At 42.1% G+C, this 57671-nt stretch carries 48 protein-coding genes (2 of these 48 running past the window's edge); 18 read left to right on the top strand and 30 right to left on the bottom strand.

What is annotated here, in order from left to right; all coding sequences use genetic code 11:
* The 7 genes from ACP8HI_RS24635 to ACP8HI_RS24605 all read right to left on the bottom strand — a co-directional run.
* On the bottom strand, window positions 1–824 hold the 5' portion of the coding sequence (locus ACP8HI_RS24635; protein WP_438348741.1) for an adenine deaminase C-terminal domain-containing protein. It extends 889 nt beyond the left edge of the window; 824 of the gene's 1713 nt are visible here — the first part of the coding sequence; its start codon is at window positions 822–824; the stop codon falls past the left edge of the window.
* Between the two features lie 22 nt (window positions 825–846).
* Window positions 847–1905, bottom strand: a complete 1059-nt coding sequence (locus ACP8HI_RS24630; protein WP_438348740.1) for an ABC transporter ATP-binding protein — start codon at window positions 1903–1905, stop codon at window positions 847–849.
* A 33-nt stretch (window positions 1906–1938) separates the two neighbouring features.
* Window positions 1939–2724, bottom strand: coding sequence for an ABC transporter permease (locus tag ACP8HI_RS24625; protein ID WP_438348739.1), 786 nt, complete (start codon window positions 2722–2724; stop codon window positions 1939–1941).
* 6 nt (window positions 2725–2730) lie between these two features.
* Entirely contained in the window at window positions 2731–3552 is an 822-nt protein-coding gene (locus ACP8HI_RS24620; RefSeq protein WP_438348738.1) for an ABC transporter permease, read from the bottom strand.
* Between the two features lie 27 nt (window positions 3553–3579).
* Window positions 3580–4509, bottom strand: coding sequence for a nucleoside hydrolase (locus ACP8HI_RS24615; RefSeq protein ID WP_438348737.1), 930 nt, complete (start codon window positions 4507–4509; stop codon window positions 3580–3582).
* 24 nt (window positions 4510–4533) lie between these two features.
* The gene (locus tag ACP8HI_RS24610; protein ID WP_438348736.1) at window positions 4534–5607 is read right to left on the bottom strand and encodes an ABC transporter substrate-binding protein; all 1074 of its coding nucleotides are present in this window, start codon (window positions 5605–5607) and stop codon (window positions 4534–4536) included.
* 197 nt (window positions 5608–5804) lie between these two features.
* Complete coding sequence (locus ACP8HI_RS24605; protein WP_438348735.1) at window positions 5805–6146, bottom strand: DUF2294 domain-containing protein; 342 nt, start codon at window positions 6144–6146, stop codon at window positions 5805–5807.
* A gap of 230 nt (window positions 6147–6376) precedes the next feature.
* Here ACP8HI_RS24605 and ACP8HI_RS24600 point away from each other — a divergent pair, with 230 nt between their 5' ends.
* Entirely contained in the window at window positions 6377–6583 is a 207-nt protein-coding gene (locus ACP8HI_RS24600) for a hypothetical protein (protein WP_438348734.1), read from the top strand.
* Window positions 6584–6701: 118 nt separating this feature from the next.
* Here the strand turns inward: ACP8HI_RS24600 and ACP8HI_RS24595 are convergent, their stop codons facing one another.
* Window positions 6702–8921: an MMPL family transporter gene (locus ACP8HI_RS24595; RefSeq protein WP_438348733.1), complete on the bottom strand. Its 2220-nt coding sequence runs from the start codon at window positions 8919–8921 to the stop codon at window positions 6702–6704.
* 39 nt (window positions 8922–8960) lie between these two features.
* Here ACP8HI_RS24595 and ACP8HI_RS24590 point away from each other — a divergent pair, with 39 nt between their 5' ends.
* Window positions 8961–9668 (top strand): TetR/AcrR family transcriptional regulator, encoded by a 708-nt coding sequence (locus ACP8HI_RS24590; protein WP_438348732.1) that lies wholly within the window; start codon window positions 8961–8963, stop codon window positions 9666–9668.
* An 84-nt stretch (window positions 9669–9752) separates the two neighbouring features.
* Window positions 9753–10217, top strand: coding sequence for a ferritin-like domain-containing protein (locus ACP8HI_RS24585; RefSeq protein WP_438348731.1), 465 nt, complete (start codon window positions 9753–9755; stop codon window positions 10215–10217).
* A gap of 111 nt (window positions 10218–10328) precedes the next feature.
* On the opposite strand, the gene ACP8HI_RS24580 is transcribed toward ACP8HI_RS24585, so the two are convergent.
* Genes ACP8HI_RS24580 through ACP8HI_RS24570 form a run of 3 tightly spaced genes read right to left on the bottom strand, consistent with a single transcriptional unit; the run spans window position 10329 to window position 14403 of the window.
* Entirely contained in the window at window positions 10329–12212 is a 1884-nt protein-coding gene (locus ACP8HI_RS24580) for an ABC transporter ATP-binding protein (RefSeq protein WP_438348730.1), read from the bottom strand.
* Entirely contained in the window at window positions 12209–13936 is a 1728-nt protein-coding gene (locus ACP8HI_RS24575; RefSeq protein WP_438348729.1) for an ABC transporter ATP-binding protein, read from the bottom strand. Before ACP8HI_RS24575 ends, ACP8HI_RS24580 begins: the two co-directional genes overlap by 4 nt.
* Window positions 13930–14403 carry a MarR family winged helix-turn-helix transcriptional regulator gene (locus tag ACP8HI_RS24570; RefSeq protein ID WP_438348728.1) on the bottom strand — a complete coding sequence of 158 codons (474 nt, stop codon included), beginning with the start codon at window positions 14401–14403 and terminating at the stop codon, window positions 13930–13932. Before ACP8HI_RS24570 ends, ACP8HI_RS24575 begins: the two co-directional genes overlap by 7 nt.
* Window positions 14404–14555: 152 nt before the next feature.
* On the opposite strand from ACP8HI_RS24570, the gene ACP8HI_RS24565 reads away from it, so the two are divergent.
* Entirely contained in the window at window positions 14556–14747 is a 192-nt protein-coding gene (locus ACP8HI_RS24565; protein WP_438351978.1) for an LrgB family protein, read from the top strand.
* On the opposite strand, the gene ACP8HI_RS24560 is transcribed toward ACP8HI_RS24565, so the two are convergent.
* Both ACP8HI_RS24560 and ACP8HI_RS24555 read right to left on the bottom strand, forming a co-directional pair.
* Complete coding sequence (locus ACP8HI_RS24560) at window positions 14728–15705, bottom strand: Gfo/Idh/MocA family protein (RefSeq protein ID WP_438348727.1); 978 nt, start codon at window positions 15703–15705, stop codon at window positions 14728–14730. The genes ACP8HI_RS24565 and ACP8HI_RS24560 overlap by 20 nt on opposite strands.
* A 119-nt stretch (window positions 15706–15824) precedes the next feature.
* Window positions 15825–18122: an ATP-dependent DNA helicase gene (locus ACP8HI_RS24555; protein WP_438348726.1), complete on the bottom strand. Its 2298-nt coding sequence runs from the start codon at window positions 18120–18122 to the stop codon at window positions 15825–15827.
* Window positions 18123–18334: 212 nt separating this feature from the next.
* Here ACP8HI_RS24555 and gdhA point away from each other — a divergent pair, with 212 nt between their 5' ends.
* From gdhA to ACP8HI_RS24530, 5 genes are all read left to right on the top strand, one after another.
* Window positions 18335–19714 (top strand): NADP-specific glutamate dehydrogenase, encoded by a 1380-nt coding sequence (gene gdhA / locus ACP8HI_RS24550; RefSeq protein ID WP_438348725.1) that lies wholly within the window; start codon window positions 18335–18337, stop codon window positions 19712–19714.
* Between the two features lie 213 nt (window positions 19715–19927).
* A complete protein-coding gene (locus tag ACP8HI_RS24545; RefSeq protein ID WP_438348724.1) occupies window positions 19928–21790 on the top strand; it encodes an LTA synthase family protein in 1863 nt (620 codons plus the stop codon).
* Between the two features lie 381 nt (window positions 21791–22171).
* Window positions 22172–24634, top strand: a complete 2463-nt coding sequence (locus ACP8HI_RS24540; RefSeq protein WP_438348723.1) for a beta-mannosidase — start codon at window positions 22172–22174, stop codon at window positions 24632–24634.
* A 204-nt stretch (window positions 24635–24838) separates the two neighbouring features.
* Entirely contained in the window at window positions 24839–26038 is a 1200-nt protein-coding gene (locus ACP8HI_RS24535) for an AGE family epimerase/isomerase (RefSeq protein WP_438348722.1), read from the top strand.
* Between the two features lie 94 nt (window positions 26039–26132).
* Window positions 26133–27305, top strand: coding sequence for a glycoside hydrolase family 130 protein (locus ACP8HI_RS24530; RefSeq protein WP_438348721.1), 1173 nt, complete (start codon window positions 26133–26135; stop codon window positions 27303–27305).
* A 434-nt stretch (window positions 27306–27739) separates the two neighbouring features.
* Here ACP8HI_RS24530 and ACP8HI_RS24525 read toward each other — a convergent pair whose 3' ends face one another.
* Window positions 27740–28705, bottom strand: a complete 966-nt coding sequence (locus ACP8HI_RS24525) for an Atu1372/SO_1960 family protein (protein ID WP_438348720.1) — start codon at window positions 28703–28705, stop codon at window positions 27740–27742.
* 118 nt (window positions 28706–28823) lie between these two features.
* Here ACP8HI_RS24525 and ACP8HI_RS24520 point away from each other — a divergent pair, with 118 nt between their 5' ends.
* Window positions 28824–30254 carry a PLP-dependent aminotransferase family protein gene (locus ACP8HI_RS24520; RefSeq protein ID WP_438348719.1) on the top strand — a complete coding sequence of 477 codons (1431 nt, stop codon included), beginning with the start codon at window positions 28824–28826 and terminating at the stop codon, window positions 30252–30254.
* A gap of 110 nt (window positions 30255–30364) precedes the next feature.
* Here the strand turns inward: ACP8HI_RS24520 and ACP8HI_RS24515 are convergent, their stop codons facing one another.
* Entirely contained in the window at window positions 30365–31402 is a 1038-nt protein-coding gene (locus ACP8HI_RS24515) for a S66 family peptidase (protein WP_438348718.1), read from the bottom strand.
* 61 nt (window positions 31403–31463) lie between these two features.
* Window positions 31464–32522: a LacI family DNA-binding transcriptional regulator gene (locus ACP8HI_RS24510; RefSeq protein WP_438348717.1), complete on the bottom strand. Its 1059-nt coding sequence runs from the start codon at window positions 32520–32522 to the stop codon at window positions 31464–31466.
* 217 nt (window positions 32523–32739) lie between these two features.
* On the opposite strand from ACP8HI_RS24510, the gene ACP8HI_RS24505 reads away from it, so the two are divergent.
* Genes ACP8HI_RS24505 through ACP8HI_RS24495 form a run of 3 tightly spaced genes read left to right on the top strand, consistent with a single transcriptional unit; the run spans window position 32740 to window position 36837 of the window.
* Complete coding sequence (locus tag ACP8HI_RS24505) at window positions 32740–33246, top strand: hypothetical protein (protein WP_438348716.1); 507 nt, start codon at window positions 32740–32742, stop codon at window positions 33244–33246.
* Between the two features lie 11 nt (window positions 33247–33257).
* On the top strand, window positions 33258–35003 hold the full coding sequence (locus tag ACP8HI_RS24500; protein ID WP_438348715.1) for an ABC transporter ATP-binding protein: 1746 nt from the start codon (window positions 33258–33260) through the stop codon (window positions 35001–35003).
* Between the two features lie 40 nt (window positions 35004–35043).
* Window positions 35044–36837, top strand: a complete 1794-nt coding sequence (locus ACP8HI_RS24495) for an ABC transporter ATP-binding protein (RefSeq protein ID WP_438351977.1) — start codon at window positions 35044–35046, stop codon at window positions 36835–36837.
* A 328-nt stretch (window positions 36838–37165) separates the two neighbouring features.
* On the opposite strand, the gene ACP8HI_RS24490 is transcribed toward ACP8HI_RS24495, so the two are convergent.
* On the bottom strand, window positions 37166–37747 hold the full coding sequence (locus ACP8HI_RS24490) for a hypothetical protein (RefSeq protein ID WP_438348714.1): 582 nt from the start codon (window positions 37745–37747) through the stop codon (window positions 37166–37168).
* Window positions 37748–37928: 181 nt separating this feature from the next.
* Window positions 37929–38861, bottom strand: a complete 933-nt coding sequence (locus ACP8HI_RS24485; RefSeq protein WP_438348713.1) for an alpha/beta hydrolase — start codon at window positions 38859–38861, stop codon at window positions 37929–37931.
* 234 nt (window positions 38862–39095) lie between these two features.
* Between ACP8HI_RS24485 and fumC the strand changes: the two genes are divergently transcribed.
* On the top strand, window positions 39096–40487 hold the full coding sequence (gene fumC / locus ACP8HI_RS24480) for a class II fumarate hydratase (RefSeq protein WP_438348712.1): 1392 nt from the start codon (window positions 39096–39098) through the stop codon (window positions 40485–40487).
* Window positions 40488–40569: 82 nt separating this feature from the next.
* On the opposite strand, the gene cydC is transcribed toward fumC, so the two are convergent.
* The 6 genes from cydC to ACP8HI_RS24450 form a co-directional block, all read right to left on the bottom strand.
* Entirely contained in the window at window positions 40570–42366 is a 1797-nt protein-coding gene (cydC, locus tag ACP8HI_RS24475) for a thiol reductant ABC exporter subunit CydC (RefSeq protein ID WP_438348711.1), read from the bottom strand.
* The gene (gene cydD / locus ACP8HI_RS24470; RefSeq protein ID WP_438348710.1) at window positions 42363–44093 is read right to left on the bottom strand and encodes a thiol reductant ABC exporter subunit CydD; all 1731 of its coding nucleotides are present in this window, start codon (window positions 44091–44093) and stop codon (window positions 42363–42365) included. The genes cydC and cydD overlap by 4 nt, the downstream gene beginning before the upstream one ends.
* Window positions 44093–45109 (bottom strand): cytochrome d ubiquinol oxidase subunit II, encoded by a 1017-nt coding sequence (gene cydB, locus ACP8HI_RS24465; protein ID WP_438351976.1) that lies wholly within the window; start codon window positions 45107–45109, stop codon window positions 44093–44095. The genes cydD and cydB overlap by 1 nt, the downstream gene beginning before the upstream one ends.
* Window positions 45096–46496 carry a cytochrome ubiquinol oxidase subunit I gene (locus ACP8HI_RS24460; RefSeq protein ID WP_438348709.1) on the bottom strand — a complete coding sequence of 467 codons (1401 nt, stop codon included), beginning with the start codon at window positions 46494–46496 and terminating at the stop codon, window positions 45096–45098. The genes cydB and ACP8HI_RS24460 overlap by 14 nt, the downstream gene beginning before the upstream one ends.
* A gap of 314 nt (window positions 46497–46810) precedes the next feature.
* Window positions 46811–47293, bottom strand: coding sequence for a hypothetical protein (locus ACP8HI_RS24455; protein ID WP_438348708.1), 483 nt, complete (start codon window positions 47291–47293; stop codon window positions 46811–46813).
* A gap of 544 nt (window positions 47294–47837) precedes the next feature.
* Window positions 47838–48593 (bottom strand): YheC/YheD family protein, encoded by a 756-nt coding sequence (locus ACP8HI_RS24450; protein WP_438348707.1) that lies wholly within the window; start codon window positions 48591–48593, stop codon window positions 47838–47840.
* Window positions 48594–48812: 219 nt separating this feature from the next.
* Between ACP8HI_RS24450 and ACP8HI_RS24445 the strand changes: the two genes are divergently transcribed.
* Entirely contained in the window at window positions 48813–49907 is a 1095-nt protein-coding gene (locus ACP8HI_RS24445; RefSeq protein WP_438348706.1) for a glycosyltransferase family 4 protein, read from the top strand.
* Window positions 49908–50039: 132 nt separating this feature from the next.
* On the opposite strand, the gene ACP8HI_RS24440 is transcribed toward ACP8HI_RS24445, so the two are convergent.
* The 4 genes from ACP8HI_RS24440 to ACP8HI_RS24425 form a co-directional block, all read right to left on the bottom strand.
* Window positions 50040–51044: a siderophore ABC transporter substrate-binding protein gene (locus tag ACP8HI_RS24440; protein WP_438348705.1), complete on the bottom strand. Its 1005-nt coding sequence runs from the start codon at window positions 51042–51044 to the stop codon at window positions 50040–50042.
* Between the two features lie 116 nt (window positions 51045–51160).
* Window positions 51161–51919: an iron ABC transporter ATP-binding protein gene (locus ACP8HI_RS24435; protein ID WP_438348704.1), complete on the bottom strand. Its 759-nt coding sequence runs from the start codon at window positions 51917–51919 to the stop codon at window positions 51161–51163.
* The gene (locus ACP8HI_RS24430) at window positions 51916–52860 is read right to left on the bottom strand and encodes an iron chelate uptake ABC transporter family permease subunit (RefSeq protein ID WP_438348703.1); all 945 of its coding nucleotides are present in this window, start codon (window positions 52858–52860) and stop codon (window positions 51916–51918) included. The genes ACP8HI_RS24435 and ACP8HI_RS24430 overlap by 4 nt, the downstream gene beginning before the upstream one ends.
* Window positions 52860–53810, bottom strand: a complete 951-nt coding sequence (locus tag ACP8HI_RS24425) for an ABC transporter permease (RefSeq protein ID WP_438348702.1) — start codon at window positions 53808–53810, stop codon at window positions 52860–52862. Before ACP8HI_RS24425 ends, ACP8HI_RS24430 begins: the two co-directional genes overlap by 1 nt.
* Before the next feature lie 249 nt (window positions 53811–54059).
* On the opposite strand from ACP8HI_RS24425, the gene ACP8HI_RS24420 reads away from it, so the two are divergent.
* Together ACP8HI_RS24420 and ACP8HI_RS24415 are read left to right on the top strand one after the other, a co-directional pair.
* On the top strand, window positions 54060–54953 hold the full coding sequence (locus ACP8HI_RS24420; RefSeq protein WP_438348701.1) for a C40 family peptidase: 894 nt from the start codon (window positions 54060–54062) through the stop codon (window positions 54951–54953).
* A 96-nt stretch (window positions 54954–55049) separates the two neighbouring features.
* Complete coding sequence (locus ACP8HI_RS24415) at window positions 55050–55181, top strand: DUF4023 domain-containing protein (protein WP_438348700.1); 132 nt, start codon at window positions 55050–55052, stop codon at window positions 55179–55181.
* Between the two features lie 80 nt (window positions 55182–55261).
* Here the strand turns inward: ACP8HI_RS24415 and ACP8HI_RS24410 are convergent, their stop codons facing one another.
* The gene (locus ACP8HI_RS24410; protein WP_438348699.1) at window positions 55262–55486 is read right to left on the bottom strand and encodes a Spo0E family sporulation regulatory protein-aspartic acid phosphatase; all 225 of its coding nucleotides are present in this window, start codon (window positions 55484–55486) and stop codon (window positions 55262–55264) included.
* Between the two features lie 309 nt (window positions 55487–55795).
* On the bottom strand, window positions 55796–57211 hold the full coding sequence (locus ACP8HI_RS24405) for a DNA-binding protein (protein ID WP_438348698.1): 1416 nt from the start codon (window positions 57209–57211) through the stop codon (window positions 55796–55798).
* 194 nt (window positions 57212–57405) lie between these two features.
* Here ACP8HI_RS24405 and ald point away from each other — a divergent pair, with 194 nt between their 5' ends.
* A protein-coding gene (gene ald / locus ACP8HI_RS24400) for an alanine dehydrogenase (RefSeq protein ID WP_438348697.1) crosses the window boundary here: on the top strand, window positions 57406–57671 show its 5' portion. 862 nt of this gene lie beyond the right edge of the window; only the first 266 of its 1128 coding nucleotides appear in the window; the start codon lies at window positions 57406–57408; its stop codon lies beyond the right edge, outside the window.

Raw genomic sequence — 57671 nt, 5'->3', positions numbered from 1 at the left:
TGATTGAGATGACCATGCTCCACAAAGGAGTCCGTCATCACATCATCCGTTATGAAGCAGAAATGCTCAGAAACATCATGATGAATAAGATAATCCATAATATCTTCTGTCATCGACTTCTCTTGAATCTCTATAAACATCCCTGCTTCAATACGGGCTGTCATGCCTTCAATACTCTGATGTGTATGATCTGAATCAATCCCTGCATAAATAAGCTGATGCAGATCTAGATCCAGTAGCTTGGGTGTATGTCCCTCGATCGTAAGATCAGGGTAATGAGTTCGAATATGTCTCAGAATCTGGTTCGTCTTACAATCCGGGTCACGAATGACATCTACGTAATTCATGATCTCCCCGAGACAAGCCATATTTCCTGTCTTCATTAATTCATCGATATCCTCTATTTCAATGGATCCACCCGTCGTCTCCATCGGAGTAGCTGGTACGGAGCTTGGAATGGCATAGAACATGTCCGCAACGCAGTTCTGACTTGCGGTCATCATCTCATGAACTCCCTCGACACCGAACACATTGGCCATCTCATGCGGTTCAGGAACAATCGTCGTGACACCATTCTGGATCAGACCGTAAGAGAATGTAGCTGGAGTTATCATCGTGCTCTCGATATGTAGATGGATATCTACAAGCCCTGGGATCATATATCTCCCACGTCCTTCAATGATCTCTGCTCCTACGAATGTTTCAACACCACGTTTACCAATGTATAGAAACTTTCCTGATTGAACAGCTACGTTCCCTCGCTCAAATTTCTTGAAGTAACTATTAAATACGTGTACATCTAAAATCAACACGTCTGCATGCATGATCAATCACCATCTCTCTTTCTTATTCCACCAATACCATCTTGTCTTTGGGGAAAATGAGGTTTATTCTTTGGCCACTGAGATAAGGTCGATCCATCTCCTTATTAACCGTGAACTCTCCGAATTCCGTTTCAACAACATACTGGTAGCTACGACCAAGGTAGGTGCTCACCTTAATCAGGCCCAGAATAGAGTTCTCCCTGTCCTCTCCATCCACCTCAAAGAGCATCAAGTCATCTGGGCGGAATGCACCCTTGAGTGCTTTAGGATTGTTTGTTCCCATGTGTTGTGAAGCCGAGAAGGTATGCCCCTTAAGCGTAAGATGAATTTCACCATTCTCACTATTCCTAGATTCAAAGAGTAAGAAGTTATTAAATCCAATAAACTTAGCGACAAACTCCGTTGTGGGATATTTAAAAATAGTTGATGGCTTATCCAGCTGCTCGATATTCCCTTTGTTCATAATGGCGACTTGATCCGAGATCGAGAAACATTCCTCTTGGTCATGTGATACATAGACCGTCGTAATACCAAGTTCCTGTTGGATTCGGCGAATTTCAACGCGCATATCTACACGCAAGTTGGCATCCAGGTTACTAAGCGGTTCATCGAACAATAACAAGTCCGGTTCAATCACCAAAGCTCTTGCAATCGCTACACGTTGTCTTTGTCCACCGGATAATTCTTCTGGGAAGCGCTTCTCAAAACCTATCATTCTTACGGTATCAAGAATGTGCAACACACGTTTCTTAATCTCATCATCTTTTACCTTGCGCAATCGCAAACCAAATGCCACGTTATCGTAAACGCAAAGGTGAGGAAACAGCGCATAGCTCTGAAATACAAATCCGAAATTACGCTTATTCACGGGAACTCGTGTATAATCCTTGCCCCCAAATAAGAATTTGCCGTCTTTGGCTTCCAGGAATCCTGCAATAAGACGCAGCGTAGTCGTTTTCCCGCAACCGCTCGGTCCGAGCAGTGATAACAGTTGTCCTTTTTCGATGTCGAGGCTAAAGTCTTTTAAGATCAACTGGTGATCGTAAGCAACCGATACACGGTCTAAAGTTAAGAGTGACATACACAGTGCCTCCATGTTCATTGGGCTAACGGCTTATTTCGTGAAATAAGCTAGTCCCATTATTTTTTCTATGGCAAACATAAGCACGCCCGTAATGACCATCAATAGCACGGAAATCGCAGCAATGGTCGGGTCGAAGTAATTTTCCACGTAAGTAAGCATTTGAATAGGCAGCGTACTTACGCCAGGCCCTGTCATAAATAGTGAAATATCTACATTGTTGAATGACTCCAGAAAGGCAATCAGTACACCGGCAATAATTCCTGATCGAATATTGGGTAGCACCACTTTGAAAAAAGTCTTTAATCTACCTGCACCAAGACTCATAGAAGCTTCCTCAATCGCAAAATCAAAATTAGATAGGCTTGAGGAAATCACCCGTATGATAAAAGGTAACATAATGACTGTATGTCCAATAAGTAGTCCAAGGTAAATGGGCAAATGATACAACACGATCAAATATTTCAGCATGGTAAATCCAAGCACAATTCCCGGAATTAATACGGGTGACAGAAATATAGCATTCAATAAATCTCTTCCTCGAAACTTAAACCGGCTTAAAGCATACGCCGCAGGCACTCCCAGCAGTAGAGATAAGATATTGCCAAGCAGAGAGACGATCATGGAAGTCTTGAATGTTTTAGGGAACATTTCAATATCAAAAATATTCCGATACCACCGAAGCGAAAAGGATTCTGGTGGGAATTTCAATACTGTACCCGGTTCAAAGGATGTGACCGATATGATCAGAAGCGGGCCCAGCAGAAAAACAAAGACACACAGACTGAATAGGCCAAGTCCAATACTTTTGTTCTGCATTTCTTTCTACCCCTTCGGATTTAATTTCTTAGCTACTTTGTTCATAAAGACTACAACCACAAAGGTGATCACAATCATGATTGTTGCTATGACGGAAGCTAAATACCAATCATTTAAGGTCATCGCATTCTGATATAGGAACGTCGCAATCACTCGCTGCTTACCCCCTAAAAGTGCTGGTGTAGTATACGCGGTAAGGCTACCTACAAACACCAAAATACTGCCGATAATTAGCCCCGGCATAGCTAAGGGAAACACGATTTTGCGGAAAGCTGTAAATCTAGATGCTCCGAGGCTCTGAGCTGCAGTCATTAAGTCATGATCAATATTCTCAAGAACACCCACTAAGGAAATAATCATCATGGGTAAGAATAAATGTATGAGACCAATCGTCATGGCTATCGGCGTGTACATGATCGACAACGGACTATCTATGATTCCTATCCACATCAGGAAATTGTTCAGGAGACCCTTTCGTCCGAGAATAATCATCCAACTAAAGGAGCGTACTACTGGACTTGTGAGCAATGGGAAAATCGCTAGTGCAAGTAGAATACCCTTCTTGCGTGGCGCTTTTTTCGAAATGTAATATGCCACTGGAAAGCCAAGTACAATACTTACCATTGTACATACGACACTGACCTGAAGTGTGGTTAGCATGATTTTGAGGAAGTACGGATCTTTAAAAAAATGTACATATCCATTTATCGTAAAACTTCCTTGTTGAAAAAAAGTAGACCCAATCGTAAGAATGATCGGGATAATCATGAACACCATCAAAAAGAGTAGGCCCGGTAGCAGCAGCCAATATAAATAGGTTTTTTTCATGTATTTAGCTCCTGTTCCGACGAGACGTTATCTGTTTAAGGTATCAATAAATAATTTCAAGAATGCCTCACTATCTACATCGACACAAACATTCATATTAGATGGCTTAGCCCAACGATCCTGAAAGTCGCAAACGGTCTGCCCGTCACATAATTGGCTACTCGTCTCGATATCCACGTGATAAGCCTTCGTCGTGACTAATTCCCTATCAAGAACGATGCCTACAGCAAGTGGATCATGGAGAGCACAGGCTCGAATACCATCGTTACGTCTTGCATGTCGATCCATGTAATCATTCATGCTTTGCGCCACATACGCTTTGATCTTAGGATCGGTCAGTTCCGAAATATGATCATCCCTAAGAAGTGCCTTACGCGTGACATCTAAGCCAACCATCGTCAGTTTCTTAAATCCAGCATGGAACACCTCTCGCGCAGCCTCTGGATCAACATACATGTTATACTCCGCCATAGGTGTAATATTGCCCATACCTTGAACCACACCGCCCATGAACACAACTTCATCCACAAGTTCTGGAAGCTCCGCACATTTACGCAGAGCCAGAGCCAGATTCGTGAGCGGTCCTGTCATAATCAGTGTGACTAAGCCAGGATACTGCTTCACAGTACGAATGATGAAATCAGGCGCGAAGCCTTCGTCTGGCTTTTTAGATGGCGTCATATCCTTGAGCGCCCCACCTAATCCGTCCACACCATGAACATCATGCTCAAACTTAGGATCGCGTACAAGGGGGCGGTCTGCCCCTTGTATAACAGGAATATCCGTAGCATCAATGAATTCTAGAATTTTGCATGTATTATTCGTGGCCTTTTGGAGAGAGACATTACCGTTAACTGTCGTAATTCCTTCAATATTAACGATTCCGCTCTTCACTGCAAGCATAATACCAAGGGCATCATCAATACCTGTATCTACATCAAGAATGATTTGTCGCATCCTAATTATCGTCCCCTATCTAGATTATTGAGCTAATTCACGATTCCAGCGGTCAGTCCATGTTTTAATATTGTCATTAACGAATTTCATATCTAGCTTCAACAGATTATTAACAACGTCTGCACCATAGGTAACTCCATCTGCTTCTTCTGCGTTCAGAACTACTTCCGTGTTTACAGGGGAATCCACTTTGGCTTTCGCAGACTTCTCTTGAACTTCCTTGCTAAGGTGCCAGTTAATGAATTGTTCTGCTAGCTCTTTATTCTTACTTCCTTTAACAATGTTCACTGTATTCATAACCGCATAAGCGCCTTCCTTAGGTGAGACGAACACAGCATTAGGGATTGCAGCCTTCAAATCTTTCATATACATTTCCATAATCGGTCCACCCGCGATCTCTTCTTGTGAGAACATATTGACGAACTCAGAGGTCTGACCATAATATTTCACAATTCCCGGGTTCAACTCTTTGAGCTTCGCAAAGGCTGCATCTTCATTAAATTGTTCATTTCCCGCTACCGTCGATGCCACACTTACAAACATAGGACCTGCAGTGGTTGTAATATTCGGCGTGGTGACATTGTTCTTGAATTCATCACTCCACAAATCGCCCCATGAAGTAACGGATTGTTTGATCAAATCAGGGTTATAGGCAATCCCAAGACGACCGATCGTAAATGCCGGGCCATACTCTTCACCCAGTGGTGCTTTGGCTATATCATAGACTTGCTCTACATTTGGAATTTTGCTGTGATCCATCTGCTCGAATAACCCTTCATTTATTGCTTGTTGTGCATAATAATCCGATAAATAGACGACGTCTACATTACCGCTTCCCTGACGAATTTTGTTCAGTCTCTCTGCATTATTCCCTATTTCCGTTACGATCTTAACATTATGTTCTTTCTCAAAAGGTGCATACACTTCTTTATTAAAGAAGTCTTCAGAAAATCCCCAAGTAGAGATAACTAATTGTGTTGGCTTTCCTTCGGCTTGCTCTTGCCCTGCGGCCGAGTCATTGTTCTGCCCATTTCCACAACCCACTAGCAATATCCCTGCCATCGTTAAAGAAAGTAGTGATCCCATGATTTTTTTCATTTTTATTTCCCCCATTTAGTGTATTTAATTCATTAATTAGTTACCATTCTCTATTTTTCACATAAAAAAAGAAAAGCATTCTTGTTAGACAAGAACACTTTTCTTTGTAAACAAAGTAAAGTGACACCCGTAATTCATTTCAACGGTCTTCTCCTCAGATAGATCCGAAGAAAAAATCCTAGTTATCATATAATTACTTACTCATGTAATATAACGTTAGTAACTGCCCATTGTGTCGTAGCATCATAATCACGAAGCACAACTTCAATAGAACATCCTAATTCCTCTTCTAACTTCTCACGAAATCTCTTCTTATATAAGAGCGACATTCGAAAGTCTACTTCTAGCTTCAAGCCAGGAGCTTCACCTTCCAATGCAGCGGATCTCGGAGAACGACGATGCTTCGCATAAAGAGTCACATGATTTCCCTCTATAGATATCCTTAGCAATGTGGTACCAAATCCGAATAGTTCCTTTGAAATCTCATTATAGATCTGAGATACTCTCTTCTTGCCCTCGTTACTATCTAAGATTGTCATTTGACCACCTTCGTAAGATGTATTAACAAGGTTATTATACATAAACTTAATTAGACAGGCAAGGAAAATCCCATAAATGTATCTGATTTGGCACTAAAACACGAACTATAAGCTTATTTTGTAAATTATTATTCGGTTTTATATAACTTTATCATGGTTATCCATGTTGTTTATAATTTACATACCCGCTCAATTTCGCGTATGATAACCCGTTTAGCAGGTTATTCTAAATGTGTTACAGCAATAAAAGGTTAAAGAAGGAGGGAATCCAGTTGGAACATCAAACTGAAGATCAAGTCCGAAATAAGGAAAACAAAGACGGAGATTCTCTTGCGGAAAGAAAGAAAATGGAGAATGGCGTAGATATTGAACCGCAAGCAGATGATTGGGTCGCCAAACCTGTAGCCTATAGCGAAACCGAATCGAAGAAGAACTAAGAAGTAACTTTACAAAGAGAAACGGCTGTGTCGTCCTTGTCTAAGGATGGCACAGCCGTTTCTCTGAACAAACTACCGTGAGCTTGAAATAACTTTTACAATTCCAATGACGTATTGTTTATTGACCGCGCTCTTCTTGATGCTCCATCTCCGTGTACTTCCCAGGCCAGAAGGCAAATCGTCCACATAGTGAAGTGATTGCCGGAACTACAAATGGGCGCACAATGAACGTATCTAGAAGGACCCCTATTGCTGTAACGATCCCAAACTGCACTAATGCTTGTATAGGTAAGGATGCTAATACAGCAAATGTACCTGCTAGAATGATACCTGCAGAAGTAATAACAGAACTGGTCTCGCCTACCCCTTCTTTAATCGCTTGCTTCAGAGGCATATGTCTGCTCTTCTTCCAAATGCTCGAAATCATAAAGATATTATAATCCTCCCCAAGAGCTACTAGAAATACAAAGGAGTAAAGGGGGATTGCCCCTTGGATGGCATCCGCGCCGAGACCATAGTGAATAATAATCCAACCTAAGCCTAACGCTGAGAAATAGGACAGAATGACCGTTCCCACCAAATAGATGGTTGCTACAATAGAGCGCAAGTAGACCAATAGTAATAAGCTGATCAGACCAATAACGACAGGTATGACCACTCGTGTATCTCGGTCAGTCACTTCTTTCGTGTCGTACTGTGTAGCAGTCTGTCCGCTAATCCACACTTGATCTACAGGAGCATCAATACCTGAATCCTTCAGAGCTTGCTCTGCTACTATACGTAAATCTGGCATGTGATTCATAGCTTCCGTGGAGTATGGATTCATATTCAACTCCACATTATATCCAACGATATTGGGATTCTGCGCTCCCCGTTCTGATTCAGATACCACAGCTACGTATGGAAGTGCAGCTAACTTTTCACCAAGGGTATCTTCCTTCCCCTCCGTATCCACCATGATCTTCACTGGAGCTAGCTCACCTGGTGTGAACTTTTCACCTATTAAATCAAAGCCTTCTCTTGAAGCCATATCTTTCGGAAAAGTAGACATAAGATCATACGTCGTTCTCACTTGCGTTGAGAAGGTCGCCAAGCCTCCTAGCAGTACAACGGTAACGATCACAACCGTCCAAGGCTTGCTGACAACCAGCCGACCTATTCGGCTATCATGATCAGGCTTACGGATAGGTATTGGTTTGCCTTTCTTGTGAGCACGTTCTACCTCCATTTCCGGTGTACGTGGAATGAATGGATAAAATGAGGTTCGTCCTAAGATAGCAAGTAATGCAGGTACTAACGTTAGACTCGCTATGCCCATAATTAGAATAGAGACGCTAAATGGTACAGCGAAGCGGTGATAAGCACCATACTCAGCTAAAAGAAGAGCGAATAAGGCAAGAACGACCGTAAACCCACTCATAGCAATGGCCCCAGAAGAATCCGTGATAGATTTCAACAGTGCCTTTCCCTTGCTCTCTTCATGCTTAAGCACTTGACGGAAGCGTGAGATAAGGAACAGACAATAATCGGTTCCAGCACCGAATAACAATACGGTCATAATGGATATCGCTTGTGAATCCACAACAATCCAGCCTTTTTGTGACATAAATCCAAGGATAGGACTAGTCAGACCGTAAGCAAACCCAACAGCAACCAATGGAATCAGTGCAAGAATAGGCGAACGATAAATAAACAGCAGGAAGAATAGCACTAGAATAACCGTCCCCAACATGAGCTTAAAGTCCGCGTTCTTGAATAGTCCCGATGCATCAATTGAAATACCGACAGGACCGGTAACCCGAGCGCTTAGTTGACTTCCGTCATCTTGACCTACAGCGAATGGATCACTTCCTATTTCATCCGTTGCCTGTGACTTGAGCTGTTCCACGCCTTCTTTTAATTGGTCACTTTCCATCCCTTTGCTGAACAAAACCGGTGTCACTAGGGTGCTCTGATCTTCTGAAAGAAGTGTCTTCAATGCAGGCAGAGGCATCTTATCAAAGGGCGGAACACTATCTTGATAGGGTAATGGGTTGGTTCCCCACAACGCATATAAATGTTGTACATTTACGATGTCCTCGTCTGTCATGCCTCCTTCACGATGCCACACGAGAAGAGCTGGTATCCCTGATCCGCCTGGGAATTCCCGATTTGCTATTTGCTCCGCTTGAACAGATGCGACATGTTCCTTCAAATTGGGGGAGTTGTTAATCTCCTCGCTACCGACACTAGGCCATGCAATGGTAAGTACAACTACGACCATAATCCAGACCAAGAGCGTAACCCACTTACTTCGTTTGCCGGCAACCCATCTACCGTATCCTAAATGCTGTTTCATTAACCATCCTCCTTGAACCATTTTTTCAAAAGACATAAAATGAATTATTGGGTTGTGTATAATGAAATCAATTATATATACCGTACGGTTAATTATCAATCTGATTTTGTGGAGGGTGTCGTATACATGATGAATGCACCAAAGAACAAACGCTCACCAGGTCGACCAAAACTTAAAGTAGATGATTTGCCTATGGATCAGATGATCCTGCGTATCGCATCGAGACTATTCATGGATTACGGTTACGAGGCGGTCTCCCTGCAGCAGATTTCCAAAGCATGTGGTGTAACGAAGGCTTCCATTTATTATTACTTTGAAAATAAAGCACAATTATTCACGGCATCTGTTACCGCCATGATGGGACAAGCAAGGATTCATACGCAACGCATTATGGAACAGGATGCTCCACTCATGGACAGGCTACGGCAGTTAGCTGAAGTAAAATTAGCCAATCCTCATGGGGAATTTGAAACCATTATGCGCGAAGCCCGATCATCGCTCTTACCGGAACAACTTCAAGAAATATTGTCCTCTGAAGAAGCTATTCACGATGTACTTATTGCCAGCTTCCAACAATCGATGGATCGTGGAGAAATACGCATCGGTAATACGCTATTCCTTGCCCATACCTTCTCCTCACTGCTGATCCTGGGGAATCGAGAAGTAACGGGGGACTATAACCATTCCTATGCTAATTTAGCTCAAGAAATTATTAATTTATTCTGGAATGGCGTTGCACCTAAATAACACAATCACTCACCCAAGTTTCCTATGCTGGTAAGTTTCCCCTTAACTATTCACTCAATGGGCACCTTAAGAGTAGGCATGCATATGTTATATAAGCCTGCTAGTAAGGGAGAGAATGCGGAAATGTTATCATATCATGATCAAGCTCGAGCAACAGCAGACGCACATCTGGTTCGAGATCTCGTGACGTCACTGAATGGAGAATATAGTGCTATTACCTGCTACGAGAAGTTAGCTGCATGTTCACCAACCGAAGAAATTAGGAAGAGAATTCTGGAGATACGTCAAGATGAGATCAAACACTTCCAACAATTTGCGCATCTTTACACATGCTTAACGGGTTGTGTACCTGCACCCAAGTTAACCGAAGTTTGTGCATCCGAATTTAGAGCAGGTGTAAAAGCTTCGTTTAAGGACGAACAGAACACCGTCGATTATTACCTTAAGATATCTGACCAAGTACGAGATCCGTACGTGAAAGAACTATTCAGACGTACGGCTGCGGATGAACAGAATCATGCTGTCTGGTTTTTATCTTTTCTATGCTAACAAGCCCGATCAATTTCACAACGTCATAAACATTACACAACAAAGAAGAGTACTCCACTGCTTTCAGTGCGTACTCCTCTTTGTATTCTAACTATTTATAGCAGGTATTGTTTACCCTACGTCTTGCTGAATGCCTTTTGAAAATTGACTGTTATAGAGGTCTGCATAGAAGCCATCTTGCTTCAGCAACTCTTCGTGGTTGCCCTTCTCGATAACACTACCATGATTCATTACAAGAATAAGATCAGCGTCCCGAATCGTAGATAGGCGGTGCGCAATGACGAAGCTCGTTCTACCCTTCATCAACTCATTCATCGCTTTCTGAATGTGGATCTCGGTACGTGTATCGACGCTACTGGTCGCTTCATCCAGAATAAGAATGGATGGGTTGGCAAGAATGGCCCTAGCGATCGTTAGAAGCTGCTTCTGGCCCTGTGAAATATTCGACGCCTCTTCATTCAGAACCGTCTTGTAACCATCTGGAAGCGTGCGAATGAAATGATCCGCATGGGCTGCCTTCGAGGCTTCAATAATTTCCGCTTCCGTTGCTCCTTCACGACCGTATGCAATATTGTCTCTTATCGTTCCATTAAAGAGCCAAGTATCTTGCAGAACCATGCCGAACTTACTGCGAAGATCGCCACGCTTCATATCTGCAATATTTACACCATCAATCTTAATTGCACCATCATTTAACTCATAGAAGCGCATAAGCAAATTAATAAGTGTCGTCTTCCCGGCTCCAGTCGGTCCTACGATAGCAATCGTCTGACCCGGTCTCACATCAATATTCATATCCTCAATCAGGATCGCATCTTCCTTATATCCAAACTTAACATGTTCGAATTGGACAGCCCCTTGCGGATATTGAATCGTCTTCGCATTCTGAAGTTCAGGAATTTCCTCTTCTTCATCCAATAATTCGAATACGCGCTCAGCAGATGCTATCGTGGATTGAATCACATTCGCAATATTAGCCGTTTGAGCGATGGGCATGGAGAATTGTCTTGTGTATTGAATGAATGCTTGAACGTCCCCAATTGTGATTGTCTTATTGGTTACGAATATTCCCCCAACCACACAGACTAACACATAACCGAAATTACTAACCAGACTCATCAACGGCATAATCATACCGGAGAGAAACTGGGCTTTCCAACCAGAGTGATACAACTTCTCATTAATTTCATCGAAATCCTTCATGGACTGTTCCTCACGACCAAAGGCTTTGACAATCTTATGTCCTGTATACATTTCCTCGACATGTCCATTGAGATCACCTAGTGATTTCTGTTGCCCCATGAAGTATTTCTGCGATCTAGATGCCACACCCTTGACGACTAATATACTGAGCGGTAAAGTGACGATCGTAATTAGTGTTAGCCATGGACTAATCGTCAACATCATGACGATGACCCCAACAATTGTCACCACCGATGTAATCAGTTGAGTTAAACTTTGTTGCAGCGTTGTACTAATATTATCAACATCATTCGTAGCACGACTCAGAATCTCACCGTGTGTCTTGGAATCGAAATACTTGAGTGGTAAGCGAGACAGCTTGCTATTAATCTGTGTCCGCATATCGAGCACAACCTTCTGCGCTACGCCTGCCATCAGGTACTGCTGTGCATAACTGAACATCGCACTGATGATATATAATCCAGCTAAAACGAGTAATATTTGCGTAATATAATCGAAATCAACGGCCGCCCCATCAATGCCATTCAGCTTACCCATGATGCCTTCAAACAATTTAGTTGTCGCTTTCCCCAGAATCTTAGGACTCACAATACTAAATAAGGTACTCAGAATGGCCATCAATAGAATAAACATCAATTTAACTTTGCGAGGCCCTAAATAACGAACCAACCTTTTTAAAGATCCTTTGAAGTCCTTCGCTTTCTCGCCAGGCATGACCACTCCTGGTGGTCCACCAGGATGTCCCCCGCCAGATCTGCGAGCAGGTTTGTGTTCTCTATTGTTCTCACTCATGCGCTCTCCTCCTCTGACAACTGTGAGGATACAATCTCACGATAAACATGACAGGTATTCATCAAGTCATGATGTGTACCCATTCCAACAATAGAACCATCGTCTAATACGATAATACGATCCGCATCCATAACCGTACTGACTCTTTGGGCGACCAACAACACGGTAGCGTCTGCTGTGATCTCTTTCAGAGCTGCACGGAGCTTAGAATCCGTCTTGAAATCAAGTGCCGAGAAGCTATCATCAAATACATAGACCTCCGGCTTACGCACCAATGCACGAGCGATGGAAAGTCGTTGCTTCTGTCCACCGGAGACATTGCCGCCTCCTTGGGAGATCTCGGATTGAAATCCATCTTTCATATCTGCTATAAATTCCGTTGCCTGTGCTATATCGGCTGCATATTGTATTTCCTCATCGCTGGCGTCTTCCTTACCGTAACGAATATTAGCAGCAACCGTCCCTGTGAAAAGAACCGATTTCTGCGGAACGAAGCCAATCTTGGCTCGCAATTGTTCCTGAGTGAGCTCACGAACATCCACACCATTGATGAGTACTTTACCACTTCCCACATCGTAGAATCGTGGAATAAGACTTAGAAGTGTTGATTTACCTGATCCGGTACCTCCGATAATCGCAGTCGTCTCACCCGGTCCAGCTTCAAAAGAAATGTTAGAGATCGCTGGTTGCTCAGCTCCCGGATAATGGAAGGTCACATCCTCAAATTTGAGGAACCCATGTTCACGGTTAGCTTGTTTAGGCTGTGCCGGATCATTAATCTCAGGAACGATATCCAATACCTCATTAATCCGGGTTGCCGAAGCAGAAGCCCGCGGAACCATTACAAAGATGACCGACAGCATAATGAGCGAGAACATAATTTGCGTGGCATATTGAATGAATGCCATCAACGAACCCACTTGCATCTCGCCATCACTTATGCGAATCCCACCGAACCACACGATAGCGATCGTTGAGAAGTTCATCACAAGCATCATGATTGGCATCATCGCTGCCATAATTTTATTTACTTTAATCGCCGTGTCCGTCAAATCCACATTGGCCTCATTAAAGCGCTTAGTCTCATGCTCCGTACGGTTGAAAGAGCGAATCACTCGCATTCCTGTAAGATTCTCGCGTAAGACACGGTTCAATGTATCTAATTTCACCTGCATAGCTTTAAATAGCGGTAGCCCTTTAAGTGCAATAATAGCAATTGCCCCAACCAATATAGGAATAACAACGACAATGACAAGAGAAAGCTTGGCATCTCTATTGACTGCCATAATAATTCCACCAATACACATCATTGGTGCGCTAAGCATCATTCGAAGCAACATCATTAGAACCTGCTGAACTTGGTTAATATCATTCGTAGTTCGTGTAATCAGTGATGCCGTCCCAATCTGATCGAACTCCTGCAATGAGAAGTTCTGTACATGACCGAATACCTTACTACGCAGCTTTGTACCAAAGCCTACGGCTACACGTGAAGAGAAGTAACTTGCTGCAATAGAACAAATGGCTCCTACTGCCGTAATCACAATCATAATACCACCGATTTTCCAAATATACGGGATATCTTCATTTATAATTCCTTTATCCACGATATCTGCCATTAGTGTAGGTAAGTACAGATCAGATAATGATTGAATAAAGACCAGCAAAAGTACAAGTAAAATAGGAAGCCGGTAGGGGCTTAAATTTTTAAATAATTTCAACATCTCTTATCATCCCCACTTTGAGTCAAGTTCATTTCTTTCTGCTCATAATATTGATAAGCCTTAATCAGAAGATCTGCCAGCTGGTTACTGTCTTCTTCTCCTAAATGATTGATTAATTCATTAAAAGAAGCCTCCGTTACCTTTATCGCTTTTTGAATCACTAATTCTCCTTCATCACTCAGCTTAACCCGAACAGCCCTGCGATCCTTCTGATCCACAGTTCGCTCTATCCAGCCTTTAACCTCCAGGGAGTTTAGCAACTGCGTCACGGTTGGAGAGGTAACTCCCAACATTTCGCTAATCTCAGATACCTTTAAACCTTCTGCATTGGGCTTTGTAGACTTCTTCACATAGAACATGAGCACCATTTCACTCTGTTTGACACCCTTAATTGGGTGTTGATTGAACTGTGCCTTATTAAATCTCTTCATAGCCTCAAACAACTTTTGTGCAATTGATATATCCATTATTAAAAGTATTACTCCCCCTCATCGATGCATTAGATAGGTTGCCAATTAATTAGGTCCCCTATGTATTATAATTCCTGCCAAAGTTCTATGTCAAATGTTACACAGGGCTTCAATCAAGATCATAGTATGTATCCATTCCTGCATAGCAGATTCACTTCAACCCGCTCGCGACCGGAGCGTTTGCAGCCTCTTTGTATAAACATTTCCAGGTATTAAAAAAGTACGCCCTCGACATTATCGCCAGCGTACTCTTCGGTTCCATCGTAATCATAATCTCATCTGTCTATCATGCGAATTGGATGAATTTAAGAGGCTCATATATTAATACTGAATACGTATAGGTAACCCTGTGTTGGCAGATTCTAGTGCGGCATAGGCAACCACTTGGGTCTTGAATGCATCCGCATAATCAGAACGGATCTGGGAGGAATCGCCGGTGCGTACTGCGTTAATAAACGCCTCACTCTCCACCACATAAGGATTCGTAGGGTTGCTATATTCCGTAGTCATATTCGGTGTTACTACCTTCAATCGACTAGGGTTCCAATCTAGCATACCTTCACCTGTGTAAAATGTAATCCCTGATGAACCCACGTTGCCAGGCAGAATACAAGTGTTAGATATGTTAGCAATCACTCCATTCGCAAGCTTCAACGTTACTGTACCCACATCGGAAACGCCTACATTTTCGTGCTGCTCATGCATCACACGCTGACCATACATCGCATATACCTCTTTAACTTCTCCTAAACAATACCGTAACATATCAACAATATGCGTTGTCTGCTCTATGAATTGTCCACCTGACCCTTCCTGTTGTCTCCACCACGCCACGCCAGGCATGCCGCCCATCCATTGTCCCAAAGCCATACCCACTTTTTGTTCACTAAGTAATTGTTTCATTCGAGCGGCGGTTTCATTATAACGATGATGATATCCCACGGAAGTTAGTAATGATTTCTCTTCAATCTGTTTCAGTAAACGACGGGGTAATTCCGAATTAATCCCAATAGGTTTCTCCACCAAGAAGGGAATTCCCCGTTCAATTAACTTCTCTTCGATCTCACCATGTGCCATCGGCGGGACACAGATGTACACTGCATCAAGCTTCTCTGCTTCCAACATAGCCGTAACATCCCCATAACCCGTTGCTCCATAATGCATTGCCATTTGTTCACTCTTGTCCAGGCTACTACCGCACACAGCCTGAAGCTTAATCCCTTCCATAGCGATCAGATTATCCGCATGAACTTGGGAGAACCAGCCTGTTCCAATGATACCTATCTGTAATTGCTTCATAATTCCTCTTCCCTTCGAGGTAATTTAATGTATACAGCGTACAAGAATATATTAGTAGTATGCCAATCTCACCCTCTGAATTCAAGTTTAATTGAATGGGTCTTAACTTGAACGATGACTTATTCCTTCCACTCTTCAGGCAATAACTCCTGATATTGGCGCTGCAAGAACCGATCATCCACTAGCATGAGAATGCCTGTATCATGTTCAGAGCGAATAAGCCTTCCGCCAGCTTGTTGTACTTTGTTCATACCAGGATATACATAAGCGTAGTCATAACCATTCTTTCCGATATGATTGAAGTAGTCTTTCATTAGATCGCGCTCCATCCCTAGCTGAGGAAGCCCAACACCTACAACTGCCACACCGTTCAATCGATCTCCTTGCAGATCAATACCTTCGGAGAAAATACCTCCTAGCACAGCAAATCCTACGAGAGTGTCAGGATTATCAGAACGAAAGCTTGCTAAGAATGCTTCCCTCTCTTCCTCGGTCATCCCCGTTCCTTGCACAATCGTAGCTAGATCAGAGTTCTCAGCGCTAAAGTGATCATATACATCCTGTAAATATTGATAAGACGGAAAGAAGATCAGATAATTTCCTTGACGCTCCCGAACCATCTTACTTAACAAGCGTACCAATGACCCTTTGGTGCTCTCCCGATCTCGGTATCTTGTCGAGAGGGGCTCGATTCGAACATCTAGTTGTTCCCGATGGAAGGGGGAGGCTACGCTCAAACTGTAATCATCTTCCCCTGCCCCAAGCATATCTCTGTAATATTGAAGGGGAGACAAAGTGGCAGAGAAGAATATCGTTGAGCGAAATCCCTTTCCCGCTTGGGCTAGCAAAAACGAAGGATCCATGCAGAACATTCTGATGGACACGCCATTTCGGACCACTTCTGCATAAGTCACATAACGTTCATCATATAGTTTAGAAATCCGGATCATATGTTGCGCAGCAAAATATGTATTCAACAAAAGTTGACGCGATTCGGCATCTCCATGTCCGATCCCTTGAAGTTCTTGCTCAGCCTCTTGAACAAAGAGGTCTAACTTATTAATAAGTTCCTCAGGAAGTTCTTTCCACAATTTTCGCTTTATCTCGCCACACTCTTTTTTCAAGGTAATGAAATATTGATTTACAACACGAGAAGTCTCATGAATACGATTGTTCTTACCTTTGTAGCCTCTTTGCAGCTCGAGGAATTCTGCCTTGCCTAGGGTTGCAGAGAATATTTCTCTCCCGCGATCAACCAAATTATGAGCTTCATCCACTAGCAATACAGTCTTCTTCTTCCGTTCTTCGAATAATCGTTTCAGAGATACTCGGGGATCGAAGACATAGTTGTAATCACATATGACCGCATCTGCCGCATAAGCAGCATCCAGTGAGAACTCAAAAGGACATAGTTGATGCTTGCGAGCATAATGCTCAATCACGGTCCTGTCCATCAAAGTCTCATTCGACAACATATCCATGATTCCTACATTAATGCGATCGTAATAGCCATCTGCAAACGGACAGTCTTCCTTCTTACAAGAGACCTTCTCTTGGAAACATATTTTTTCCTTAGCCGTTAGAGTCACAGCTTGTAAATGTAGTCCCTTTGACTGCATCATGCCTAGAGCATGTTCCGCCGCTGTGCGAGTCGTCGTTCTTGCTGTTAAGTAGAATAGTTGTTGCAGAAGTCCCTCACCTATCGCCTTCACCGATGGGAACAAGGTCGATACCGTCTTACCGATACCGGTAGGGGCTTTCACAAAGAGCTTCTGACCCTCCTTCACGGTCTGATACACAGCACCTGCCAACTTCCGTTGCCCTTCACGGTAAGAATCAAAGGGGAACGGCATAGAACGGATACTATCGTCCCTACGACGGATATGATCCAACCTTAAAGAAGCAAAGGGATTGTAACTAGCCAAAATCCCCCATACAAATGACTCCAACTCAGAAAAAGTAACCGATTTCACAAACTTTTTCACCTCACCCGAAACCACTTGAATATATGTTAACTGAATCTTCATTTGACTAAGTCCCTGTTCTTTCGCTACGATATAAGCATAGATCTGCGCTTGAGCCCAGTGAACTGGATAGCCTTCTTCCATAAAACATATGTCCGAAGAGGTCGACTTGATCTCATCCACCATCCAACCATCCTCCAAGAGGATTAGACCGTCACACCTTCCTTCAATTTGGTATAGAATATCCGCGTATAACATTTCTGTCTTGAGGGTCACTTCTTTCAGATCACCTTCTTGATACATTCTCTGCACTTGTTGATGTATTCTAGTTCCTTCATGGAGCGCAGCCACACTTCGGAATCCTGATTCGATATCTCCGCTGCTATACACATATTCCACCAAAGGTCGGACAGATATTTTCACCCGCCTTATTTCATCGTTATGTTCTAACAATAGGATCACCCGTTCTCGTCATTTGTTGTATCATACCATGAATATAGTTGTGCGATCACAGCCTTTTTTCGGTCGGATAAACAAAACCCACATATGGTAATAAAAAATTAAAATGTGTATTTATTGCTCCAATGTGTTGTAGTGGCGCTTAAAAAGTGTATAATTTCACTATCAAATAGAGTAAATGAATTATAAGAGGAGAGGTAACTATTATGACTTTTTTAAGAGTGAACGAACCCACTGAAGCGGTCGCTAAGCAATATGTGAACAAGGTTTTTGAATCGGTACAAAAACGCAATCCTAATGAACTGGAATTCCATCAAGCGGTTAAGGAAATATTGGAATCTTTAGTTCCCGCATTAGCTAAACAACCAAAGTATATGGACGCTGGCATCTTGGAAAGACTCGTGGAGCCCGAAAGACTAATCATGTTCCGAGTACCTTGGGTAGATGATCAAGGGAAAGTTAGAGTTAACCGTGGTTATCGCGTACAGTTTAATAGCGCAATTGGACCTTATAAAGGTGGACTTCGTTTTCACCCTTCTGTCAACTCAAGCATCATTAAATTTCTAGGATTTGAACAAACATTTAAGAACTCTCTTACAGGTCAACCTATTGGTGGAGGTAAGGGTGGAGCAGATTTTAATCCTAAAGAGAAATCAGATGGCGAAATCATGCGATTTACACAAAGCTTCATAACAGAACTTTATAAATATATTGGTCCAGATTCTGACGTTCCAGCTGGGGATATCGGAGTTGGAGCTAGAGAAATAGGATATATGTTCGGACAGTACAAGAGAATCCAAGGTGGCAATCAAGCCGGTGTCTTCACGGGCAAAGGAATTAGCTACGGTGGTAGCCTAGCACGCCCAGAAGCAACTGGCTACGGTACAGTGTATTTCGTAAATGAAATGCTGCAAGCTCAAGATCAGACTCTAGATGGCAGTACGGTTGTCGTATCCGGTTCAGGGAATGTGGCGATCTACGCGATCCAAAAAGCGACTCAGTTCGGAGCAAAGGTTGTTGCGTGTAGTGACTCTAATGGATATATCCATGATCCTGATGGTATCCAATACGAAACCGTTCAAAGACTGAAGGAAGTAGAAAGAAAACGTATCAGTGAATACGTCAAGGAACATCCTAATGCTACTTACCACCCAGGTTGTGAAGGTATTTGGTCCATCCCATGTGATATTGCTCTGCCGTGCGCTACACAGAATGAGATTGATGAGGATGCAGCTGCATTGCTTGTGAAGAATGGCGTCAAGGCTGTGGCAGAGGGTGCTAACATGCCATCTACTTTGGCAGCTATCGATGTTTTCCTTGAGAATGGCGTTCTGTTCGGTCCCGCAAAAGCAGCTAATGCTGGTGGCGTAGCCGTCTCTGCACTGGAAATGTCCCAAAACAGTATGAGATTGGCTTGGACTTTTGAAGAAGTCGATGCGAAGCTTCACGAAATCATGATTAATATTCATAATAGCTGTGCTGAAGCGGCTGAAGCGAATGGATATCCTGGAAATCTAGTGGTTGGTGCAAACATTGCCGGATTCACTAAAGTTGCTGAGGCTATGTTGGCTCAAGGCGTGATTTAATGATCTATTCGATGAAAGTATAGGGTGAAATTCAAACTTTCATTCATTCCAAATAATGCATCTCGCGATCAGCCCATTGGCTGGTGTACGGGATGCATTTTTGACATCTATCTTACCAGGGAGCATAATAATATGGAGTGTCTTTATTAGGTATTCTGTAATTATATAACACATTTGGTCATTTATTATTTTTTTTGGAGGGAAGTTATTTATATGTCTTGGTCAGCGTTATCCAAAGGACTTCTAAAGAAGCCTTTCGTACTATTCTCTATCATTCTAATGCTCAAAGGCTATTTGACTTGGGCTGTAACTTTTGGAGATCCACTTCCGTGGAAGTTACTTCTCACCGAGCTCCCATTCATTTGGATCTTATTCAGTCTGGTCGAGTGGTTCGCTAGCAAACGTAAACTCACCTATTATATGATCATCAATTTAGTGGTCACTGCCATATTCTTTGCGGTCATTATGTATTATAAATATTACGGTGTCATTGTGACTTATCATGCGCTGGAACAAGTCAATCAAGTCACTGCAGTAAGTAACAGTGTCTTCTCATTGCTCGCCCCTTATTATTTGTTTATCTTTACTGATATTATCCTTTTCTTTCTATTGTCCTTTCGCAACAAGAAGTTCAAAACCTGGAAGTTGAACATTTCAATCAAGCGAAGAAATAAGGTTACCTCGATTCTATTTGTTCTATCCTTAGTAGTATGTCTCTTCAACGTTCTCCCTAATCGTGCAAGTATGAATGAAATTACCCAAGCTCAAGAGATGGGGATTCTTAGTTATGAAGCTTATACGATTCTTTCAAAAGATAATACCGAATGGATTCCAAGCGGCGATATCACGCAAGAGTCCATTGATCAGTTAAAAGGAACTAGCAAACCTGCAACCCCTGCATACTGGCAGACGGCTCAAGGAAAGAATGTCATTATTATTCAAATGGAATCTTTCCAGAACTTCCTTATGAACCTAACCATTGATGGACAGGAAATCACACCGAATATGAATAAACTTGCCCAAGATAGCCTCTATTTCCCTAACTTTTACCAGCAGGTAGGTCAAGGTAATACATCTGATGCCGAGTTTGTTGTGAATACGTCTTTCTATATTCCACCAAAGGGGGCTGCTGCACAGGTCTATCCCAACAAATCATTACCGAGTCTTCCTAAGCTATTGAAGGAGCATGGATACCAGAGCGCAACATTCCATACAAATAATGTAGAATTCTGGAATCGTAGAGAACTATATGCTGCAATTGGGTTCGATCATTATTATGCCCAACCATTCTTCGAAGATGAGGATGTTGTTTTCTTCGGAGCCTCAGATGAAGTTCTATATACAAAAACGGCAGGAAAACTTCAAGAAATGAATGAATCACCAGATCCCTTCTATGCTCAAATCATTTCAATGACGGCGCATCATCCATTCACGCTCCCAGAAGAAAAGTATCAAATGACATTGCCAGAACGCTATGAAGGTACGTTCGTCGGGGATTATATCCGTGCACAGAATTACGCGGATTACGCACTTGGCTTGTTCATCGATGATCTAAAGAAGAATGGTGTATGGGATAATAGCTTGATTGTGACTTATGGAGATCATATGGGTCTACCTTTGTATTCTTTGGATCGCCGCGATAAAGAACTGATGCAAGAAATCTACGAACACGAATACAGTTATGCGGATATGATGAACATCCCACTCATTATTAGTGGTAATGACATTGTATCGCCTGCTGTTCTCACCTCATTAGGTGGGCAAGTAGATGTAATGCCAACGATCGCCAATCTGGTTGGTGTGTCACTTGACCATCAGATTCACTTCGGACAGGATTTACTGAACCAAGACTATAATTTACTACCCGAGAGGTACTACCTCCCTACCGGTTCTTTCATGAGCGACAAAGCCTTGTTCCTTCCTGGTAACGGATATGAGGATGGAACCCACTATCCTTTCGTTGGAGATAATGGTAACTCCAAAGGGGCAACAGAAGCCGAATATGAACGAGCATTGAAGCTTCTTCACCTGTCAGACAGCTATGTGAGCCAGCTACCCGATCGACAGCAGGAATAACCGAGTATCACCAGTATAGATTTCAGAGGATGTCTTGCAGCCATGAACATGGTTGTGAGACATCTTTTTTTCGAAAAATATATGAAAGTATAAGTTTCACTTGATACTCTATTCCTTATATTTCCGCTGAAACGGATGCCGCCCGTCCCCACCTATGATAGTTACTTTTTCATTTATTTGATTATAACAAAACAATAACATAATGATAACTATATACTTATTTGTTCAATAATGATTACATGCTAAAAGTAGACAATTTAAAAATTCAGGTGATTATTTCTTGATTTTTAGGGTGAATAGGATTATAAATGAGATAGCTAATAAATATAACACAACGCTAATAAAAATAAATTATTGTTAGCTAAAAAAGGAGATTACACGATGAAGACTCTTACGTTAACTGGAATTTGGCAGCTTCAAGACGATCACGCACTTCTCCCTCAGGAAGTTAAAGTCCCAGGGTCTGTTTATAACGACTTACTTCAAGCAAAAATCATTGAGGATCCTTACTATCGTGACAACGAGAAGAATGCGAAGGATATCATGAACCGAGAGTATCGTTATTCACGCAGCTTTGACGTATCTGATGATCTCTTCCAAAGTGATCGCCTAGAATTAGTATGTGAAGGACTCGATACGCTTGCTACCATTCATATCAATGGACATTTCATAGCCGACACCGATAATATGCACCGTACCTTTGTGTTCGATGTTAAACCTTTCGTCCAACTCGGTGCGAATGAAATCATCATCTTGTTCCATAACACACTAGATTATATAGCGCAGAAACAAGAGGCTTCCCATCTATGGGGTGTAGAAACAACTGTGGATGGCTTCCCACATATTCGTAAAGCACATTCCAGCTATGGATGGGATTGGGGTCCACAATTGCCGGATGCCGGAATTTGGCGCGATATTTATTTAAAGGCTTATAACACAGGACGTATTCAGGATGTATATATGACCCAACATCATACGAAGGAGCAAGTCGAATTAGAAATCCGCTTGGAGCTAGCATCATGGAATACGCAACATTTAAATGTAGATATATGTGTAACGACTCCTGATGGAGAGACGATTCAAGCCCGGAATCAAGCTGAGAATGGTATTCAAACATTGACGATGACGATTGATCAACCACAACTGTGGTGGCCTAATGGGTATGGCGCACAACCTCTTTATAAGGTAGTCATTGGACTCTTTGACGGAGACCTTCTGGTCGATCAGCAAGATTACACCATCGGTCTGCGAACCATTCGTGTCAGACAAGAGCCGGATGCCTGGGGCGAATCGTTCGAATTCGAAATTAACGGTATATCCATATTTGCTATGGGTGCAAATTATATCCCAGAAGATAACCTACTACCTAGAACGTCTGCTGCTAAGACAGAAATTCTAATTCGCGACTGTATCGAAGCGAACTTTAACTGCATTCGCATTTGGGGTGGCGGTATTTATCCGGATCAAGCTTTCTATGATCTATGTGACCGTTATGGACTCATTGTGTGGCAGGATTTCATGTTCGCTTGTGCTGTATATGACATGACAGATGCATTCGCTGCCAACATCAAACAAGAAGCCATCGATAATATTCGGCGCTTACGGCACCACGCTTCTCTAGGTATATGGTGTGGCAATAACGAAATTGAATCTGCCATCGTCGATTGGGGATTTCCTAAGACCGAGAAGATGAAGGAAGATTATATTAAACAATTCGAAGTTCTCCTTGCAGATGTGGCTGCAGAGTACGATCCCAACACATTCTACTGGGCTTCTTCCCCATCATCCGGCGGTAGCTTTGATCTTCCAAGCGATCCTAACCGAGGCGATGCTCATTACTGGGAAGTATGGCATGGCCTGAAACCTTTTACAGAATATCGCTCTTTCCACTTCCGATTCTGCTCTGAGTTTGGATTTCAGTCCTTTCCAAGTATGAAAACGATTGAGAGCTTTACTGAGCCTGAGGATCGTAATATTTTCTCCTATGTTATGGAACGTCATCAGAAGAATGATGGAGCGAATGGAAAGATCATGTACTACTTATCTCAGAACTTCAAATATCCTAAGGACTTCTCCTCCCTTGTCTACGCGTCCCAGATATTACAGGCAGAAGCTATGAAATATGGTGTAGAGCATTGGAGACGCAATCGGGGTCGCTGTATGGGAGCGATCTACTGGCAGCTGAATGATTGTTGGCCTGTTGCCTCTTGGTCGAGTATCGATTACTACGGTCGCTGGAAGGCACTTCATTATTTCGCTAAACGATTCTATTCGCCTATTCTTCTCTCCGCTTGCGAAGATGGTAAGAACGTAGCTCTACACGTATCCAATGAAACGATGAGCTCCTTCCATGGAACCTTATCTTGGAAACTTCATAGCACTTCATCTAATCTTAACCATCAAGGCACACAATCGGTTGAAGCCAGTTCACTTAGTTCTACATCTGTAGTTGAACTTGATTTCACATCACAGCTAACTGACGATGAGATGCGCTCTGCTTATTTAGAGTATCGTTTAGAAAATGAAACGGGAGATGTGGTAAGCGAAGGTGTTCTACTATTTGCTCCAGCCAAGCATTTCCATTTGAATCCGACTAAGATTGTTGCCGAATGGACGGAACAAGAAGTAACCTTTGAACTGAAGTTAACATCACAGGAACTTGCCAAATACGTGGAGCTAGAATTTGCGAACCTAGATGTCAAATGGAGCGATAATTACTTCGACTTATGTCCTGATCAGGTGAAGTTAGTCACCTTGCGTAAAGATACTTTGTCTTCGTCTGTTACGTTAGAGTCGCTTCAATCCGCACTTCACATTCGTAGTGCTGTAGAGATGGCGGAATAAGCTAACAATAACCAGCGTGGTTGGAAATGAACTCCTAAGAAGAAACGGTTGGGCTGTCCTTTTTTTCAAAGAGTTTATGCTTCCGATGCTAGCGGTACTTCGTATCGCTTTAAGGTAACCGTCTCTGCGAAGATATTAGAATTAGAGTATCAAGCGCAACTTATACTGTCTTATATTTTCAAATAATGTGTAGGTGGGATTCTAATGGATATTACTCATCAGATTACAACATGGAAGTCTGATATAGAGCGAGAATTGAAAGATAACATCCTAGGATTCTGGGGGAAGTATTCCTTGGATGAAGAACACGGAGGCTTCCTCGGTGAGATTACACCAGATCTACAAGTTATTAACGGTGCGGACAAAAGTCTAGTTCTAAACACCCGGATTCTCTGGACTTTCTCTGCTGCATACCGAATCTATAAGAACAACGAATACTTGAGTATGGCAGAGCGTGCCTATCAATATATCTGCGATCACTTCGTAGATAAGGAATATGACGGACTATTCTGGATGCTTAACGCCGACGGTAGCCCTTCAGAAGACAAGAAACAGATCTATGGTCAGGCCTTTGCGATCTATGCCCTAGCCGAATATCACCGAGCTACTGGACACCAGGAATCTTTGGCACATGCCATTCAATTGTTTCATATTGTTGAGAAACACAGTTATGACCCTATTCATCAAGGTTACTTCGAAGCTCTTTCTCGCAACTGGACAGTCACAGACGACTTCAGTCTAAGCGATAAAGATCTTAACGAGAAGAAGTCGATGAATACCCATCTACATGTGATGGAGGCTTATACCAATCTATTGCGAGTATGGCCCTCCCCCATTCTTCGTGATCAGCTTCACGAATTAATTGAAGTGACACTTGATCGTATCGTCGATCCTGCTACGAATCACTTCCATCTGTTCTTCGATGAGGCATGGCATGTGAAGTCCGACCACATCTCGTATGGTCATGATATTGAAGGCAGTTGGTTGCTATTAGAAGCAGCCGAAGTTCTAGGTGATGCCGTTCTTCTGAGACGAACGAAGAAGGTAGCCATTGCGATGGCCGAAGCCACTTATGCCGAAGGTGTAGATCCCGACGGCGGCATTCTGAATGAATCTTCTGCTGGAGAGTTTATAGACACCGATAAGGATTGGTGGCCACAGGCAGAAGCAATGGTCGGATTCTATAACGCTTTTCAAATGACGGGCAATACCAAGTTCGAACAAGCCGCCCTCCACTCTTGGTCCTTCATTCAGAAATATATCGTTGACCACGAGCATGGTGAATGGTTCTGGAGTGTCAATCGCGAGGGTGTCCCCAACCTAGAGCAATCCAAGGTTAGTGCTTGGAAATGCCCGTATCATAATGGCAGGGCTTGTATGGAGATGTTGGAGCGATTGAAGTAGTTACAAAAAAAACTTAAGTTTATGCTTTCGATGCCAGTTTTCTCGAAGTATACCAAGTTGTGTTGCTCGAAAACTTTTAGGAGGACAACAATCCATGAAATCCTTATTTAATACACGCAAACAACAACTTACAGAGCGCTATGAAGCATTGATCAACCGCAAGAATGAGAAGGTTCCCTATGGGAATGGGATATATGATCGATATCAGTATCCTGTTCTGACGGCAGATCATTCCCCGTTGATATGGAGATATGATTTCAATCCTGAGACCAATCCATATTTCATGGAACGTCTCGGTATTAATGGAGTTTTTAACGCAGGTGCCATTCATCTCAATGGTAAGTTCTATCTAATCGCACGTGTTGAAGGACTAGATCGCAAGTCGTTCTTCGCTGTAGCTGAGAGTGATAACGGAGTCGACAGCTTCCGCTTCTGGGATCATCCTGTTGTTCTGCCTGAGACAGAAGTTCCGGATATCAATATCTATGATATGCGCCTTGTACAGCACGAAGACGGTTGGATCTACGGGTTGTTCTGCACAGAACGCAAAGATCCGGATGCACCGAGAGGCGATCTATCCAGTGCAACTGCTCAATGTGGAATTGCACGCACGAAGGACCTCATCACCTGGGAACGTTTAGCCGATCTCAAGACACCTTCTGCCCAGCAGCGTAATGTTGTTGTTCATCCTGAATTTGTTGATGGTAAATATGCCTTCTATACTCGCCCACAAGATGGATTTATTGACACAGGATCAGGTGGCGGGATCGGCTTCGGATTGTCGGATTCTATCGAGAATGCTGTCATTGACGAAGAGATTATTATCGACGAAAGATATTATCATACAATCAAAGAAGTGAAGAACGGCCAAGGCCCTGCCCCCATTAAGACTGATAAGGGCTGGTTTCACATTGCTCACGGTGTAAGAAATACAGCGGCTGGGCTCCGTTATGTACTCTACGTCTTCTTATCTGATCTAGCTAAACCACAAGTGGTTACTCATCGTCCAGGAGGACATTTCATTGCCCCTGATGGTGAGGAGCGTGTCGGTGACGTATCCAACGTTGTATTCTCAAACGGTGTTATCGCTCTGGATAACGGTGAAGTGTACATCTACTATGCTTCCTCCGACACAAGACTCCATGTAGCTACAACAACGGTAGATCAATTGCTAGACTACGCTATCAACACACCCGAGGACCCTTTCCGTTCTTACTCTTGTGTTCAGCAACGGATTGAATTGGTGGAGCGTAATTTGAACTTATAATTTCTTTGAGAAGATAGCGATGGAACAATGCCATAATGAGGCGAATGCTTCCCGGATTGACCGGAGAAGCACTCGCCTTTTCTAGTCCGAATTTGTTATGAGTGTATTTTATATTTTGGAGGAAAATGGCGTGCTAAAAGCGAATGTATACTCAGAAAGTCAATATACATACTAAACGGAATTTACCGACGACACAGATCCAGTGTTCAATGTCTCGAGTGACTACCGCCATAGAACATGACGATCAACTTCGTCTATCTCCCTACGGAGGGGATTAATGCGAACTCCCCCTATTCAGCTGTATAAGAGAGATAGGGGAGTTCGTGGATTAGGGGTTGATTCAATGAAGAGAGTGAGTGGTTGATAACTAAGATTGATAACGAGCAGCATACTCATTACAAAGATCAGATCAATTCACACTACAGATCATTTAATCATGATGTAAGATGACTCGCATCGACCTCAAAGATAGAATCCACCACAAGTGGGAGATTGCCTCTTAGCGAATTAGCACCCATAACTGACCGAGCGTGAACCCCCTTCTCACCAAACACTTCCCGCATAAGATCAGAGAAACCATTCAGAACGACATGATGCTCATCGAATTGCGGACTGGCATTTACAAATCCTTGAACTTTAATGACCCGATTCACCTTATTTAAGCTACCCAATGCCTGATTCAGTACTGCGAGCACTTCTATTCCTGCCTGCCGGGCGAACTGATATCCCTCTTCTGTTGAAAAGTCACTCCCCAATTTCCCCTTGGGATGACCTGCTGGCCCTTTCCCGGACACAAAAAGTAAGCCGTTCACGATGCTGTAGTTCATATAGTTAGCTGCTGGTTCACTTCCACTTGGCAGTACAATCTTTAACTGGTCTAATCTTGCCTCAACGGATCCTTTCAACAACAACTTAGTCATCAACACGATCTGCCCTGTATGATATCCAATATGTTCCGCTATATACACTAAGTGACTTTGAATGGACCTAATAACACATGGCTCCGAATGTTCAGCATGTATCCCCTTCATTCGATTCCAATCTTCAGGTTCGAAATAAACCTTTACTTGTCGTTGTAAATCTTCATCCGTCAGCCCCTTCAACACCTGAATGGAATCCCTACGAACCGCATGAAGTTGTTCAATTAATTGCTTTTTAGAGTACCCACCTACTCTATCAAACTCCTGCGATCTTTCTCTTATAAAAGGCTTATTACCCATACCACTTACAAAATGCTGATACTCACTCCCTGCTAAATGAATGCATAAATTTGCAACACTATTCATATCCGGTTCTAATCTCGACCAAACATCTTCTTCCGATAAACGATTCACATGGTCTTCAATTCTTTCAAGCTGCGCATTCATCTGTTCAATGATGATCTGAACGATCTGAGACATAGGATGCCTTCTTTCTATGGATAAGGTTGTTATACTCCTAATGCCTAGTCTATAATAAATTTGACCTCTTAAAAAGAATCAGTTAAACGGTATTATTAGGGGTCAGATGGAGGTTGCTATGTTTGATATTATGCTTTCCAAAGATGAGCACGGCCCTTTATATATGCAGTTATATAGACATATTCGCAGTCTTATTCAAAATGATGAAATCAAAGATGGTACGAAGTTGCCTTCTATCCGTTCTCTACGCCAGCAATCCTCTCTTAGCAAAACAACCATTGAAACAGCCTATCACCTGTTGCTAGAAGAGGGCTATGTGATTAGTAAACCTCGTTCAGGTCTCTATGTGGTTAATCCTCAATCAACCCAATCCCTGACACTCCGCAAAGCTGCCGAGCATGAGAACACCAACCTAGATCATCGCTTACATAGAACCCATGATGCCCCACATTCCAAGAATGATGGAGTGATTGACTTCAATCTCTTAGCTGTGGACGGCAATTCATTTCCACTTCAAGCTTGGAGGTCCGTCTTGACAGAGTCTCTTTCCCTAAACGGAGGTAGCATTCATCAATATGGAGACCTTCAGGGGGAATATGCTTTACGATTACAACTCACACAGTATTTGAAAAATTCACGTGGCGTATCATGCTCACCCAATCAAATTGTGATAGGTTCGAGTATCTCCTATAGTATCCATATCCTCACTCGACTCTTAGGACAGCCCATTACTGTTGCTTTCGAACAGGATGGAATTGCTCAGGTCGGAGATCTTTTCTCACAACATGGTTGCCACATCGTTCCTTTCCCACTTCACGACCATCAACTTTCAATAACTGGATTAGAAGGTCAGAATATCGATGCCATATACGTTACACCCTCGCATCGTCCTACAGGTAATCCCTTGTCCTATTCCATAAGACAGCAAATGCTTCAATGGGCAAACAACCATCATACTTATATTATTGAGGACGATTACGATGGGGAATTTCGTTATACCGGTAAAACCATTCCCTCACTTCAAGGACTTGATCACAAAGGTGTCGTCATCTACATGGGTACATTCTCAAAAGCATTCACACCTGCATTACGCATGAACTATATGGTTCTCCCCCTCCATCTGATGGAGAGACTTCATACCATGGAACATATCCTCTCTTGCCCATCACGCATTGACCAATTAGCCATGAGTCTATTCATAGAGCGTGGTCACTGGTTTCGCCATATTCGACGAATTCGTCATGTTTATCGGAAAAAGCATGAAAAGCTTACGCAATTACTCCAACAACATTTCTCAGATCATATTTACATCCAAGGGGATAGCGCTGGGCTTCACATTGAATTAACCGTGAACACCAACTGCAGTGCAACCAGATTAATAGAACTAGCCTTATTCGAGGGAGTTCATGTATACGGTTCACAACATGTGGGGATCGTTCCAAGTACATCTCAACCTAGAATCTATATGGGCTTCGGGGGGATTGATCTGAAGGATATGGAACGAGGCATTCAACAATTGAACAAGGCATGGTCACAGGTATTAGCATGAACATATCGTTAAGTTAAAGCAAAAAAAATACGCCTATGGCGCACTCCTAAACTATTCTTGTTCAGTTATATCTAACGAAGCCTTTTCATCTCGTTCATTCTGACTTCCACTTAGGAAAATGGACTTTCCAGAAGAACAATTTCTCCTGTTGTAGCACTTAGCTGCAGTAATCCACCCAAGGGGATAATGAATTTGGGATCCGTATGCCCGAAGTCTACATCCACTACGATGGGGATCGTGTTAGCGCCGAATTCATCTCCGATGACACTTCGTAGGATCTGATTCAATTCTTGTTTCTCTTCATACGAGTAATCTTTGGCCCTACCAAAGATCACGCCTTTGATTTGCTGGAATATTCCTTGCATTCCATAATTGCGAAGCATGTATCCAACTTGTTCTGGCGTAGGTTTCTCTTCTGAAGTTTCGAAGAATAGTATCTTATCATCCCAAAAGGATCCACTCGGCCAGTACTTCGTTGACTTCATGAACTCTAAAACTTCAATACATCCACCCCATGCATATCCTACTTCAGTTGAGTTTCCCTGTATAAAAGTCCATCCATCTTCGTTATGATGGAATTCTCTACATTCCCCTAATGTATCTAGATTACTCCAATCTTTGTAGCCATTTGTCCACTCCGCAAAAGGTCTATACGCATATGGGTAACGATCTTCAAGCAAAATCGACTTTACGTGTTGCGTATATCCATTAGGGAGATGTTGCATCTGGGCAATCCCCGCCATAACCGAAGGCCCGTAAAAGGTAATCATCCCTAACATATTAAAGTATGCCAAAAAGGTCGTCGCATCCGAAAAACCCATAATGAATTTAGGGTTGTTCATAATGACATCCGTATCTAAATACGGTAATATTCTAACCGATTCATAACCACCAATGGATGTGATAATACCATCAATTTGATCATCTTCAAAACATTGGTTGATGTCGTCCGCACGCCATCGCGGATTTCTATATAACTCATCAGGGGACATTCTTGCTGTAGGCATTTCAATGATTTCAAACCCCATCATATGCTGGAGATTCTGTAATCCTAGCTCATAGATATCCGAAAATAAATATGGTAGTCCATTGGATGGGGATATGATTGCAATTTTAGATCCCGGCATTAGCCTTTTGGGTTTATTCATCCTGACCTCCGATAGAACAGCGTAGTTGCTTATAAGATATGTGCTTATTCTTACTACTTAACTATTTCACTTTAACTGCAGCAGTCGAGTCTCGAAACACTACATCCCCCGCTAGCATAATCTTCTCCATAGGCTCATCTCGTTTTACCAATCGCTCAAGCAGCTTCTCTACGGCACGGCGCCCCATGGCCTCTTTCGGTACATGAACGGTAGTCAGGGTTGGAAGTCCACTGTAGCCGACCTCAATATTATCAAATCCAGTGACAGAGACTTCATCCGGGACATTCAACCCTAGTTCGATCAAGGCTTTCATGGTCGTCCGGGCTATAGAATCGTTCGCACAGACTAGAACCGTCGGCATTGTTCTGGTCTTCTTCATGCTAAGCAACCAAGATCGTATTTCATCTTCAAATTGTTCATCCTCAAGTCCGATTAGGTTCTCCATGGCTTCTCCTGCCTTTTGAAGTTTCAGTCCCTGTTCCTCCATTGCGGAGCGAAAACCAATAAACCTATCTCTGAAACTTCTCGAGAACCGTACGTTACCAATGAACTGCAACTGCTGATGTCCAGTTCCCATTAAATGATTCGTTAACCGGGTCATAGCATCAACATTGTTTACAAATATAGTATCCGAAGGAATCAACGGATCTTCATGATCGACTAGAACAATGGGAAGTCCGATTCGATGGATCTCAAGCAATAGAGGCGTCGAAATCTGTCCCACACCGATTAGTCCTAATATACCGTTCGGATTCAAAATATCAAGGACACTATCCACACTCTGCTCTGAAATGATGACCATTCCCAGGCCTTCCCCTTCCAGCTGCAAAGAGATTCCTTCCATAATCTTGCCCCAATAGAGTGATTCTCGTGTTTGTGATCGAATATTGGGCATCAGGACAATAACCGATTGTTTACTATTAGAGTGCGCTAACTTCCGCTCAGGTTTCTTTACATAGGCATTCTTCTGAGAAAAGTATCCTAACTGGGATGCGGCCTCAATAACTCGTTCTTTCGTCGCCTCATTGACTCCACCTTTACCAGATAACGCTTTAGAAACAACAAATTTAGACACTCCCAAATGGTCGGCAATTTGTTGCATTGTCATTTTTTTAGCCATCGCTGTATTCCACCTCTAATCAATAACTGCTGGCACTTATCCACTTTTGTTATCGTTAATTATTAATATTATTATAACAAATATAGAGTGCGGATCATATAGAAGTATCCACTTCGCATATTGTATTGACAATTTTTATTTATCGGTATACATTTGTATACATAGCGATTCTGTATACGATTGTATACAATTAACGTAAATGAAAGGATGGATTAGTATGCGACGTCGTTCAACCTCACAAGGAATAAGTTCAGATAAAGGACTAGACTCCCCTTCACACAATAGTAAACGAAGAGAAATCAATAATCTGGATCGAGCAGAGACATCAGGAGGTCGGGGTTCAAGCGAAGGCGGGCGAGCTCATGGTCGCCATAGAAATCGAGATGATCGTGATCATCATGGAGGTCCAATAGCTCACTCTGAACGGAACCGCCAGAGCATGCGTCATGGTGATACAGGGGATCGATTAGCTCCACGTCCTGTAGACCGAGATGACAAGAACATTCAAAGTGCGAAGACCTTTCGTCGAGGCCGCATTATTATCTTTCTAAGACAATTACAAGTGAAGCGTGACACCTTGGTGAACCAACTTCAACAGCCGGAATTCAAATCCATTGAGCAAGTCATTAGTGGAGAATTAAAAGCAGTCGATGAAATGATTCAACAGTTCACTCATTTATTTGAGCTTCGCGAAATTGAATCTGATGATCCTACGAATCCGTGAGGTAGATCTCTATGTGGAAATTCAAATCTTATTTAAAGCCTTACTGGCTATCAAGTTTACTAGCTCCTCTGTGCATGGTACTTGAAGTATGGATGGATCTATTACAACCCATGATGATGGCGAGCATTGTTAATAACGGAATCATGAAAGGTGACTTAGCTCATATCCAGCGGACGGGACTCATGATGATTGGAATCGCACTCATTGGTGCAATCGCAGGTGTTGGTTGTTCAATATTCTCTAGCATCGCTTCTCAGAACTTCGGAAGAGATTTGCGAAACAGCCTATTCGAGAAAGTACAGACCTTCTCCTTCCGCAATCTTGATCAAATAAAAACAGGTTCACTAATTACTCGATTAACGAATGACGTCATGCAGATGCAGACTTTTGTCCAAATGATTATGCGTGGCTTCATTCGTTCCCCACTCCTATTTGCCGGGAGCTTCATTATGGCGTTATCCATTAGCCCAAGACTAACGCTCATTCTAGCGGTAGCCACTCCGCTATTGTTCATCTTATTAGTCGTTCTCATACGGAGATCGTTTCCTTTGTTCACTAAAGTCCAATCTAAACTCGATGGTGTGAATAGCGTACTTCAGGAGAATTTATCAGGTATTCGGGTTGTGAAGGCATTTGTCAGAGCGAACCATGAACGCAAACGTTTCGGTAAAGCTAATGAGGACTATACTCATATCGCTATTAAAGCCGCACGATTGATGGCTTTGAACATGCCCATCATGACGCTTATTCTAAATGCCAGTGTGGTCGCGGTACTGTGGTATGGTGGAGGACTTACCCGAGGCGGTTCTCTTTCAACAGGAGATTTAATCGCCTTTATTAACTATGTTACCCAGTTGTTGTTCTCTATGCTTATGATTAGCAATCTGCTGCCCTTCGTATCTCGTGCCAAAGTATCTTCTGAACGCATCAATGAGGTGCTTGAGACGCTCAGCGAGGTTACAGACCACAGCCATACGAAGCAAGCTATCATTCACTCCGGTCACATTCAATTTAAGAATGTATCCTTTGCCTATGACACGGCACAGGAAGAGCTCGTACTTCAAGACATATCATTCCAAGCGGAAGCAGGTCAGACTCTAGCCATTCTTGGTGCTACTGGCTCCGGCAAGTCTTCACTGATCAGTCTTATCCCCCGCTTATACGATACGACTAGTGGCAGTGTGCTTATTGACGGAACAGACGTTAAAGATATCCCATTAGATCATCTGAGAGTTCAGATTGGTATGGCTTTGCAGCAATCCATTCTGTTCACTGGCACAATCCGCGATAACATTAGCTTCGGCAATGCTGAGGCAGGTCAAGCAGAGATTGAGGCCGCAGCCATAGCCGCCGAAGCCCATGATTTCATTCAACAGATGCCCGACGGATATAACACCGTTCTCGGTCAAAAAGGAGTCAATCTATCTGGAGGCCAGAAACAACGTATCTCCATAGCAAGAGCATTACTCGTGCGTCCTACTATTCTAATTCTAGATGATAGCACCAGCGCCGTAGACTTAGGAACTGAATCCCGAATACAGAAAGCGCTCAGAGAGCTTATGGATCATACGACTACCATTATTATTGCCCAACGGATCTCATCCGTCATCGATGCAGATCACATACTTATCCTTGATGATAACGGTACAATTACAGCCGAAGGTACCCATGATGAGCTTCTTCGGAACAGCTCCATCTATCAGGATATTTATCGATCTCAGTGGAAGGAGGATGATGCGCATGTCCGAGTCAACTAACCGAAACTCTAATCCATCCTTTAAGCCATTGGGAGGCGGAATGGGGTTGCCCGGAAGAGGCCCCGGTGGATTGGGAGCTATTCCGAAAGTACGCCCTAAAAATACAGGTGCCACGATCAAAAAACTATGGACCTATTTGCAACGCCAACGCACCGGACTCATCATTGTCTATATTTCCACCTTTTTAAGCGCGGTCATCTCCCTCATCGGCCCCTACCTCATTGGTAAAGCCATAGATGAGTACATCATACCCAAAGACAACAACGGTCTGATGTGGCTGTGCATGATGATGGTAGCGATCTATATCCTTGGAAGCATCGTATCTTGGGTACAGTCCTATGTTATGAGTGGCGTATCCCAGCGGACTGTGCTTGAGCTTAGACATGATATTTTCGAAAAATATCAACAGTTGCCTCTAAAGTTCTTCGACACCAACAACACCGGGGAACTGATGAGCCGAACCACGAATGATATCGAAAATGTCTCTAATTCACTTAATCAGAGCGTTATCCAATTACTCACTAGTATTATCACCCTCTCGGGTTCACTCGTCATTATGTTAAGCCTGAATCTTTCATTAACCTTAGTCAGTCTAATCACGATTCCGCTCGTTCTCTTCGCAACGCGCCAGATCTCCACCCTGACACGAAGATATTTCAAAGGTCAACAGAAGCATCTTGGAGAACTAAACGGATTCATTGAAGAGACCATCCAAGGACAAAAAGTTGTGAAGCTATATCGACGCGAAGCTACCGAGATCAAGCGATTCAAAGATATTAATCAAGAATTGAATACAATGGGTACGAAAGCACAGATTGTCTCTGGCCTAGTAGGTCCAGTCATGAACGCTGTCAATAACCTCAACTTCGCACTCATCGCCGCTATTGGAGGTTGGATGGTATTTAAAGATTTAACAACGGTTGGCGTTATCGTCAGTTTCCTCAACTATTCCAAACAGTTCGGACGCCCTATTACGGAGCTTGCCAATCAATATAATCTGATTCAATCGGCTGTAGCTGGTGCTGAGCGTGTATTCGAAATATTGGAATTAGAATCGGAATATACAGAAGACGAAGGAATCATCTTCTCCAATGATATGCATGGTGAAGTAACATTTGATAACGTATCTTTCAGTTATAGACATGATTCACCTATTCTACAGCAGGTATCTTTTGTAGCTCATCCTGGTCAGAAGATTGCTCTTGTCGGACCTACAGGTGCGGGGAAAACGACGATTGTCAATTTATTGACTCGATTCTATGACATTGATGAAGGCAGTATTACTATCGATGGATTAGATATCCACCAGATAGATAAGAACCATCTTCGTACGAATCTGGGTATGGTTCTACAAGATGCGTATGTATTCTCTGGCAGCATTCGTGACAATATCCGCTTTGGTCGATTAGACGCTACGGATGAAGAGATTCAAACAGCCGCTAAACTGGCTAATGCCGATGGCTTCATTTCACGGCTTCCCCAAGGTTACGATATGATCTTGCAGGCCGAAGGAAGCAATCTAAGTCATGGACAACGCCAACTACTTACCATTGCCAGAGCTATCCTAGCCAATCCGTCCGTACTCATCCTCGATGAAGCAACTAGTAGCGTGGATACCCGAACAGAGATGCATATTCAAGAAGCCATGAAGAATTTAATGAAGGGAAGAACCAGCTTCGTAATTGCCCATCGTCTAAGCACCATTCAGGATGCAGATCAAATATTGGTCATGAATGGTGGAAGAATAATTGAACGCGGCAACCACGAGCAACTCCTCGCTGCCGAAGGGTTCTATTACGAACTGTATTCGAGTCAATTCCGGAGAGTTGTGTAACATAGAGGCTCGAGACCATAACTAGTGCTGACAAACATGGATGTAGAATGCTGCTCCGATTCCAACACAGTTGCACAAAGTACACTTAAATTCATCCTTATTCCCACTACTACTACTTTAGCTGCAAAAAGTACATCTATATTACTGAAAACCTAGACTTTTCAGTATTTCCCTGATTTTAACTGTATTTTTTGCAACTATTTCTTGCATAGCCTCCCTTTCCTTCTAAATAAGTGTACATTCTGCAACTGCTCCATTCGCTTCTACTCCCCAACATTATCATTTCTGATAACTCAACAACAATAAGCCCCGGCAGAGAATGCCTGGGCTATTTCCTATCCTTCCCATATAGCTTTTTCATCACATCTTCTTTCAATGCTTCATATTGTGACATACTTCCGGCTGCTGATAATTCTTTCGTATCCTTTTTATCAATGTTATACTTCCCTTGTTCTAAAGACATAATCCAATAAGCATTCTGAGTATCATCCCAAGCTAGAAATAAAACATACTCTAATCCGCCTTTCATAGGAGTATATCTACCATAGTTATACCTAGTAACACCAGGAGCAATCCCTTTGTTATTTATAGTATATGTTGGCTCCAAGACATCAATAATACTTCCAACTTCTTTATCACTTGGATTTCCAAAAACTTGATTAACTTTAACTTCAGACACCGTATGACCTATTTGTAAGTCCGCATTACCCTTTAAAAAATTTGAAGATTTATCTAAAGCTGTGATTTCTACAATAACGTCAGCTTGTTCAGCAAGTTCATTATAACTATAAAATATTTGATGATTAGCTGTTACACCTTCAGCTTGCTCGATAATATGATCTGCATATGTATATCCAATAATTGCAATGCCTAACCCCATTATTATTCCAATTAGCGTCTTTCTCTTCATTCGTTACCACCTCCCTTTACGCATGTCGATGCACATTCGATTATTCACTTCCTGAATTTCATATATTGATGTTCACATATTATTAAACGTATATTTATTCAAAATGTTTAGTATTAGTAAACGTAATAAAAGAGTGTTCGTATTTCATGATATCCATCATGAATCACGAACACTCTTTTGTTCAGAACACATACCGACTCACAAATGTCGTTAACTTGTTACCATACCCTTCTTTATCTGCAAAATAGGCATTGCCATGCTGTGCATTAGGAACGGATAGCAATTCCTTCTCACTGCCTGCGGCGGCATACAATCGATGCACCATATCATAAGGAACGAACTTATCCTCGTCGCCATGAATGAATAGGATCGGAAGTTTCGATCGACTTACCTGATCTAAGGCAGACGCTTCTCCAAAGAAATACCCCGCCTTCAATCTACATACTAGACTCGTCAACGGAATCAGCGGGAATGCAGGTAGCTTATACATCGTTTTTAATTGATATGTTAGAATGTCTTTAACCGAAGTATACGCACAATCAGAAACGATACATTTCACCTGTTCTGGCAACGGTTCCCCACTGGCCATCAGCACTGTCGATCCGCCCATGGAGATCCCATGAAGAATAATCTGCGAATTTTCTCCCTCTCTTTTGATAATATAATCAATCCATTTGAGGTAATCCTTGCGATCATGCCAACCGAAACCAATGTAATTCCCCTCGCTCTGACCATGTCCCCTATCGTCAGGCATCAGCACATGATATCCTAATCCTTGGTACATTTTGGCGAAGTTCGACATGTCTCTACCTTGCCCTGAATATCCATGTGCCAGAATAACTACCTTATCGCTATCCGTTTGCGCTGGAACATAATAGCCTGTTAGCTGCAATCTATCATCCGATTGAATTTGAATCGTCTCCATAGGTTGTTCTTGCAACCAATCTGTTGACGTTTCCCACGGATGGGTTGTTTTGATCAAGTTAGGATCGACGTTTAGGAAATCCTTTTTGCTACGTAAAATGCTTATTTTGTATAAGTAAAGGCTTGCTGCTATAAGAACCAGCATCAGTACGATAACGACAGCCATCATTACAATCATTGCAGTCTTCATTTGTCGATTCTCTCTCCTTTTCCATTACGGATTACTTCTAAAATACTACAATACCCGACCCAATGACAATATAGACATCATATTTCAATAAAAACCTGCGCATCCGTTTCTTGTTATATGGTGTCCATTCAGCAGTTTCTCCATTCTATGATGAAATGGCTTTTCCATTTCACCCCCCAATTATGATATATTGCCTATGTAGGAATGATTATGATGGAGGAGGACGACGTGCAGATGGAATACAGAATCGAGAAAGATACAATTGGGGAAATAAAAGTGCCTGCGGACAAGCTATGGGCTGCGCAGACTCAACGAAGTTTTGAGAACTTTCAAATTGGTACAGAAAAAATGCCTATGGATCTTATTCGGGTATTCGCTATTCTAAAGAAAAGTGCAGCAATCACCAATGGTAAGCTAGGTAAAATGGACCCAATCAAGGTGGATGCAATCATCGAGGCCGCTAACGAGATTATCGAAGGTAAACTCGATGGACACTTTCCTCTTGCCGTCTGGCAGACAGGCAGCGGTACTCAGTCCAATATGAATGTTAACGAGGTCATTGCGAACCGTGCGAACCAACTTCTGGATCTTAAAGATAGTACAGTGCGCATTCATCCTAACGATGATGTCAACAAATCACAAAGTTCTAATGATACGTTCCCAACAGCGATGCACATGGCTGCACTGATCGCAATTGAAGATCAATTACTGCCTGCTGTGGCACTGCTAAAAGAGACATTCCGTCTCAAAACGGAACAATTCCAAGACATTATCAAAATTGGAAGAACGCATTTGCAGGATGCCACTCCTATAACCTTAGGTCAAGAAGTTAGTGGTTGGCACCGTATGCTTGAGAAGACCGAGACAATGATTCAAAGTAGTGTCGAGTATGTTCGTGAACTTGCCATTGGTGGAACAGCGGTTGGAACAGGAATTAATGCCCATCCTAAATTTGGTGACATGGTCGCTGAGGAAATCAGTAGCATAACAGGTAAAACCTTCACTTCAGCAAGTAACAAATTTCATTCCCTTACGAGCCATGATGAACTCGTCTATGTTCACGGTGCACTGAAAGCGCTTGCCGCAGATCTCATGAAAATCGCCAACGATGTAAGATGGTTAGCCAGTGGTCCACGGTGTGGAATCGGAGAACTGATTATTCCGGCGAATGAACCTGGAAGTTCCATTATGCCGGGTAAAGTGAATCCAACGCAAAGTGAAGCCTTAACTATGGTCGTATGCCAAGTGATGGGTAACGATGCAGCTATCGGATTCGCAGCAAGCCAAGGGAACTTCGAATTGAATGTGTTCAAGCCTGTCATTATTTATAACTTCCTTCAATCCGCGGAACTTTTGGCAGATGCCATTAGATCATTCAACGATCATTGCGCCATTGGGATTGAACCGAATTATGCCATCATTGAGCGTAATCTAAATCAATCACTTATGCTCGTTACCGCCCTTAATCCGCATATTGGATATGAGAATGCAGCTGCTGTTGCTAAGCTTGCTCATAAAGAGGGTCTCACACTTAAAGAGGCTGCTTTGCGAAGCAATCTATTAACGGAAGCACAGTTCGATGAGATTGTGCGACCAGAACAAATGATTCATCCGAAGGAAGACTAGATCTGTCGATCTACATGACCTCACTTCCTGACAACACAAAGGGTGCCTTCCCATTTGGGAAAGCACCTTTTCTAATGACCTATTATGCTTCAAAGAAACTCTTCGGGCGATCGAGATGATACAGATTACGGTACCGTGGATATTTCTCCATGAGTTCCACATGGGAACCTCTCATTTCAATCTTCCCGTGTTCCATAAAAATGATCTCATCCATATGCTCCGCACCTACTAAATGATGAGTTACCCATACAAGCGATTTACCTGTAAGCGTCTCAAATATCGTAGAGAGCAGTTCATTCTCCGTTCGAGGATCGAGGCCCACCGTTGGTTCATCTAGAATGACAACAGGTGTATCTTGTAGCAGAACACGAGCTAACGCGATCCGTTGACGTTCACCACCAGAGAATCGTTGGCCCGTCTCATGCATGGCTGTCTTGTAGCCTTTTGGAAGAGATTCAATAAGTTCATCCATCTTCACTTTCTTAGCTACTTCACGAATCTCTTCATCAGAGGCATCGAGTTTTCCGAGTCGTATATTATTCGTTACAGATGTATCGAACAAATGTGGGTTCTGGTTCAATACAGCTATGAGACTAGGTATATGTTCTCCATACAGGCTAGCATCGTTCCCCTTAATGGTTGCACTACCCTGTTCAGGTGCGATAGCTCCTTGGATCAACTTCAGCAATGTTGACTTCCCTGCGCCACTCCGCCCTATAATAGCTACTTTCTTTCCTTGCGGAATATCTAGCGTGATGTCATGGAAAGACCACGCTCCCTCCTTATCATAACGATAAGAGGCATGATCAATCTTAATATACGCGTCATTTCTTGCCTGATTCATAACTTCCTCGCTAACCATCTCCATCTGAGTGGATTCATTAGCTCCAGCAGAATCATGCTTAACTCTAGCCTTAACCTCTTCACCTGCATCGCCAATCTCCGTCAATCGGGCAAAGGAACCTTGATAACGCGGGACTTTCTCAACAGCCTCAGAGATTGGGAGGAATGAATCCATTAATGGGAAGATCACAAGTACAAACGCAGCGATCATAGTCGAAGCAATCATGCCATCTGCGTATTGCTGTCCTGCCCAGTACAACACGCTTACAACAACGATACCCACCGTAGCTTGCCCAATCAGATTTCTCCATCTCGCCCAAGCGCTTAGCTTACGATCAATATTCGCTACTTCTAATTCATCATTCTCATAGAGATTGATGAATTGAGCTGGTCTACCACTGATCACCCAATCACTCATACCCAGCACAGCATCCGTCAGCGTCTGATACAAGCGACCGCGCTTCTGCTGCGACTGCTTGTTCTTCTTCTTCGTCAGCCACAGAGAGATCCATGGTAGAACCAAGATAAGAATGAGCAGATACAACGCCATGAACAATGCAAATTGCACATCGAATTGCCCCAATGCCGTTATCGATATCGTATACAACAACAAAGCTACTAGACTTGGGAAAATAGTACGTAGGTACACATCCTGTAACTTCTCAATATCCTCTGCAATAATACCTAGAATATCCCCTGTTCGAAAGCGTGATGAAATAAATAGCGCTTGTGGTTCTAGAATACGATACAACTGTACACGCATCTTCGATAAAATCCTTAGAATCGTATCGTGTCCAACGAGACGTTCCACATAATGAACCACAGATCTACTCGTACCAAAGGTTCTTACGATGACGATCTGCACATACACCATCAAGATATTTTCCGGACGAAGTGCAGACTTAGAGATAAGATACCCTGACGAGAACATCAGACTACTCGCCGTAAATACCGTCAGGGCACCCAGTATAACAATCACTACGAAACGCCAGAAGTATGAAGTGATATAAGGCCGCAGCCATTGTTCTCGTCTCATAGCACACCCTCCAGTTGTGATTTAATTAATGTATAATACACGCCCTTGCAGGCAAGTAACTCCTCGTGAGTACCGATCTCAGCCACCTTACCTTGATCCATCACAATAATCTGATCCATGTCCGGCATCCAGTGTAGTCGGTGAGTTGCTAGGAACACTAATTTCCCTTCAAAAAGGGAGAGCATCGTCTTCTTCAACTCATACTCCGTCTCAATGTCCAAATGCGCTGTCGGCTCATCTAATAGAATAACGGGGCGATCACTGAGGAACGCTCGTGCAAGCGCCACTCTTTGCGCTTGCCCACCACTCAAATCACGACCTCCACCACCAATAATCTCGTCATATCCATCGCTTAAGTCCTTCACAAGATCTGATAGACCTGCGTTCATAACCGCTTGCTCCACTTGCGATTGACTTGCCTCTGGCGTGTAGAACTTCACATTGTCTGCAAGACTACTGCTGAACAAGTATGGATTCTGTGGTATATACGTCATCTGATTCTGCCACGCCTCATCTGTTAGTGCCGGAAGTCGTTGCCCGTTCAATACTACATCACCTGATGAAGGCTGTAGGAAGCCACTTAGAACATCAATCAATGTGGATTTACCCGCACCACTTTCACCAATGATTCCAATCTTCTTCATTCCTTGAATATGCAAGGTCACATCCTGTAAAGAATGGGGTCCCTCCTCTTCGTGCTGCACCTGAACATGAGATAACGTGATTTGACTATCCGATCTCCAAGAATACGAGAATCCAGCGGGTAGAGTTACGTCCATCTTCTGTATCGGCATATCTATAATCGCTTGGATTGCTTCTCCTGCTTCTTTACCATTCAAGGTGGCGTGGTAATCCGATCCCACCATACGAACAGGTAGGAAGTACTCAGGAGCTAGAATTAGGATCGTCAACGCTGTTACGAGCATTATATCTCCATTTATCAAACGGAGACCTAGACCAACCGCTACGGATGCTACGGATAACATCGTAAAGAAGTCTAAAGCGAATGAAGAGAGAAAAGCGACCCGCAAAGTTCGCATTGTAGCTTTTCTGTACTTATCACTCACTTTCCCAATCGTACTGATATGAGATTTACTACGTCCTAAATATTTCAAAGTCTCTAGTCCACGTAATGAATCCACAAAGTGATTGGCTAAATTGCGATAGGAATCCATCTGACTGTCCACTTGCTTGCGCGATGAAAGACCGATAAGAATCATAAAAACGATAAGTATCGGCATAGTAACTAAGAGAATAATCGCGGACTTGATATCCTGTGTAAACACATAAATAAAGATGACCGCCGGTATAACTGCCGTTGCGACCGTTCGCGGAATAATCAGTTCCAGATACACTTTGAACTTGAGAACGCCATCCAGAATAAGTGTAACCAGCTTCCCTGTTCCTTCCTTCTTGGCGAACCGTGGACCAAGCTGGAATAGCTTGTCCATTAGCTGTTTACGCAATAACGCACCCGTATGCTCAGCATACCGGTACGTTATTTTTTGTTGCAAGAAATTTACGACATGTCGAACCATAAATGATATCAGAAATATAAATATGCCATTATTCTGATCCTGTAGCGCTTCTCCAGCAAAAAGGGCAGAGACTACTTCCGACAACGCCCTTGCCATCCACAGTATGGATATACTTTGCACTAAGGTCAGCAGTGCTACCGCTACAAGGACGGGTTTAATGCCTTTGAATCCTAATAAGTTTCGACCCATTAGTATTCCAAATGATCTTTCGCATTTACTCGTTTACTGAATATATAGTAACTCCAAATTTGATATCCAAGTACAAACGGAAGCAAGGTAAGCGCAATGATGGACATGACCTTTAATGAATATTGTCCTGAAGCAGCGTTTGTAATTGTCAAACTAAAGGAATCACTAATCGAACTGATCATAACCCTTGGGAACAACCCAATAAATATGGAAGCGAATGATACTATGATTACCGCACCTGTCATGCCGAAAGCCCAACCGTCTCTTTTGCGGGAAATGAAATATCCAGCCAAGAAGTACACGATCACTCCTACAATCGCAGTAACACTCAGAATACCACCACGAACTTCAAATATATCTGTCACAAAATACGTCATCACAGCGAACCCGACTAGTAATACAGCGAGTGGAATCAGTAACTTCTTAGCCATCGCACGTGCTCTGTCCTGTAAATCACCTAACACTCTTAAAGTAGTAAACATGAGACCATGTACTAGACAAAGAACAACTACCGTGATTCCCCCCAGTAAGGTATAGCCATTCACAATATCAGAGAATCCTGCATTCATATTCATATCTTCACCGATAGGAACGCCTTGTATAAGACAAGCGAATACAACTCCGAACAACAGCGGTGGAAGTAAGCTACCGAAGAAAATAACAACGTCCCATGTTTTCTTCCATGTTTCAGAAGCTACTTTACCTCTGAATTCGAACGCTACACCGCGACCAATCAAAGCTAATAAAACAAACACAAGCGCAGTATAGAATCCACTAAATAACGTAGCATACCAATGCGGGAAGGCCGCGAACATCGCGCCCCCTGCTGTAATCAGCCATACTTCGTTTGCATCCCAGAAAGGACCAATTGAATTAATCAATACGCGACGCTCCGAATCATTCTTAGCTAGAACCGCTGTTGACATACCAACACCAAAGTCGAAGCCCTCCAAGAAGAAAAATCCAACGAATAATACGGCAATCAACAAGAACCACAACTCATTAAGAGACATGATTAACCTCCTTATCAAATGGGTCGTGAGATTCTTCCTCAGGGGTACCCGAATCATTCGGCCCCTTCTTAATCACACGAACAAACAAGTATACTAAGATGATGGCTAACACAGTGTAAGCAAGTGAGAAAGTAATTAATGAGAATAAAATTTGTCCTGCCGATACGTTAGGAGAAATACTATCTTCTGTCTTAAATAATCCAAATACAGTCCAGGGTTGGCGACCCATCTCCGTCATAATCCAACCTGCTGAGTTCGCGATAAAAGGTAATGAAATGGACCATATCATTATACGCATAAACCATTTGTTAGTCTGTTCTAGCTTCTTACGAGCTACCAAATAGACACCATACATACTTAGAAGTATGAGTACAGATCCGCTTGCTACCATGATCCGGAAGCTCCAGAACGTCGTTCGTACAGGTGGAATATAATCCCCTGGACCATATTTCTCTTCATACTCTGCTTGTAACTGATTCATCCCAACCACTTCGCCAGAGAACTTACTATAAGATAAGAAACTAAGCAAATATGGAATTTGAAAACTCATACCATTCTCTTTTTTCTTCGGATCTATTGTCGCAAAGACCGTCCAAGGAGCTGGATCGGAGCTTGTGTCCCATAGCGCTTCCGAAGCCGCCATCTTCATCGGTTGAGTCTCTACTAGATATTGTGCTTGACTATGTCCTACAAGCGCAACGCCAATCGACGATACCAATCCTACGATAATAGCAATAATGAAAGACTTCTTGAAAAACTGAAAATCTTGACGTTTCAACATTTTATAGGCGCTGACACCTGTTACAAAGAAGGCCCCTGTCATAAATGCGGCTAGAACGGTATGTGGGATCTCCACTAATGCCTGTCCGTTCGTAATCAAAGCAAAGAAATCGTTCATCTCGGCTCGACCATTATTAATCTCGAATCCAACGGGCCTCTGCATAAAGGAGTTCGCTATTAGAATCCATACAGCGGACATGATGGTCCCCAAAGATACTAACCAAATACACGCCAAGTGAAGTTTCTTAGACAAACGGTCCCATCCAAAAATCCATATTCCAAGAAATGTGGACTCTAGGAAAAAGGCCAGTAATGCTTCGATTGCTAGTGGCGCCCCGAACACATCCCCTACAAATCTCGAATAATCAGACCAGTTCATTCCGAATTGAAATTCTTGTAGTATTCCTGTTACGATACCGACAGCAAAGTTGATGAGAAACAAATGGCCCCAGAATTTAGCCATTTTCTTATATTCTTCTTTCCCTTTGATTACATACATTGTTTCCATAATGGCGATCATCAATGCTAATCCTATGGACAATGGTACAAAAATAAAGTGAAACAGCGTTGTTGACGCAAATTGGATGCGTGAGAGCATGACCGGATCCATGATTATTATCCCTCTTCCTTGATAATGACATTTTTCATATCTTTATATTTTGTCAGACCCTTCCCAAAGTACATGTGATATTTATCACACTCAATGACGAAAAACACCAACATTGTGAAGTTTGTCACACAATATATAAAATTTAAACGTAATTTCAGCCATATCGCATAAATATAACTTAGATTATATATATTTTACATGCTTATGTTGCAAATAAGTAGAATCAAATAGAGACGGCTATGCCGTCCTTATTCAAGGACGGTACCCGTCTCTGCGGAAACATATGGAATAGACTATCAAGTGAAACTTGGGCTTTACGCTTCCCGTTCCACAAAATACTTATTCGTCATATACCAAGCCTCACCTTTATCCGTTGGAACCTTCCCTTTCTTCTTATCCATAAATACAATCTCTTTACACTTCGAACAGAACCACTTCGTTGTATAGTATTGTGAGTATGTTGTATAAGTCGTTCCACATTTGCAGTCCACCTTAAAGAATACAAGATTCTCTTCATAAGCTTGAGAAAGCTCGTCATTCTTCTCTTGATCAACAACGGATATAGGTCGGATCACTTCCACATAGTTAGAGAAACGATTCTGCACCTTGAAATCTGCGACAAGGTCCGGATTAAGCCCGAAAAATTCTTTACCAATCGCTGTTATGAATTTCGTATTCGATCTGTAGCTTTCTATCCACTCTTGAATCTGTTTATTCGATAAAGGAACTGTCCCTTTAATACCACTATTGAGTGTATATGTCATAATAGTCAGATTCTCACTGTCTTCATAATACATTATATTCCGAACCTCCTAACTAATATCTAACTAAATGTACTACTTCCTTCACAGATAATCAAAAGGGTGAAATAGGAAGCTGTACCTATCCTTGATAGGTCGATTCTAGTAACAACGAAGATAGTCATGGTAAGAGTTAAACCAATCGGCACATTATTAATCAGATCCTTCAATATATCAGGTTTATGTATCATACTTGAAATCAACAGCATCTTCTGCTTTGCTACATTCTAGTCCGTATAATTTCCTTAACAATCACTCCTCTCTGATAAATACATATCTACTAGTATATCATTTCTATACATGCTATAAATATCCTTTCAAATTATTTATTTCATTTCTTTTTTCATTAACTATTGAACATATGTCCAATCTAATTAACCATAATGCTGCGAATTGTACATTTAATATATCTTCGAACGCTGCAATTATATAGGATCGGGAAGTTTCCAAAAGGGAAGGTATACCCAAAGCCATTAATGATGGCTAGGTATACCTTCTTTGTTGGGTATGGGCAATGTAGCTGTTCTGAGTCTGGGCTGATCTACCGATTCAGACGTCTATATCTCATAACTTTTCGATACATTGATTTATCTGCAAGCTTGTTAAAGATATAAGGATCGGGGCTCGTATTCACCTCTATGATCCATGGCTTCATAGACAGATCAAGCCCCACATCCACACCAATTTGATGAAAATTAGGATACTGTTGCTGAAGACGCTTGGCAATCATGACACCCAACTTCCTCATTTTCCTGAGTAAGTCCTCTCGATCTTTCGTTGCTAGATGAGGGGTTAGCAACTTTTCAATAGCCACCAGCTTACCACCGCTATGATAGTTCGTTACTATTTTCCCAGGATGAGCTACTCTGCCAATGATGCCTGTCGTCTCCCATATCCCTTTGGGGTTCCGCTGAACCATCACTCGAATATCAAATCTGTGCTTACCATGTTTCAGTAAATGAATGCCCATCTGCACCAAATAACTTCTCTTCTTCGTAACTTTAAGCAGAGATTGATAGAAGGAATCATAGTCATTAAAGGTCTTCGTTCTCGTATCAATCTGATATTGGAATGAGCTCGTTCCCCGCTTTAGCATTTCAGCACGAATAACTCCATTTCCGTAAGTACCCCGCTCTGGCTTAATATAGACCATTCCATATTTCGTTATCATACCCCATAGGCTCTCTTTGGTTAATCTAAGAGTCATTGGAATATACTGACGTATCTCATTGTCTCGTATTAACACATTCGTCTTGATCCATTTACTTGTTAACGTGCTCACTCGGTTTCCTTTCATCTTCTATCTCTCCCGTATGGACGAATTGATTAAGGGACTAACTTCATCAGCCACAAAATCTATACATCCTATTCATCCGCTTACTCATTTGCATAGGTCGTTTATATCGTCTTTGCAGAAATAAGATTTAGAACTACTAGGGTGTAGACCATACCTTTTACCAAGGGGACGCATATCTTACAACTAGTAGGTTATTCTTAACCGATAGGAGGGAAGGCTGTGCATATCCTTATTGTCGCACCAGAGCAGATACCGGTTCCGGGTAGTGGTTCTGTGGAAATATGTATTCTTTCTATTGCTAGACAACTCGCTAGAAACCATCAGGTGACCATTATTAGTAGACGTTCACCCTCCTTACCTAACCATAGTCAAATCGGAAGTATCTCGATTGTCCGTGTTCCCTCAGGAAGTGCTACAACCTATATTTCCTCCGTACTTCGTTACATCAAAGGGAGAAAGTATGACGTTATTCAAGTCGACAACCGACCTCGTTGTATGGCACGAATTAAGCGTGCTTGTCCTCATACACCTGTTACCCTGTTCCTTCACTCGTTAACATTCGTACCTCACAACGGAGAAATTGCTACTTACTTGAATAAAGCAGATCTCATTATCACCAATAGCCATTCATTACAGCATAAGCTGGCAACTTGGTTTCCACGGTCGGCGAATAGGATTCGTACGGTAGAGCTAGGTGTCGATGTATCCCGTTTCCGTTCGGCAGGTGCATCAGAGAAAAGAGCCACTAGGAGGAAGTATCGGATAAATAATCAGTTTACGATTCTATTTGTCGGGAGGGTGATTCCGCGAAAAGGCGTTCCTATACTTATCCAAGCTGCACATCTTGTACGCAAACACACTCCTGTTCACTTGGTTATCGTAGGAAGGGGAAGCCGCTCCTATATTAACCGTCTTCAAATACAAGCCAAAAGGCTCGGAGTACCCGTGACCTTTGTCGGTAAGAAATCACATGAAGAGATTCATTCGGTGTATCGATTAGCAGACTGCTTCGCCTGTCCATCTCAGAAACATGAAGCCTTCGGTCTAGTCAATGTGGAAGCTATGGCTTCTGGGGTGCCTGTTGTCGCTTCCCGAAATGGTGGCATTCAGGAAGTAGTGAAGCACGGCCATAATGGCTACCTTGTCGACCAATACCATCAACCGCAGAAATTCGCTGACTATATACTCAAGTTGGCTAGGGACGAACATCTTCGAGAGAGACTGGGGGCGAATGGGCGTAGCGATGTACTACAACATTTCACATGGGCCCAGACTGCAGCAAAACTTGCTTCTCTTTACAGAAATGTATACTAATACTTGCTAATAAAGTATAGAAAAACTGCCGAGATCATAATCTCGGCAGTTTTTGCGAAATAAGCTATTAACGATAATAACGTCTTCTTCTAAGAGAAGATTACACGAGATGGAGAGTGGTATTCGCGTTCCTTATTGGATCGCTGCATTAATTTCGTTGATCATCTCTACCATAGACACAAGCCCACCACCGGATAGGTACCAGTAGTTAGGATCCAGATAGACGATATGTCCATTCTTGAAAGCATCCGTATTCTTCACTAATTCATTCTCAACAGTATCCTTAGTAGATACTGACTCTGTACCCGTTGTAGCGACAGCACTGTCCCGATCTACAACAAATAGGTAGTCTGGATTCTTCTCTGCGATAAACTCAGAAGTAATTTTATCTCCATGTGTAGATACTTTAATAGTAGCGTCTACGGGTGCAAATCCTAGCACATCATGAATAATTCCGAATCTTGAACCGGCACCATAGGCACTCAGTTTACCTTCGTTGGCAAGCACGATAAGTCCATTCTTGCCATTTGCCGTTGCTTTATCATGAATATCTTTAATCAATGCGTCAATCTTAGCTACTTCCTCATCAATTTGAGCTTGTTTATCAAAGATTTGGCCTAGTGTATTCATATTCTCTTTGAAAGACTCTACCAATTTCGTATTGTCTACTCCTAAGAAAATCGTTGGAGCAATCTTTGATAACTCATCGTAAGCTTCACTTTGTCTTCCCGAGATGATGATAAGATCAGGACTAAGCGCATTAATCTTTTCGAAAGCAGGCTCTTTCAAGCTACCTAAGTTAGCATATTTCTTATCTTCATATTTCGAAAGGTATGGAGGTATGTTAGCTTGCGGTACACCCGTCACTTCAACACCCAATTTATCTAGAGAATCTAGAATACCGAAGTCAAACACAACTACTTTCTCAGGATTCGTCTTTACTAGTGTTGTACCCAATTGATGCGTGATCGTTAATTCTTTACTCTCGACTGGCTCGGAGGGTGCTGCTGCGTTTGTTGTATTCGTTGCAGATTCAGCCTTTCCGGTATTCGCTTCTTTGTTCGTATTATTGCCGCATGCAGCCACTAGTACAGCCAACATGACAGTCATTATGATCATGAGTATACTTTTTTTCAATTCAATCACTCCTAGATTTTTTTGGTAATGCTATTAAAATCATTGACGTTAACACCATACTGGCGCCTATACATATGGTATGTCACATCATAATTTCCCGAGTTAGGGGTCCATCATTATGCAAAATAAACACATATTTTATGTTCATTAATACTCTCAATATGAATATCCATTCCATACACATCTTGAAGAACCGTTCGATCAATAATATCTTCTGTAGCACCCTCTTTAACAATTCGTCCATTCTTAAGAGCAACGATATAATCCGAATAGACAGAGGCGAAATTAATATCATGAATTACGATAATGACCGTTTTACCCAGTTCTTCGACCATCCGTCTTAGCACTTTCATAATCTGAACGGAATGCTTCATATCTAAATTATTCAACGGTTCATCTAGCAAAATATACTCCGTGTTCTGTGCGATGACCATGGCGATGTACGCTCTTTGATTCTGTCCACCACTTAATTGATCTAAGTATTTATCCTGAATGTCCCTTAGATCCATATAATCGATTGCCTCATTCACATACTTCCAATCTTCGGTGGTCAACTTACCTTGTGAATAGGGGAATCTCCCAAAGCTCACAAGTTCCTTAATAGTCAGTCTAATATTAATATGGTTCGACTGTTTCAGAATGGATATTTTCTTAGCGAGATCATTACTCTTAATCTTGCTAATATCCCGTCCATCAATCAGAACCTCTCCTTGATCCTTCGTAATGAGCCGACTGATCATCGATAGCAGCGTACTTTTCCCTGCACCGTTTGGCCCGATAAAAGAAGTAATCGTTCCCTTGGGAATCTGAACTGAAACTTGATCAACGACAGGCTTGCCATCATATTTCTTGGAAACATTTCTTACCTCTATCACGACTTATTCTCCTTTAACAGAAGATATATAAAGTATGCTCCTCCAACAAAGTTAATAATGACACTTAGCGTGGTGGAGAATGTAAATACCTTCTCAACAATGAACTGTCCTCCGATTAATGCAATGATGCTAATTAGAATGGAACCAAAGATCAAATATTTGTGTTTATATGTTTTGAGGAATTGATGAGCTACATTGGCAACCAAAAGTCCTAGAAAAGTAATTGGACCGACTAAGGCTGTTGCAATAGACATCAGGATAGCTACGACAACAAGTAATCTTTTGACAACATAATCGTAATTCACACCTAGATTGACAGCCTGATCTCTTCCTAATGAAATGACATCAAGATACTTAACGAATCTCAAAAAGTAAATACTCACTCCAGCAATCGCAATGATCGATATAATTAACAAATCCGTATTCACATTGTTGAAGCTTGCGAACATCTTATCCTGCAACATCAAGAACTCATTAGGATCAATGAGTACCTCCATAAATGAAGATACGCTTCCAAAGAACGTCCCTAAGATCATTCCGATTAATAACAAGAAGTAGATATTGCTCTGACCTTCTTTGCGAAAAAGAATCTTGTAAAATACACCTGAGAATCCAATCATTAACGCAACAGAAATCAAGAAATTAATATTTCGATCCATCGATGTTAAATGTGTAGATCCAAAAGCATAAATAATAAAGGTCTGAAACAACATATATAGTGAATCTAATCCTAGAATGCTAGGTGTCAAAATGCGATTGTTCGTAATGGTTTGGAACACAATCGTAGAGAATGCAATGGCTCCACCCGTAAGTATCATAGCTAGAATCTTCTTACTTCTTCTTGGAAGAACATAATCCCAGTGACCACCCACATCATACAAAAGAAATAAAGCAATAAGTGCTATCACTATAACGAATAAAATACTAAGCTTAACCTTCATTATGCATATGCCTTTCTTCTAATAAGTAAGTAGATAAAGATCCCGCTTCCTAACACACCCACAGTGAGACCAATAGATATTTCATAAGGATATATAATAAGTCGTCCTAGAATGTCACAGAACAGGAGAAATACAGCTCCTAATAATGCGGTATGTGAGAGACTCTTCTTGAGATTATCCCCCTGATAGATCGTAACAATGTTCGGAACAACGAGTCCTAAGAAGGGAATCATTCCGACCGTTAAAATCACGATAGAGGACACTGCTGCCACAATGACAAGCCCAATATTTACGACTTGCTTATACTTCAAGCCTAAGTTCTTAGCGAAATCTTCACCCATACCGGCAATAGTGAACCGATTCGCAAATATGTAAGCGATAATGACGAGCGGAATGCTAATATATAGCATCTCATATCGTCCTTTCAAGATGACTGAGAAGTCTCCTTGCAACCATGAAGCCATATTCTGAATGAGATCGTTCTTATAGGCAAAGAATGTTGTGATTGAGCCTACGACATTTCCGAACATAATCCCCACCAGCGGAATAAAGATTGCATCCTTATATTTCACCTTGTCTAGAATTTTCATAAATATAAAGGTACCTAAGAGTGCAAATAAGAACGCTATGAACATCTTCTGTAACGATGTAGCATTAGTGAATGTCATCATCGCAACGAGAATACCGAATCTTGCTGAATCCATCGTTCCCGCCGTAGTTGGCGATACGAATTTATTACGTGTCAACTGTTGCATAATTAATCCCACGATGCTCATACTCATTCCAGCTATAATAATGCTGATTAGACGTGGAATACGACTCACAATTAGCGTTTGATATTGTTGGTCTGTTAAGCGAAAGATATCCATTGGAGAGATGTCTTTCACTCCGATGAAAATCGAAATAAATGAAAAAACAACTAGTGCTATGAACAAATATCTTTTCTTCATATCAGTTCCTTACTCTTCCCTTCATTCAAGGGGTTAGTGTCTTCGTCGATAATGATATTCATTATCAGTGATAATGTCAATTTTAATTATACTGTTTTACTAGGGATTGTCAAATGTAAAATGATATTGATATTTGCACTCATAAAATAAACCCACATTACACATTATACATAAAGCAATCACAGAAGTGTTGAATACGTAATCCAACACTTTTGTGACTACACTATATTCGTATTGGAGTGTACCTTTATGATGCAACGAACTACAGTAGTCCGTCACCTACTCACGCTATTGATTGCCAGTATTACCTTAAGCATGTGTATCTCCTGTAACAGCGCGAAGAAAGATAATGTCAAATCGGCAGATGAACCTGCTCATTTCACAGATCAGGATCTATACATTGATACTTTAGGAACGACCTGGGTGCCACTAAAGTCGGTTGTACATTCACTCGGTCTACGTATGAAGGATTCCGAAGGTTTGGTCCAATTTGGTTACACCGATCCTATGTATGAGATTTATCCCGGACAGAGGCACGCCCTTTCTTTGGGATCTTCCACGCTGTTACAAGAAGCTCCCACTCGTTGGAAGGGACAGCCCTATATGACTCTCGATTCCCTCTCACGCTTACTCCTCACGCCAGTGAAGTGGAATCAACTCGAACATAGGGTGGAGATTTCACCGCTCCTTGATGCTCAGGCACCCCCAACGGGACAGATTCAAGAGAAATCTATACGGATGGCCAGCACGTCTATCAATACGAACGAATTGATCTCTTTTGCCAAAAGGTTCTTAGGCGTCCCTTATGAATTTGGAGCTGAACCGTATGCACAATCAAAGACCTTTGATTGCTCATCGTTTACCCAACACGTCTTCAAAAAATACGGTATAGATCTGCCTAGGCTTGCCAGAAGTCAAGGCAAAGAAGGCGTTAACGTCAGCCGTAACAACCTAAAGGAGGGCGATTTAATATTCTTCACCGTCCCCGGTCGATTTGAGAGTAACGCCATTCCTGGCCATGTCGGGATCTACATTGGAGATGGAAGGTTTATTCATACTTGGGGAGAGCCGGGTGTACAAATAAGTAGCGTCGACTCCGGTTATTGGAGTACAGTGATCCTTTATATGCGCAGTGTCCTGTGATCTAAGAAAGACCGCTAGCTGTGACCATTCAATAATCATGAAATAGGCTATTCTAGGAAATACTATGAGGAGTACAACTAAGGGGGGGTGGAACAGATGGATAATACACATGAATTTGTAAAGAAATTACAGGATACGCAAGCCAAAGATGAGCGCAATAAGGAGCATCAAGGGAAAGGAGCCCCTAGTAATAAGTTACCCAACAAACAGCATAGTAAGACCAAATAAACATGCAAAACGGTATCGTTTCTATAACCTGGAGACGATGCCGTTACACAATCACCAAGATGAGTTCAATGGGTCGCTGCTCACGCATGCTGAGTGCTTGTGTTTATTATTCTATTATGATCTATATTGAATCGTTGTTTCATCCCCTGTTGGGATCCCTTCTTTCGAATATATACGTTCATAATATGATCAAGCTGGACCGACTTCTCCAGTACTCGCTGGTCTCCAATGCCATAAATATTAGCTAATGTATTTAACTCTGTGCGTCTACATTCTATTAATCTTGAAACTGTTCTTATGTCCACTATACTCCCCTCCTGTCTTTCTAATAGATTACTACAGGTTACCAAATTATTGATTTATTGTTATTACTAATGCAATTTTCAATTCGACGCTTCCTTCCTTCTATATACCCTTTATTGAAGCAAGAAAAACAGGTTAGATCATAACTTCATGCTCAGCGCATCAAAAAAATCCCTTCGGAAGACTTCCCAAAAGGATTTAAGAAAATCATCACAACAAGGAATATCGATTATTAAGAGCCTGCGCCATGTGTTAATGGTGTTACAATGTTAGAATCAATAGGTTGTCCGATCAAAATCACGCCACTTAAGCTAATCGCCAAAATTAACGAAGCTACTATTTTCTTCATGATTGTATCCTCCTTTTATAATCTGGTCATACTCTCCTAGTTCTTCTTTAGAAGCGAAACTTCTATATCGCTCAAATAATGACATAGAATCTATAATCTCGCCTTTTTTATTTATTTTAGCATTAATTGTTAGACTTTGTAAAGTATTTCGCATTCCTTCGCTATATCTCTTATTACTAAATTGGTATAAGGCAATCTGATAACATAGATTGGCACAACTCACTCTATTAATTCCATCAGTGTACCCATTGCTTAAATTTGAGAAGGGATCTTTCTGATATTCTTGAATAGCGTCGTTAAACTGCTCCAGAATGTCATCTACGGAGAAGCTATGTCGGTTTGCTGATTCCATAATGGTTAGAAGCCCCGCAAGTATCTCTTTCGGATTATCTTGTAAAAGTTGCGTGTATTCTGGCAGAATATTAACGTTACCCATAAGGATCTCTAATGTATATGTGTTGGCTATTGCCCATAAACGGTATTGTTCCACGATAAAGAGCCCTTCTTGATCTAGTCCTTCTATCCAGCTTAAATCCGCATATACAGCAACATATTTCATAGCTTCCTTATAATGCCCCTGATGTTCTAACGCTGCTCCCTTCATCAAATAACCGTAGGCGTAATAGACAAACAATGGCTTCTCTGTTGCCAACGGCTCGAAGGCTCTCTTTCCTAACATTCTATTCTTCTCGTTCTCTAATACTATGTTAGAGAGAATGATCAACTCATCTGCATACTGCTCTACTTTCTCATACTTATCCATTGTGTAGTAGATATTCATTAGCTGATTCAATGCATCCAAGTGATAATTCTCAGGTAATCTCTTGCGATATGAAACAAACTGAAGTGTAGCTTCCATATTATGTTCCGAATCAAGCCCAAGGGAGGCTCTAAATATGCGATATTGGCTAATCGCTAGTCTCTCAGAATGCTGATACTTCTCATGCTCAGCCACACATTGGTAGAATATAATGGATTCTTTCATCATCTCACTCATATATAATTTCTCAGCAATGGAGAAAATCAACGCCACATAGATAAGGTTCTCCATCAACCTAGATAGTACCTCAGCAATGCAATCCTCTTTACCGAGCTCTGCACAGCGAATGAGAAATGCACTAATTCTTCTACCATTCGGCTTCTCATTGAAGAAGCATTCTTCCACATACAAGTCATATAGCGCTCCCTCAGCATAACCAAGCCCTTTGGTAATTAAATCTATCTGGCGCACGGAGATAGGCTTAGGTGAATTATTGTTAAGAATGGCGCTAATCACACCCTTATTGATCCCCGAAGTCTGTCCAAAACTACTGAATGTATGCCCATTGCATTCCAGATAATTAGTAATTTCCGCTCGAATCGTGGTTGCAGGACTCATTCCATCACCCCTATCATTAAAAAAAAATCATTCTAACCGACCGATACTAATTTAGTATCATCTACTATATAATTACAATTATACGAATATATTGATAGCTGGTCAATTATAAATTTCCAATAAGAATTCCTAGGGGTGATTAAACTTCCATTTCCTTGTACACTATAGTCATAAAACCTAAGAGGTGATCTTTTTTGAAAATTGGAATCCCCAAAGAAATTAAAAATAACGAAAACCGAGTAGCGATTACACCCGCAGGAGTGGCAGAATTCCTTCAGCATGGACATACCGTATATGTAGAGCAATATGCTGGTGAAGAGAGTGGCTTCCCTGACCATGAATACTCCACTGCTGGTGCTATCATCGTAGAAGAAGCTAAAGATCTATGGGATCAATCAGATATGATCATGAAAGTTAAAGAGCCAGTCTTATCTGAGTTCGAATATCTCCGCAAAGACCT

The organism is Paenibacillus sp. FA6, from assembly GCF_051550225.1.
Classification (GTDB): domain Bacteria; phylum Bacillota; class Bacilli; order Paenibacillales; family Paenibacillaceae; genus Paenibacillus_AQ.
This window is presented reverse-complemented; position numbering and strand designations above follow the sequence as displayed.

Coding starts and splice junctions, on each gene's coding strand:
- ACP8HI_RS24585 (WP_438348731.1), top strand. CDS start 9,753: ATGTTATATAAGCCTGCTAGTAAGGGAGAGAATGCGGAAATGTTATCA.
- ACP8HI_RS24460 (WP_438348709.1), bottom strand. CDS start 46,496: ATGGATCCGGTCATGCTCTCACGCATCCAATTTGCGTCAACAACGCTG.
- ACP8HI_RS24510 (WP_438348717.1), bottom strand. CDS start 32,522: ATGGCTAAAAAAATGACAATGCAACAAATTGCCGACCATTTGGGAGTG.
- ACP8HI_RS24530 (WP_438348721.1), top strand. CDS start 26,133: ATGAAATCCTTATTTAATACACGCAAACAACAACTTACAGAGCGCTAT.
- ACP8HI_RS24545 (WP_438348724.1), top strand. CDS start 19,928: ATGTCTTGGTCAGCGTTATCCAAAGGACTTCTAAAGAAGCCTTTCGTA.
- ACP8HI_RS24600 (WP_438348734.1), top strand. CDS start 6,377: ATGTGTTACAGCAATAAAAGGTTAAAGAAGGAGGGAATCCAGTTGGAA.
- ACP8HI_RS24525 (WP_438348720.1), bottom strand. CDS start 28,705: ATGTCTCAGATCGTTCAGATCATCATTGAACAGATGAATGCGCAGCTT.
- ACP8HI_RS24560 (WP_438348727.1), bottom strand. CDS start 15,705: ATGAAGCAATTACAGATAGGTATCATTGGAACAGGCTGGTTCTCCCAA.
- ACP8HI_RS24515 (WP_438348718.1), bottom strand. CDS start 31,402: ATGAATAAACCCAAAAGGCTAATGCCGGGATCTAAAATTGCAATCATA.
- gdhA (WP_438348725.1), top strand. CDS start 18,335: ATGACTTTTTTAAGAGTGAACGAACCCACTGAAGCGGTCGCTAAGCAA.
- ACP8HI_RS24535 (WP_438348722.1), top strand. CDS start 24,839: ATGGATATTACTCATCAGATTACAACATGGAAGTCTGATATAGAGCGA.
- ACP8HI_RS24575 (WP_438348729.1), bottom strand. CDS start 13,936: ATGTTGAAATTATTTAAAAATTTAAGCCCCTACCGGCTTCCTATTTTA.
- ACP8HI_RS24520 (WP_438348719.1), top strand. CDS start 28,824: ATGTTTGATATTATGCTTTCCAAAGATGAGCACGGCCCTTTATATATG.
- ACP8HI_RS24580 (WP_438348730.1), bottom strand. CDS start 12,212: ATGAGTGAGAACAATAGAGAACACAAACCTGCTCGCAGATCTGGCGGG.
- ACP8HI_RS24425 (WP_438348702.1), bottom strand. CDS start 53,810: ATGAAGAAAAGATATTTGTTCATAGCACTAGTTGTTTTTTCATTTATT.
- ACP8HI_RS24455 (WP_438348708.1), bottom strand. CDS start 47,293: ATGTATTATGAAGACAGTGAGAATCTGACTATTATGACATATACACTC.
- ACP8HI_RS24450 (WP_438348707.1), bottom strand. CDS start 48,593: ATGAAAGGAAACCGAGTGAGCACGTTAACAAGTAAATGGATCAAGACG.
- ACP8HI_RS24570 (WP_438348728.1), bottom strand. CDS start 14,403: ATGGATATATCAATTGCACAAAAGTTGTTTGAGGCTATGAAGAGATTT.
- ACP8HI_RS24615 (WP_438348737.1), bottom strand. CDS start 4,509: ATGCGACAAATCATTCTTGATGTAGATACAGGTATTGATGATGCCCTT.
- ACP8HI_RS24405 (WP_438348698.1), bottom strand. CDS start 57,211: ATGAGTCCTGCAACCACGATTCGAGCGGAAATTACTAATTATCTGGAA.
- ACP8HI_RS24430 (WP_438348703.1), bottom strand. CDS start 52,860: ATGAAGGTTAAGCTTAGTATTTTATTCGTTATAGTGATAGCACTTATT.
- ACP8HI_RS24500 (WP_438348715.1), top strand. CDS start 33,258: ATGTGGAAATTCAAATCTTATTTAAAGCCTTACTGGCTATCAAGTTTA.
- cydC (WP_438348711.1), bottom strand. CDS start 42,366: ATGAGACGAGAACAATGGCTGCGGCCTTATATCACTTCATACTTCTGG.
- ACP8HI_RS24595 (WP_438348733.1), bottom strand. CDS start 8,921: ATGAAACAGCATTTAGGATACGGTAGATGGGTTGCCGGCAAACGAAGT.
- ACP8HI_RS24505 (WP_438348716.1), top strand. CDS start 32,740: ATGCGACGTCGTTCAACCTCACAAGGAATAAGTTCAGATAAAGGACTA.
- cydD (WP_438348710.1), bottom strand. CDS start 44,093: ATGGGTCGAAACTTATTAGGATTCAAAGGCATTAAACCCGTCCTTGTA.
- ACP8HI_RS24630 (WP_438348740.1), bottom strand. CDS start 1,905: ATGTCACTCTTAACTTTAGACCGTGTATCGGTTGCTTACGATCACCAG.
- ACP8HI_RS24620 (WP_438348738.1), bottom strand. CDS start 3,552: ATGAAAAAAACCTATTTATATTGGCTGCTGCTACCGGGCCTACTCTTT.
- ACP8HI_RS24605 (WP_438348735.1), bottom strand. CDS start 6,146: ATGACAATCTTAGATAGTAACGAGGGCAAGAAGAGAGTATCTCAGATC.
- ACP8HI_RS24495 (WP_438351977.1), top strand. CDS start 35,044: ATGGGGTTGCCCGGAAGAGGCCCCGGTGGATTGGGAGCTATTCCGAAA.
- fumC (WP_438348712.1), top strand. CDS start 39,096: ATGGAATACAGAATCGAGAAAGATACAATTGGGGAAATAAAAGTGCCT.
- ACP8HI_RS24485 (WP_438348713.1), bottom strand. CDS start 38,861: ATGAAGACTGCAATGATTGTAATGATGGCTGTCGTTATCGTACTGATG.
- ACP8HI_RS24415 (WP_438348700.1), top strand. CDS start 55,050: ATGGATAATACACATGAATTTGTAAAGAAATTACAGGATACGCAAGCC.
- ACP8HI_RS24490 (WP_438348714.1), bottom strand. CDS start 37,747: ATGAAGAGAAAGACGCTAATTGGAATAATAATGGGGTTAGGCATTGCA.
- ACP8HI_RS24590 (WP_438348732.1), top strand. CDS start 8,961: ATGAATTATTGGGTTGTGTATAATGAAATCAATTATATATACCGTACG.
- ACP8HI_RS24420 (WP_438348701.1), top strand. CDS start 54,060: ATGATGCAACGAACTACAGTAGTCCGTCACCTACTCACGCTATTGATT.
- ACP8HI_RS24625 (WP_438348739.1), bottom strand. CDS start 2,724: ATGCAGAACAAAAGTATTGGACTTGGCCTATTCAGTCTGTGTGTCTTT.
- ACP8HI_RS24610 (WP_438348736.1), bottom strand. CDS start 5,607: ATGAAAAAAATCATGGGATCACTACTTTCTTTAACGATGGCAGGGATA.
- ACP8HI_RS24540 (WP_438348723.1), top strand. CDS start 22,172: ATGAAGACTCTTACGTTAACTGGAATTTGGCAGCTTCAAGACGATCAC.